Origin of the sequence: Nocardiopsis sp. CNS-639, assembly GCF_000381685.1 — a bacterium.
Taxonomy (GTDB): Bacteria; Actinomycetota; Actinomycetes; order Streptosporangiales; family Streptosporangiaceae; genus Nocardiopsis; species Nocardiopsis dassonvillei.
On record NZ_KB906868.1, the window covers coordinates 1 to 57671 of the forward strand.

Consider the following 57671-nt stretch of genomic DNA (forward strand, 5'->3'; position numbering starts at 1 on the left):
CGTTGCGGTTGCCCCGCCGGGTGGGCAGGCCCCGGACCCGCCCGGACCGGGTGCTGGGCGACAAGGCCTACTCCAGCCGGGCGAACCGGGATCACCTCAGGCGCCGCAAGATCAAGGCGACCATCGCCCAGCCCAAGGACCAGCGTGAGCACCGCCGCCGCAAAGGGTCGGCGGGCGGCAGGCCCCCGGTCTTCGACCGGAAGGCCTACCGGGGCCGCAACACCGTGGAGCGGTGTATCAACCTGCTCAAGCAGAACCGGGCGGTCGCGACCCGCTACGACAAGCGGGCCACGATCTTCGACGGGACCGTGTTGGTGGCCTCGATCCGGATCTGGCTCCGAGACCTCACCCGTCTAAAAAACAGTGCCTAGTGGCGGACCACGTCCACCCACACCATCCGGTGGTCGGAGCTGGGGAAGGGGTAGTCGCCGGTCAGCCGGAACAGCGGGTCGTCCACGGTCGGCCAGAACACCCCGGACGACCGGGTCGGAACGGTCCGCGAGGGCAGCACGTAGTCCACGCGCAGGTTGCCCGGACCGGGCTCGTCCGCGAAGTCGGCGCTGTCCAGCACCGGGTCGCCCCCGTGCCCGTCGTTGGCCCCGCCCTGGCGTTGGGCCGCGCCCCTGCCGCCCTGGCTGGACGGGCGCACGTCGGTGATCCCCGGGTGCTCCAGGAGCTGGGTGATGGCGTTGGGGTGGCCGTCGCCGTCGTTGGGGTCGGCGTTGAGGTCCCCGGCGATGACGAACGGGGCGCCCACGGGCAGGCCGCCGCGCCGTCCCCGGTCGTCGTAGATGTAGGAGCCCGCGCGCGGGGTCACGTAGTCGGCCCAGAAGCGGATCTCGTCGTGGTTGCGGGCCACGTTGCGCCTCTCCGGGCCGTCGAAGGTCGGCGGGGTCGGGTGGCTGGCCAGCAGGTGGACCGGGCGGCCCCGGCCCGTGTCGATCGGCAGGTCCCAGTGGCTCTTGGAGGACAGCCGCAGCACCTCCAGTGCCTCGGGGGAGTAGTAGGACTCGCCCGTCTCGGGGTCGGTGGGCAGGAGCGCGCCGGGCATGTCCGCCCACCGGAAGGTCTGGAACGTGCGTACGTCCTCGGTGACGATCGGGTACATCGAGTACACGACCATCCCGTACTGGCCGGGGAACAGCCCGTACCCGAAGGCGTCCTCGGCGTAGGCGGGGCCGCCGGGCTCGGTCACCGCCTCGCCGTCGCCGTCGAGGTCCGCGCCCGAGGCCACGCCGGTGTTGACGGGCGCGGAGTAGACGTAGGGGTACTCGATGGCATCGGCGCCGTTCTGGCCCACGGACAGGTAGTTGTCCTGGAACCGGCGGGGTCCGTTCCCCTCCTCGTCGTAGTCGAACTCGTTGACCAGGAGGACGTCGGGGCGCACGTGCTGGATGATCTCGGCCACGTTGCGCGCCTGCTCGCTGTCGGGGGTGGCCAGCTCCTCGGCGAGCACCCCCTGCCCGGGGCGTTCCAGCGCGGTGTTGAAGGTGGCGAAGCGCACCTCGTGCGATCCCGGCGGTTGGGGGACCGACGGTGACACCTCGGCGGAGGCGGGGGCCGCCACCAGGGCGGACGCGGCCAGGACGAGGGTGGCGGTGGAGGCCACCGGTCTGACCAGCGGGCGTGAACGCGGCTTCATGGAGGCATCCTCTCAGCGGGGGAGCGGGGTGGGAAAGGCCGGGACGCGCACGACCGGATGCGGGCCGGGGGAGTCCCGGCGGCCTGGCCGGTGCGGCCCCGGTCGCGGGAGGCTAGCAGTCCGCGGTGAAGCGGGGGTGGACCCGTGTCGTCCACAGAGGGCGGGGCCCGGGGCGTGGGCCTTCGCCTTCCCGCTCTCCTGGTGGCCTGGCCCGAGGGAGTCCCGCCCTTCGACCGGGACGTCGCGGGCGAGGGCTCGCGGAACCCTCCGTCGCGCCGGAGACGTCACCCCATTTGAAACGTTTTGCTTCCCACTGCTCCGGGCTCATCTCCCTCGGACGCAGAGCGGTCGGATATCCCATGTCATCTGGGACTCAGGACCTCCGATCGGATATAAATCGGTTTAGGAAGGGCCGTTGTCGCACCACTACTCCCCGTGTTACATTCGCGTTGTTTTCGGGAGCGCTCCCATCACATCGACGCATCCGGGCCGCCGCGACAGGCCGGTACCGGACGCGGTGAGGAGTGCCCTTCCCATGCCCCCCAACCCCCCTGCCGCCCGTCATCGGACACGGCGCGGCGCCTGCCTCGCGACCGCCCTCGCCACGGGCGCCGCGCTCGCCGCCGTGGCGACCGGCCCCGCCTCCGCCGCCGCCGGCTGCGAGGTCGCCTACACCGTTCAGAACCAGTGGAACGACGGCTTCACCGCCGCAGTGTCCGTCACCAACCTCGGTGATCCCGTCGACGGCTGGACCCTGGAGTGGGACTTCACCGCGGGCGAGCGCGTCACCAGCGGCTGGAACGGCGAGTTCTCCGGATCGGGGAACCGCGTCAGCGTGGCCGACACCGGGTGGAACGCCGCCATCGCCACCGGAGCCTCGGTCAGCTTCGGCTTCAACGGCTCCCACGGCGGCGCCCCCGAAATCCCCGACTCCTTCACGTTCAACGGCACCGTCTGCACCGGCGACACCGAGGAACCGCCCGGTGAGGAGCCGCCCGACCCCGAGGACCCGCCCACCACCGGAGAGGGGCGCCAGGTCGAGGAGCTGGACCGCGGTCTGGTGAGCGTGCGGGGCTCACAGGGCAACCTGGTGAGCTGGCGGCTGCTGGCCACCGACCCCGAGGACGTCGCCTTCAACGTCTACCGGGGCTCCACACGCCTGAACCCACAGCCCCTCACCGGAGCCACCTCCTACCTGGACGGCGGAGCCTCCGCCGACGCCCGCTACACGGTCCGCCCCGTGATCGACGGTCAGGAGGCGGAGGCGTCGGGGGCCTCACTGGCGCTGCGCGACGGCTACCTGGACGTGCCCCTGGACCTCCCGTCCGGCGGCAGCGGCTACACCTACGACGCCAACGACGCCAGCGTGGGCGACCTCGACGGCGACGGCGAGTACGAGATCGTCCTGAAGTGGGAGCCCACCAACGCCAGGGACAACTCCCAGTCGGGTCGCACCGGCCCCGTACTGCTCGACGCCTACGAACTCAGCGGCGAGCGGCTCTGGCGCATCGACCTGGGACGCAACATCCGTGCCGGTGCGCACTACACCCAGTTCCAGGTCTACGACTTCGACGGAGACGGGCGGGCCGAGGTGGCCGTGAAGACGGCGGACGGCACCGTGGACGGCACCGGCGGGATCATCGGCGACGCCGGGGCCGACCACCGCAACGGCGACGGCTACGTCCTGAGCGGGCCGGAGTTCCTCACCATGTTCGACGGCCGCAGCGGGGCCGAACTGGACTCGGTGGACTACGTGCCCGGGCGCGGTGACGTCTGCGACTGGGGCGACTGCTACGGCAACCGGGTGGACCGGTTCCTGGCGGGCGTCGCCTACCTGGACGGCCAGCGGCCCAGCCTGGTCATGGCGCGCGGCTACTACACGCGCTCGGTGATCGCGGCCTGGGACTGGCGAGACGGGCGCTTCACCCGGCGCTGGACCTTCGACAGCGACGAGGCCGGGTCGCGGTGGGCCGGTCAGGGCAACCACCAGTTGAGCATCGCCGACGCCGACGGTGACGGCCGCGACGAGGTCATGTACGGGTCGATGGCCGTGGACGACGACGGAAGCGGGATGTGGGCCACCGGTCACGGCCACGGGGACGCCATGCACGTGGGCGACCTGCTGCCCGACCGCGCCGGCCTGGAGGTCTTCACCATCACCGAGCGCACGGGAGGCGCGGCGGGCGCCTACGTGGCCGACGCCGACACCGGCGGGGTGGTCTGGCGCAGGCCGACCGCCAGCGGTGAGGAGGGGCCCGGCCGGGGCGTGGCCGCGGACGTGTGGCCGGGCAACCCGGGCGCGGAGTTCTGGGTCACGGGCGGCGGCATCAGCGGCATGTACGACGCCGGGGGGAACCGCCTGGGCGTTCGCGCCCCCTCGTCGGCGAACTTCGTGGCCTGGTGGGACGGCGACCCGCTGCGGGAACTGCTGGACGGCACCCGTATCGACGAGTACGGGACCGGTGGCGACACCCGGCTGCTGACCGGCTCCGGGGTCGCCTCCAACAACGGCACCAAGTCCACACCGGCGCTGAGCGGGGACATCCTCGGTGACTGGCGTGAGGAGGTCGTCTGGCGGACCGCGGACAACCGGGCGCTGCGGATCTACTCCACGCCGCTGCCCACCGATCTGCGGATGCCCACCCTGATGCACGACACCCAGTACCGGGTGGCCGTCGCCTGGCAGAACACCGCCTACAACCAGCCGCCGCACCCGAGCTTCTTCATCGGGGACGGCATGGAGCCCGCTCCCTGGCCGGAGGTGTACACGCCCTGATTCCCGGGCGGTGCGGGGCCTGGGCGGTCGTGCGGGTGCGCCCGTGCGACCGCTCCGCGCCCGGCGGAGTTCCCTCGGACAAGGGGCCGTCAGAGAAGGGGGGCTGTCCGATAAGGGGGCTGTCGGGGAACCAGCCGTCAGAGAAGGGGCCCTCCGTGCGGTCGCCGTGGGTCTCACAGGTACCTGCGGGGGAGGGCGCACGCCTGGAGCCGTGAAGGGCTCCGCCCTCTGAACCCCTGCCCCCTTCGGAGTACCCCTGAAGCACCCCGAGACGCGCCGAGCCCCCTCCCCGGACACCCGGGAAGGGGGCTCGCACGGGCTCACAGTGCTACAGGCCCACCCGGCTCCTACAGGGTCGGCAGGTATCTGTGCAGCTCGTACGGCGTCACCTGGCGGCGGTAGTCGTGCCACTCCGCCTTCTTGTTGCGCAGGAAGAAGTCGAAGACGTGCTCGCCCAGCGTCTCGGCCACCAACTCACTGTTCTCCATGATCCGCAGCGCCTCGTCCAGGCTCTGCGGCAGCGGCCGGATGCCCAGCGCCCGGCGCTCGGAGTCGGTCAGCGCCCAGACGTCGTCCTCCGCGCCCGGAGGAAGCTCGTAGCCCTCCTCGATGCCCTTCAGACCCGCGGCCAGGATCACCGCGTAGGCCAGGTACGGGTTGCAGGCCGTGTCCAGCGAGCGGATCTCGATCCGGCTGGAGTTGGACTTGCCCGGCTTGTACATGGGCACTCTCACCAGCGCCGAGCGGTTGTTGTGGCCCCAGCAGATGTAGGCCGGTGCCTCACCGCCCATGCCCGCCGAAGCGGCCGGGTCGTCCCACAGGCGCTTGTAGGAGTTCACCCACTGGTTCGTGACGGCCGTGATCTCGTCGGCGTGCCGCAGCAGGCCCGCTATGAACCCGCGCCCGACCTTGGACAGCTGGAAGTCCGCACCCGGCTCGTAGAAGGCGTTGCGGTCGCCCTCGAACAGCGACAGGTGCGTGTGCATGCCCGAGCCCGGGTACTGCGTGAACGGCTTGGGCATGAAGGTGGCGTACACGCCCTGCTCCATCGCCACCTCCTTCATCACGAGCCGGAAGGTCATGATGTTGTCGGCGGTGGTCAGCGCGTCGGCGTAGCGCAGGTCGATCTCCTGCTGCCCCGGCCCGCCCTCGTGGTGGCTGAACTCCACGGAGATGCCCATGGCCTCCAGCATGTTGATGGCGTTGCGCCGGAAGTCGTGCGCGCTGTTGTGCGGCGTGTGGTCGAAGTAGCCGCCGGAGTCGTTGGGCTCGGGCAGCTCACCCAGTTCGGGCATCTTCTTGAGCAGGTAGAACTCGATCTCGGGGTGCGTGTAGAACGTGAACCCCAGGTCGGAGGCCTTGCCCAGTGTGCGCTTGAGCACGTGGCGCGGATCGGCCGAGGACGGCGAGCCGTCGGGCATGAGGATGTCGCAGTACATGCGCGCCGTGCCGTGCGGCTCGTTGCGCCAGGGCAGCACCTGGAAGGTGGAGGGGTCGGGCTGGGCCAGCATGTCGGCCTCGTAGACGCGGGCGAACCCCTCGATGGCCGAGCCGTCGAAACCGATGCCCTCGGAGAAGGCCGCCTCCAGTTCGGCGGGGGCGACCGCCACGGACTTGAGGTACCCGAGCACGTCGGTGAACCACAGCCTCACGAACCGGATGTCGCGCTCCTCCAACGTGCGGAGCACGAATTCCTGCTGTCGATTCACGATCAACCTTCCTCGATGCGGTCGGTGTCCGGGCCCTCCCGGCGTACGGCGGGGCCGGTTCGGACACGGCCTCCCAGGTCCAGTGTGCCGTGCGGATATTTCCGGGGTATTTCCGCACCCGCCGAGCAGCCTGCCCGGTCCGTCACCCGCACACGCATTATGGCCCGTGACCGGGCTCTTCCGGCCATCCGCCCGCCACCGGCGGCGGGGCCCCGTGCGGGGCCCGCGGCCGTCCCCGGCGTGCGCGTCCTCGTGTCCCGGCCAGCCGTCTCCGGCGTGTGCGCCTTCGTACCCCGGACAGCCGTGCCCCGTGCCCGGGCACGCCGGTCCCACCGCCCCGGAAACATCCTGCGGCTAGGCTCGGGCCCGTGGCACAGCTCAGAATCGCACTGGCCCAGGTCAACCCCACCACGGGCGACCTGGACGGCAACCTGTCCCTCGTCGTCGACTCCGCGCGCAGGGCCGCCGAGGAGGGCGCCCACCTGGTCGTCCTCCCGGAGATGGTCGTCACCGGCTACCCGGTCGAGGACCTGGCGCTGCGCAACTCCTTCGTGTCGGCCTCGATCAAGGCCACCCGCGCCCTGGCCGCCGACCTCGCCCGGGAGGGCCTGGGAGAACTCCCCGTCGTGGTGGGATACCTCTCCCGCCGCGAGGGCCCAGGCGCCCGCTACGGCCAGCCCGCCGGGGCCCCGCAGAACTCCGTCGCGGTCCTGCACCGCGGCGGCGTCGTCCTCTCCTCGGCCAAGCACCACCTGCCCAACTACGGCGTGTTCGACGAGTTCCGCAACTTCGTCCCCGGCGACACGCTCTCCGTGGTCCGGGTCCGCGGCGTGGACGTCGCCCTGGCCGTCTGCGAGGACCTGTGGCAGGAGGGCGGCCCCGTCACCGCGGCCCGCGCCGCCGGGGTCGGCCTCCTGGTCTCCCTCAACGGCTCGCCCTACGAGCGCCACAAGGACGACGTGCGCCTGGAACTGTGCCAGCGCCGCGCCCGCGAGGTCGGCGCCGCCCTGGCCTACGTCAACATGGTCGGCGGCCAGGACGAGCTGGTCTTCGAGGGCGACTCCCTGATCGTGGACTCCGAGGGGGAGCTGGTGGCCCGCGCCCCGCAGTTCGCCGAGACCCTCCTGGTAGCCGACCTCGACCTGCCCGAGGCCGGACCGGCCCCGGACGGCCCGGGCGCACGGGTGGACGGTCTGCGCGTCATGCGCCACACCGTCTCGGCCGACCCGGTCGCCCCCTATCCGCCGCGTGCGGCCACCGTCACCCCGCGGCCCGACCCGCTCTCCGACACGGGCGAGGTCTACCGCGCCCTGGTCACCGGCCTGCGCGACTACACCGTCAAGAACGGCTTCGGTTCGGTCCTGGTCGGCGTCTCGGGCGGCATCGACTCCGCGCTGGTGGCCACCATCGCGGTGGACGCCCTGGGCGCGGACCGGGTGCACGGCGTGCTCATGCCCAGCGCCCACTCCAGCGACCACTCGGTCGGCGACGCCGAGGAGCTGGCGCGCCGCCAGGGCTTCGCCGCCCGCACCATCGCCATCGCCCCGGCCGTGGAGGCCTTCACCCGGTCCACGGGGGAGGCGGGCGTGCCGCTCACCGGCCTGGCCGCCGAGAACCTCCAGGCCCGCGTGCGCGGCACGCTCCTGATGGCGCTGTCCAACGAGGAGGGCCACCTGGTCCTGGCCACCGGCAACAAGAGCGAGGCCGCCACCGGCTACTCCACGCTCTACGGCGACTCCGTGGGCGGGTTCGCGCCCATCAAGGACTGCTGGAAGACCCTGGTCTGGGAGCTGGCCCGCTGGCGCAACGACGAGGCCGTCCGGCTGGGGCAGACCCCGCCGATCCCGGAGAACTCCATCTCCAAGCCGCCCAGCGCCGAACTGCGCCCCGACCAGCTGGACACCGACTCCCTGCCCGACTACACACAGCTCGACGCCGTCCTGGACGCCTACGTCGGCACGGACAAGGGGGAGGCCGAACTGGTCTTCGCCGGATACGACCCCGAGCTGGTGCGCCGGGTCATCCGCATGGTGGACCGCGCCGAGTACAAGCGCCGCCAGTCCGCGCCGGGCACCAAGATCAGCGCGCGCAACCTCAGCCGGGACCGCCGCGTGCCCATCACCAACCGCTGGACGGTCTGAACCGCGTTTCGCCCGCCCCTCCGGTGCGCCCGCGCCCGCACCGGTCCCGGAGCACGACCCGCAGCGCGGAGCCGGTGAAGGCGGTGTGCCCGCGCCCTCCCCGCTCGCCGCTCCCCGTTCCGGATCCGGTGCGCGTGGGGCCGGGTTCGGGCCCGGAACCCGCTCCTAGGCCAGGCCCAGCTCCCGCAGCCGCGCCCCGGCCGCGGCCCGGTTGGGCACGTCGAGCTTGGCCAGGATGTTGGACACGTGCACGCTCGCGGTCTTGGCCGTGATGAACAGCCGCTCGGCGATCTGGGCGTTGGTGCTGCCCACCACCAGCAGCCGCGCCACCTCCGCCTCGCGCGCCGTCAGCCCGGCGGGGACGGCGGGCGGGGCCGAGTCCTCCTCCAGACCGGAGCCCATTCTGCGCGCCAGGTCCGCGGCGGCGCCGGCCAGCGGCGCCGCTCCGCACTCCCGTGCCGTGGCGTGCGCCTGACGCACCCACGCCACGGCCCGGTCCCGCCGCCCGGCCGCCACGGCCGCCACGGCCGCCTCGGCGGCCCGCAGCCGGGCCCGGGCCAGGTGCAGCCGCATCGGCGTGGCCTCCCAGGCCGCCACCGACTCGCGCCACCGCTCCAGCAGCGCGTCCGGTCCCGCGCCGTCCGCCTCGGCGAGGTGCGCCCCGACGGACACCCGGTAGGCGTGCTGCGCCGTCCCGTGGGCGGGCATCGGCGCCACCAGCGCGGCCACCAGGTCCCGTACCCGGCGTGCCCGCTCCACCGTCCCCTCCGGGCGTCCCGGCGCCGCGCCCCTCCGGGCGGCCTCGGCCATCGCCTCCGCCATCGGCCACGTGTACCCGTGCGCGGACTCCAGGACCAGCCGCTCCAGCGTCCGCTCGGCCAGGACGAGCGCGTCGTCCACGTCCCCCGCGACCAGGTCCGCCTCCAGCAGCGCCAGCAGGGAGAGCTGCACGATGTTCATCCGGTGCGAGGCCAGCGCGTCCGCCCGCCCCGACACCCTCATGGTCCGGCGCGCCGCCTCCGGGTCCCCCTGCGCCGCCGCCGTGCGGGCCAGCACCGCGTCGACGTAGAAGCGGTGCTTGCTGGAGGGGTGGGAGCGCAGGACCGTTTCGAGGATCCCGCGGGCCTTGACCAGGTTCCCCAGCTCGAAGTGGATCTCCGCGCGGTTCTGGTGGTTGAACGTCTTGTGGACGGCCGCCCACCCCATCGCCTCGTGCCGGGCCAGGGACTCCTCCAGGACGGCCAGGCCCTCCTCGTGGTGCCCCAGCTCACGTAGGAAGTGGCCCAGGTTGCCCGCCCCGCGCGCCTCCAGGGAGGGGTCGCGGACCTCGGCGGCGTAGCGGATGGCGGCCTCGATGAGGGGGCGTCCCCCCTCCAAGTCGCCCGCGTCCATGTGCAGACCGCCCAGGGTGATGCGGGCGTCGGCGGCCGCGCACATGCCGCTCTGCTCGGCGGGGTCGGCGAGGGCGATGGCCTCCTCCGCCAGCGCGCGCGCCGACCTGCCGGACCTCTCCAGTTCCCGCAGCCGCTCCTGTTCCGGCGTGTGGCGCCGGTCGGCGCGGTGCACCATGCTCTCCCGGGCCAGGATGGACAGCAGCAGGCCGTACCCCGGCATGTGCGGCGGGTGCAGCTCCAGGGCCTTGACCAGGTCGGTGATCCCGCTGCCGCAGGAGTCCGCGGCGCGTGCCAACCCGCGGCGGCGCAGCAGCCCCGCCCGTACGGTCAGCGTGTGGTCGTCGCCCCCGTCCTCGGGGAGGGCGGCCAGGGCCTCGTCGGCCAGTTCGAGGGCGCGCCTGGCGCGGCCCGCCTCCACGGCGGCCCCCGCCGCGAGGCTGGCCACCTCGGCCCAGGTCCGGCCCTGGACCCGCTCCCGTGCGTCGGGGACGCGGTCCCACAGGGCCAGGACCCGCTCCAGCATGTCCAGTTCCTCGCCGTAGGCCAGGGTGTCGCCCGCGCGCACCGCGGCCCACCAGGCGGCCTGGAGGGCGCTGGGCAGCTCCTGTGCGGCGTTGTAGTGGTGGGCCTGTTCGGCGGCCCTGCGGTCGAAGGGGACGGAGTCGGGGTACTCGTCGATGAGCTGGGCGAAGCGCATGTGCAGCCGCGCGTGGGCGCCGGGCAGCAGGTCGCCGTGCACGGCGTCGCGCAGCAGGGCGTGCCGGAAGCGGTACCCGGTCCGGTCGGCGCGCAGGGTGTTGGCGTCGACCAGGGTGTGCAGCGCGGTCTCCAGTTCGCGTTCGGGCAGCCCGGCCGCGTGGTAGAGCATCTCGTGCTCGATGCTGCCCGAGACCGCGCCGACCGAGGCCACGCGCAACACCGACAGGGCGGTGTCGTCGAAGCGGTGCAGCGGTTCCAACAGCAGGTCGCGGAACTGGTCGGGCACGTCGTGGCCGCCGACGGAGGGGTCGCCGACCGCGGAGGCCAGCGACTCCACGAACAGCGGGACGCCCTCGGTACGCCGGTACAGCTGGTCCAGTTCGTGGCTGGTGAGGTTGGCGCCCCGTATCGCGGCGGCCTGGGCACCGGCCTCCTCGCGGCTGAACGGCGCCAGCTCCAGCGGCTCGACCCCGGGCGCGCGCCGCAGTTCGGGCAGCAGGCGGCGCAGCGGATGGGTGCGGTGCAGGTCGTCGCTGCGGTAGGTGGCCACGAGCTGCACGCCCGGCAGGTCGAGGTTGCGGACGAGGAAGACGAGCAGGTCGCGGGTGGCGCCGTCGGCCCAGTGCAGGTCCTCCAGCACCACGGTGACGCCGCCGTCCTCGGCGGCCTGGGTGAACAGGCGCAGGACCTGTTCGAAGAGGATGCCCCGGTTCTCCGGGCGCAGCACGGGCACCTCGCCCAGCTCGGGCAGGAGCCGGGCGAACTCGCCGGTGCCTCCGGGCGCCGCGGCCTCGAACGCCGCGCGTCCGCGCTCGCGCAGGAGCTGGCGCAGCACGGCGGTGAAGGGGGCGTAGGACAGTCCGTCCACGCCGAGCTGGAGACAGCCGCCGACGAAGACCGTTCCCTGGGGCAGGGCCGAGACGAACTCGCCGACCAGGCGGCTCTTGCCCACGCCCGCGTCGCCGCTGACCAGTACCGTTCCGGACGCCTCGGTGTGGGAGCGCCTGGCGTGGTCCCGGAGGAGGCGGAGTTCGCGCTCGCGGCCCACGAAAACGGTACGACTCTCGACAAGAACGGGCATAGCGCCCATTATGCCCGTCATGTGCGGCCTTTCCAGGGGGTTTTCGCCCGCCGCCCACCTGCCCGCCGGCCGCCTGCCCGCCTGCCCGCCGCCGTATGACGCGTGGACGGGTCGGGCCCGGTTCCGCCTCCCGGGCCACGCCCCGACCGCGGCACGGGTCCGGTTCCGATCGCCGGCTCCCGCTGGGGCACGGGATCCGCCCCGGGGATCACGTCCTCGGCTCCGGTCGCTTCGGCTCCGAGCCCGCGGGTGCGCTCACCGAGCGGCCGGAGCCGGTCCTGGCGGCCGAGGGGGCGGACCGGTCCGGGGGAGGAGGGGCGTGCCCGGCACCATGCGGTTCCTCCTCCCTTCCTTCCCTTCCGCGCACGGCCTCACGCGGCGCGGCCGTAGGAGCGCCGCTGGCGCTGGCGCTCGCGGCGTTCCTCCCTGCGCCGCGCGCGCTTCTCGGTGCGTGCACGCAGGGCCGCACGCACGTTCTCGGCCTCGCGGACGCGCCGCTCGGTCATCTCCCGGGCGTTGGCGTTGAGCAGTTCGCTGTGGAACACGGTGCTTCCCTCTTCACTCGCGCGGCGGAACCGGTGTCCCGCCGTCTGGTCTCCACGTTCTCCCTAAGACCCCGGGGCGCACATGGGGAGGAATCCCAGTCCTGGGAGGCCTGAGCACCCGTACGCCCTAAGACCCTGCCCGCACGGCGTGTCACACCATGCTTCGGAGTGCTCACCCGTAGTTGTCTAGGCGGCAACGACGCACGTGGGAGGCGCGACATGACGCGGAAGTACAGGGCAAAGACGGCGGGCGCGCTCACAGCGGGCGCGCTCACGGCGGGCCTGACGGCTGCGGGCGCGCTGGGCGCCCCCGCGCCCGCCGCCGCGGAGCCGGTGCAGGGGGAGGGGCCGGTGGGCCTGTTCCTGGAGGCGGGCGAGGCGCCGCGGCCGGGAGGGGAGTTCACACTGCGCACCACCGTCACCGACGGACCCGTGGAGGGCGCCCTGCTGGCCCAGCACGTTCCAGGCGAGCTGGAGATCGTCGAGGTCGGGGAGGAGGGGGTGGTCCGGGACGGGATCGTGAACTGGCGGGTGACGGTGCCCGAGGGGGAGGAGGCGGTGTACACGGTGCGCGTCCGCGCGCCGGAGGCGACGGGGGAACGCCTGACCAGCACCGCCTGCCTGTTGCTGGAACGCGACGCCGACCCGGCCGCGTGCGCCAGCGACTCGGTACTGGTCGCGGAACAGACCGCCATGTCGCGGGTCTCGGAGTACACCGACCCCGCGAACCTGCTGCGGGCCGCAGGGGTCGCCCTGGCGGTGGGGCTGGCCTGGGTGCTGTGGCGGCGCAGGAGGGCGCTGTCGCGCGGGTGAGCCCCCGCCTGGAGCCGTCAAAGGTCGGGGCGAGCGAGTGGAGGGCGCTGTCGCGCGGGTGAGGGGGCGCGCGGGTGGGGAGCCGCCCAGGTGGGGGCGCCGGTTTTGTTACGTCAGCGTGTCATGATCCCGGCGAGGGAAAACTACGCGGCGTAGTAGTGTTTCCGGCATGGACATTCTCTACTCCGCGCTCGTCTTCCTGCACATGATCGGCCTGGCCGGGATCATCGCGGGCTTCCTCATGCAGGTCATCACCGACAACCCCAAGTCGACCAAGGTCCTGCTGCACAGCTCCCTGCTCCAGTTCGTCACCGGCCTGCTGCTGGTCGGGGTGGCCGAGATGGCCGACCTCGGGGAGCTGAACCACGTCAAGATCGCGGTCAAGCTGCTGGTCGCGCTGGCGGTCGTGGTCGTGGGCGTGCTCAACCTGCGCAAGCCCGCCAAGAACCTCGCGATCATCGCGGGCGTGCTCGCCATCGTCAACATCGGCGTGGCCGTCTTCTGGTAGCCCCTCCCGGAGCGCGGTCCCCGCAGGCCGCGCAGGAGCCACCGCCGGTGGCGGCGCGAACCGTGCCGCCACCGGTTTTTTCTGTGTGCGTTTCCGTAATCTTGCGAAATTTTTCCCACGGACTTCGTGGGCTTGCGCGGACATCGTCCCAGTTCACGAGGGAGTATCCCTTGGGTCGATCTGACGGGGGAAGGCGGCCCGAAACGCATCGAGGCAGGTGGCGGCGGGAACCGTCGCGCTGGGTGAGCGGTGTGACGTCCAGATCAAGACCCGTTCACAAGAGCGTTCCGGTCTGTTAGCTTCGTCACGCTCACGCAAACTCTTGCAAACACTGCAAGAGAGCAGCGGACGGGGCAGTGCCGCCCCGCCGCGCTACCTCCCCCCAAGGAGCGCACATGAAGCCCATCCGACCCGGCGCCGTCGCCGGGGCGGTCCTGATGGGGATCGGCCTGCTGGCCGCCCCCGCGCAGGCCGCCCCCGTCCCGGCGGCCCCGACCCCGACGACACCGGTCCCGGCAGCCCCCGCCCCCGCCGAGGACGTCCGGGCCGCCGACAACGGCGAGACCATCGTCCAGCTCTTCCAGTGGAACTGGGACTCCGTCGCCACCGAGTGCGAGGAGTTCCTCGGCCCCCACGGCTTCGGCGGGGCGCAGGTCTCCCCGCCCCAGGAACACGTGGTCATCCCCTTCGCCGAGGGCGGCGACTACCCCTGGTGGCAGGACTACCAGCCGACCTCCTACCGCATCGACAACACCCGGCGCGGCACCGCCGAGGAGTTCCAGGCGATGGTCTCCACCTGTGCCGACAACGGCGTGAGGATCTACGCCGACGCGATCATCAACCACATGACCGGCGACGGCTCGGGCACCGGCAGCGCGGGCACGGAGTGGGCCAAGTACGAGTACCCCGACCTGTTCGGCGACGGCACCGCCTCCCGCACGGGGGAGGACTTCAGCTCCTGCCGGAGGGAGATCAGCAACTGGAACGACAAGTGGGAGGTGCAGAACTGCGAGCTGGTCGGACTGTCCGACCTCGACACCGGTGACCCCGAGGTGCGCGCGCAGATCCGCCGCTACCTCAACGGCCTGGTGGACATGGGCGTGGCGGGCTTCCGCGTGGACGCCTCCAAGCACGTCCCCGAGGCCCACGTCGACGCGATCTTCTCCGACCTGAACGAGGTCCCGGTCTTCGGCGGCCAGCCCGACGTCTTCCACGAGGTCTACGGGGACCAGACCATCCCCTACACCGCCTACGCGCCCTACGGCCGCGTGACCGCCTTCGACTACCAGCGCGACATCTCCAACAAGTTCGCCGGCGGCGACATCTCCGGCCTGGCCCAGCTGCCGGACTACGGCGGGCTCACCGACGAGCAGGCCACCGTCTTCGTCGACAACCACGACACCCAGCGCTACCACCCGACCCTGACCTTCAAGGACGGCGACCGCTACCACCTGGCCGTGGCGTTCATGCTGGCCCACCCCTACGGGCGCCCCGTGGTGATGTCCAGCTACGACTTCGGCTCCAACGTCACCCAGGGCCCGCCCAGCGTCGGCGAGGTGGCGGGCAACCCGGCGGGCTGGATCACCGCCGACACCGACTGCGCCAGCGCCGAGTGGGTCTGCGAGCACCGCCACCCGACCGTCGCCGGGATGGCCGCCTTCCGCAACGCCACCGGCGACACCCCCGTCGTCCAGCGCGCCACCGACGGCTCCTCCCGGCTCGCCTTCGACCGGGGCGACCGCGGCTTCGCCGCCTTCAACGCCACCGGCGGCACCTGGAACCTGACCGCCGACACCGACCTGCCCGACGGCAGCTACGACAACGCCGCCGGGAGCGGGACCCTCACCGTCGCCGACGGCCGGATCAGCGCCCAGGTCCCCGCGAACGGGGCCGTCGCCCTGCACGTGGGCGGCACCTGCGACGACCCGGCCGAGTGCGGGGGCGGCGGCCCCGGTGAGCCGGGCGAGCCGGGTGAGGTCGACGTCTCCGCCACCGTGGAGACCTGGTACGGCCAGGAGGTGTACGTGGTCGGCTCCACCCCCGGGCTGGGGTCCTGGAACCCCCCGAGCGGGGTGAAGCTGTCCACCGACGCGTCCACCTACCCCGTGTGGTCGGGGACCGCCCCCATCGGCGCGGACACCGAGTGGAAGCTGGTCAAGATCGACGGCGCGGGCAACGTCGAGTGGGAGTCCGGCGCCAACCGCGTCGGCCCCGCCACCAGCGTCACCTGGCGCGACTGACCCGTGCGCGGCGCCCCGGCCGGGGCGCCGCGCACGGCCCTTCCGGGACGGGCTCCCGGGAGCCGCGAGCCACCCCCACGGGCCGACCACTCCCCGGCCCCGATGCCCCCGCGTCCGGCTCCTCCGGCGCGGGGGCTCCGTGCCCGGCTCCTCCGGCGCGGGGGCGCCGCTCCGGGAGGGGCCCGCCTCCACTCGGGGGTTGTCCACAGGCACGGGCAGCCTCTGGCGGGGCCCGGGGCGTTCGCGGTTTCCTGGAAAGCGGGGGGTCCCCAGGGACCGCCGACCTCGGCGTGCCCGCGTTCCGACCGCACCAGGTCCTGCGTCCGCACCGCGGCCCGCGGCCCGCGTCCGCATCGCGTCCTAACCGCACCGGGCCCCGACCGCACCGCGGCCCGCCCGGAGGCCGGGAACCACCCTCAGTCGTCGTAGAAGACGCGCTCCATCACCGCCCTCGCCCGACGCGTGGCGCGCAGGTAGGTCTCCGTCAACTGCTCGGCCGGACCCTCCCGCACGGACTCCGCGCCCTCCCCCGCGCCGTCCTCCTCGTCCTCGCCGCCACTGTCCACGGGGCAGCCCATCGCCCCCGCCAGCGCCGCCCGCACCCGCAGGTCCGAGGGCAGCGAGTCCCCGCCCCGGCCGCGCACCAGCATCACCATGCCCCGCACCCGCGACGCCAGCCGCCAGGCCTGGCTGAGCACCTCGCCGTCCTCCGCGTCCAGGAGACCGTGCGCCACGGCCGCCTCCAGCGCCTCCAGGGTGCCGGTGGTCCGCAGGTCGGGGTACTCGTGCGCGTGGCGCAGCTGGATCAGCTGGGCCACCCACTCCACGTCCGACAGCCCGCCCCGGCCCAGCTTGGTGTGCAGCGTCGGGTCGGCGCCGCGCGGCAGCCGCTCCGCCTCCATCCGCGCCTTGAGCTTGCGGATCTCCAGCACCGCCGAGGAGTCGATCCCGCCCTCCGGGTACCGGATCGGGTCGATCAGCCTCGTGAACGCCTCCCGCAGCTGCGGGTCGCCCGCGACCGGCTTGGCCCGCAGCAGCGCCTGGCTCTCCCACACCTGCGACCAGCGCCCGTAGTAGGCCGCGTAGGACTCCAGCGTGCGCACCACCGGGCCGCTGCGGCCCTCCGGGCGCAGGTCGGTGTCCACCTTCAGCGGCGGCTCGGCCGCGGGCATCTCCAGCAGCCGCGCCAGCTCCCGCACGACGGCCAGCGCCTGCTTGGTCGCCGCACCCGTGTCCACGCCCGGCAGGGGGTCGTGCACGTACATCACGTCCGCGTCGCTGGCGTAGGTCAGCTCACCGCCGCCGAACCGGCCCATCGCCACCACGCACACCCGCGTGAGCGGCTCGTCCCCCGACGCCGCCACCACCCGGTTCTGCGCCAGCCGCAGCGCCGCCTCTATGGTCACCGCGGCGATGTCGGTCAGGGCCGCGCCCACGTCCTGGACCGAGGCGACCTCCAGCAGGTCGGCCGCGGCCGTGCGCAGCAGCTCGCGGCGGCGCAGCGCGCGCACCGCCGACACCGACTCCTCGGCCGTGTCGTACCGGCGCCGCGCCGCCTCCGCCTCCCCGGCCAGCACCTTCGGGTCGCGGCGCACCAGGTCGCCGTCGTCGTCGAACATCGCCACCGCCTCCGGGGCGCGCAGCAGCAGCTCCGTCACGTACCGGCTCGTCCCCAGCAGCCACGCCATCCGCTCGGCCACCCGCACGTCGTCGCGCAGCAGGCGCAGGTACCACGGCGTGGTGCCCAGGGCCTCGCTCACCTGCCGGAAGCCCAACAGGCCCGCGTCGGGGTCGGGGGCGTCGGAGAACCAGCCCAGCATCACCGGCAGCAGCGTCCGCTGGATCGCCGCCCTGCGCGAGACCCCCGAGGTCAGCGACTCCAGGTGGCGCAGCGCGCCGCCCGGATCGACGAACCCCAGCGCCTCCAGGCGGTCCCTGGCCTGCTCCGGCGACAGCCGCGCCTCCTCGCCCGGCAGCCTGGCCACCGCGTTGAGCAGCGGCCGGTAGAACAGCTTCTCGTGCAGGCGCCGCACCTCCGACGACACCCGGCGGCGCGCTTCGGTCAGCTCCCGCACCGGGTTCGCGGTCATCCCCAGCGCCCGCCCCAGACGGCGCAGCTGGTCGGGGCCCTCCTCGGCGGCCGGATCGGGCATCAGGTGCGTGCGCCGCAGCCGCTCCAGCTGCAACAGGTGTTCCAGCCGCCGCAGGAACCGGTAGGCCTCCGCCAGCCCCGCCGCGTCGCCGCGCCCCACGTACCCGTGCTCCGACAGCGCGGCCAGCGCCTCCAGGGTGTTGCCCGACCGCAGCCGCTCGTCGGTGCGCCCGTGCACCAGCTGGAGCAGCTGCACGGAGAACTCGATGTCGCGCAGGCCGCCCGGGCCCAGCTTGAGCTCGCGCTCCGCCTCACCCGCCGGGATGTGCGCCACCACCCGGCGGCGCATCGCCTGCACGTCCTCCACGAAGTCCTTGCGGCCCGCCGCCTCCCACACCATCGGGGAGATGAGGTCCATGTAGGCCCGGCCCAGCTCCGCGTCCCCGGCGATCGGGCGGGCCTTGAGCAGGGCCTGGAACTCCCAGGTCTTGGCCCAGCGTTCGTAGTAGGCGCGGTGCCCCGACAGCGGGCGCACCAGCGGGCCGTTCCTGCCCTCGGGGCGCAGCGCCGGGTCCACCTCCCACAGGGCGCCCTCGGCGTCGGTCTCGGCCGGGATGCGCATCATCGCGGTGGCCAGCCGGGTCGCCGCGCGCATCGCCGCCTGCTCGTCCACCGGCTCCCCGGAACCCGGGCCCGCGTCCTCGTCCGCCTCCCCGGCCACGGCCGGCTCGGCCACGAACACCACGTCCACGTCGCTGACGTAGTTGAGCTCGCGGCCGCCGCACTTGCCCATGCCGATGACCGCCAGGCGGCACAGCGCGGCGTCCTCGGGGTGCTCGGCGCGGGCCACCGCCAGCGACGCGTCCAGCAGCGACGCGGCCAGGTCGGCGAGTTCCCCGGCGACCTCGTCCACCGTGCACAGCCCGGTCAGGTCGCGCCCGGCCAGGCGCAGCACCCGCCTGCGGTAGGCCACGCGCAGGACGTGCCGCAGGTCCTCCGGCGAGCCGTCGCCGACCACGGCCGGATCGGCGGTCGGCGCGGGGCTGTGGGGATCGGCGCCCACGATGTGCAACAGGCCGCGGCGCACCTCCTCCGGCCCGGGGGAGCGGGCGGCGTCGGCGCCCCGCAGCTCCCGCCAGTCGCCCGGGTGGCGCACCAGGTGGTCGGCCAGGGCGGTACTCGTGCCCAGCACCCGGCACAGCCGGGCCCGCAGCTCCCGGTCCTCGCGCAGCGCGTCCAGGAGGTCGGCGGGGTCGGGGTCGGACTCCAGGATGCGGATCAGCCCGAGGAGCGCCTGGTCGGGGTCGGGGGCGGCCGCGAGCGAGCCGATGACCTCGGTGTCGGCCCGGGCGTCGAGTCCGGCCTCCTCCACCAGGCGCAGGGCCCGGGTGCTGTCGCTGAAACCGCGCCTGGCGAGCGCGCCTGCCGTCATGTTCGTCGTTCCGTCCCTCACCACGTGTCAACGGTAACGGTCCGGCCGGTGAGCGGGCCCGGTGCCCCGAACCGGTTCGGTCCCCGGCACCCGGGGCGAGCCGTCCCGCGCACCCGGAACCGGGTCGGGGCCGGTACCCGAACGGATACCGGCCCCGATGGGGGGAGTGCGCGGCGCGCCCTCCCGGAGCTGCCGTCTACGCCTTAGATGTCGTAATAGAGCTCGAACTCGCGCGGGTGCGGGCGCAGGCGCAGGGAGTCGATCTCCTCGGTGCGCTTGAAGTCCACGTAGGTCTCGATGAGGTCCTTGGTGAACACGCCGCCCTCGAGCAGGAACTCGTGGTCGGCCTCCAGGGCCTCCAGGGCCTCGTCCAGCGACGCCGGGACGGTCTTGATGGCCTGGGCCTCCGCCGGGGGCAGCTCGTAGAGGTCCTTGTCCACGGGCTCCGGCGGCTCGATCTTGTTCTTGATGCCGTCGATGCCGGCCATCAGCATGGCGGAGAAGGCCAGGTACGGGTTGGCCGACGGGTCCGGCACGCGGAACTCGATGCGCTTGGCCTTGGGGTTGGAACCGGTCAGCGGCAGGCGGATGCAGGCCGAGCGGTTGCGCTGGCTGTAGACGAGGTTGATCGGGGCCTCGTAGCCGGGCACCAGGCGGTGGAAGGAGTTCACGGTCGGGTTGGTGAAGGCCAGCAGCGCCGAGGCGTGCTTGAGCAGGCCGCCGATGTAGTAGCGGGCCGTGTCCGAGAGCTGGCCGTAGCCGGACTCGTCGAAGAACAGCGGCTCGCCGTCCTTCCACAGGCTCTGGTGGCAGTGCATGCCCGAGCCGTTGTCGCCGAAGAGCGGCTTGGGCATGAAGGTGGCCGTCTTGCCCGCCGCGTTGGCGACGTTCTTGACGATGTACTTGTACAGCTGCACCTTGTCGGCCTGCTGGAGCAGGGTGCCGAACTTGATGCCGATCTCGGCCTGGCCCGCGGTGCCGACCTCGTGGTGCTGGAGCTCGACCTCGATACCCGACTTGATCAGCTGCTGCACCATGTCCGAGCGCAGGTCGCTGTAGTGGTCGACCGGCTCGACGGGGAAGTAGCCGCCCTTGTAGCGGGGACGGTAGCCGCGGTTGCCGCCCTCGATGGCCGAACCGGTGTTCCAGGCGCCCTCGATCGAGTCGATCTCGTAGTAGCCGGTGTTGGACCGGGTCTCGAACTTGACGTCGTCGAAGATGTAGAACTCGGCCTCGGGGCCGAAGAAGGCGGTGTCGGCCACGCCGGAGCCGCGCAGGTAGGCCTCGGCCTTGCGGGCGACGTTGCGCGGGTCGCGGCTGTAGGACTCCAGGGTCAGCGGGTCGTGGACGAAGAACGTCATGTTCAGCGTCTTGTGCTTGCGGAACGGGTCCAGCACGCCGGTGCTCAGGTCCGGCAGCAGCAGCATGTCGGACTCGTGGATGGCCTGGAAGCCGCGGATCGACGAGCCGTCGAACATCTGGCCATCGGTGAACGTCGACTCGTCGACGTTCTCGGTCGGGAGGGTAACGTGGTTCACGCCCCCGAAAAGGTCCGTGAATCGGACGTCGAGGAACTTGACGTCCTCGTCCCGGATATAGGCGAGCACCTCGTCGACGCTGCTGAACAAAACGAACCTCCGTGCAGGTGGCTGAGACGGTGGACCGGGGTCCGCCCCATCGCGGACACGTCGGATCGCGCGCCGTCTCCCGGCTTCGTCTCCGAAGCTAGGAGCGGGTGGTTTCCGCGCCATGTCTCGATTGTTTCCTGTATGTTACGGACCCGGCTGTTGTCGCAGACCACCGGGTCTGACCCGGTGATTCCGCCCTGTAGGGGCCGAAAAGGGACGCTGCGCGGCCCCGTTTGTGGCCCCCGCCACGGCCCCCGGTGTGACCTCCGCCATGATCTCCCGCGCGGGGGGTCACAGCCGCTCCGACGCCCCGGGTACGGTCCCTCCCGCCGGGTGGATACCGTGGAAACCATGAGCGACGAGAGCCGGGGCTCCGCCACCGCGGCGTCCGGGGACGACTTCCAGTACCGGGGCAACCGGCTCGGCCTGCCCGAGAACGGACCGGGTTCGGTGCCCGGCGTGATGCGCCGCCTGGTGGGGCTCCTCCTGGACTGGATGCTGTCCCTCGCGCTCGCCTGGGGGGCCTACGGCGTCGGGCTGGTCGGCGCGGACGCCGCCAGCCAGGCGGAGGCCGTCCCGATGGTCAGCAACACCGCCCTGGTCGTCTTCGCGGTCATGAACGTCCTCCTGCTCACGCTCTTCGGCACCACCGTCGGCCGCCGCCTGGTCGGCGTGGGTATCACCGCCACCGGTGAGCGCTCCTGGCCCTGGTTCGTGTCCATGACGGTGCGCACACTCCTGCTGTGCCTGGTCATCCCCGCCGTCATCTACGACCGGGACACCCGCGGGCTGCACGACCGGGCCGCCGGGACGGTCGCCACCCGCTACTGAGGCCTCACCGGGTGTCCCCGGCAGCGGGGAAGCCCGGCGCGCGCGTGGGCGCGGCCCCCGCGAGCTGCTGTTAACATCCGTTCATTACTTGGCCCGGGAACGGACCGAAACCCTGAGCGCTCGACTCCCCCGCTCCCACGGGGGTCCGTTCGCGCGCGGAGAATCGGGTCCGGCCCCCGCGCGGGGACCCGGTCCCCGCCGCGGATCCCGTTCCCACCGGTGGGCCCCGTCCCCGTCGGGGGACCCGGCCGCCTCCCACGCACGCCGCCGCACCCGAAGGTTCGCATGGCTGGAAAACGCTCCGCCCCCCGCCCTCCGTCCGCCGCCATGCACGCCGTGCGCATGTCCCCGGGGCAGTGGGTCGCCTGCGTGGTCACCGCCCTGGCCATCATCGCCAGCCTCGGCGGCTACGGCTGGTACCAGGGCATCGTCGGCAACATCACCACCGCGCAGGTGGACACCGACGCCTGGGACCGGCCCACCAGCGTCGAGGGCGTGATGAACCTGCTCATCATCGGCTCCGACGTCCGGTCGGGGGACAACGCCAACTACGGCGAGGCCGAGGGCGAACGCCCCGACACCATGCTCATCGCCAGCATCAACGTGGACAACGGCGCGGCCACGCTGGTCAACCTGCCCCGCGACCTGGTCGTGGACCTGCCCGGCTGCGAGGCCGTGGAGGGCTACGAGGGGATGAACCCGCACAGCGGCATGATCAACTCGGCGATGACCTTCGGCGGGGTGGGCTGCCAGTGGCAGACCGTCGAGGAGGTCACCGACGTGCACCTGGACCACTTCGTCATGATGGACTTCACCGGGTTCAAGGACATGGTGGACGCCCTCGGCGGCGTGGAGATGTGCATCCCCGCGCCGGTGGACGACCCCAAGGCGCACCTGACCCTGGACGCCGGGAAGCAGACCCTCAGCGGTGAGGAGTCGCTGGGCTACGTGCGCTCCCGCTACGGCCAGGGCGACGGCAGCGACCTGTCGCGGATCGACCGCCAGCAGGAGTTCATGGGCGCCATGCTGCGCCAGGTGCTCAGCAGCGAGGTCATGACCAGCCCGGTGACCATCACCAACTTCCTCAGCGCCGTCACCGACTCGGTGACCACCGACGAAGAGCTGACCGTGGAGACGATGACCGACATCGCCATCTCCATGCGCGAGGTGGACCTGGAGCGCATCCAGTTCGTCACCGTGCCCAACGGCCAGCACCCCGCCGACGCCAACCGGCTGGCCATGAGCCAGCCCGCCGCCTCCGAGCTGTTCGCGGCGATCAACTCCGGCGCCTACCTGGAGGACGAGGAGCCGGAGGACGAGGGGGAGGAGTCGGAGGAGGGCTCCGGCGACGCGGCCCCCGCCCCCGCCGACGTCTCCGTGCAGGTCCTCAACAACACCGGTGTCACCGGCCTGGCGAGCGAGGTCCAGGGCGTCCTGCTGGGGGAGGGGTACGACGTCACCGGTATCGGCGAACCCGCGGTGCGCTTCCCCGAGCTGACCACCGTCTACTACGCTCCGGGTGAGGCGGCCGCCGCCGAACTGCTGGCGGGTTCGCTGGAGAACGCGGTCACCGAGGAGGTCGCCGACCTCCCGCAGACCCTGGAACTGGTCATCGGCCAGGACTGGAACGGCTTCGCGGGCGGAGGCGGCTCGTCCGGGCCCGAGGTCTCCATCACCGAGGACCTGGGCGGCACCACCGCGGCGGGGGCTCAGGAGAGCGCCTGCTGAGGGCCGGTGACCGGAACCCGGTCGCCGGTTCCGATCTGACACGGTACGTACCCGTCCGGTACCATCCGGCCGTTACGTCCGTGTCAGCGCTCGCGCAGTACGCCCTCCCCCACCGACCGGACCAGCCCTTGTCCCATACCGAATCGCAGGTGCCCTTTGGCTCCCAGAAACGCGTCCTCAGCCCTGGCGGGGAAGATGAGTCTCGGCCAGTGGGTGGCGTGCGGGGCGACCGGCCTGCTCATCGCGGCCAGTCTCACCGTGTACGCGGGCTACCGCGACGTCCTCAGCATCGCCACCGAGGAGGTCAACACCGACGCCTGGGGTGACCGTCCGGCCCAGGCGGAGGGCATCCACAACATCCTGCTGCTGGCCACCGACCAGCGCGCGGAGGAGAACGCCGAGTACAGCGTGGTCAACGGCGTGCGCCCCGACGTGCTGGTCGTGGTGAGCATCAACGTGGACGAGGGCGGGGTGACGATGGTCAACATGCCCCGCGACCTGATGGTCCCGATGCCCGACTGCCCGGCCAACGGCGAGAACCCCGGGGTGACGGCGGGCACGGTGGACCAGCTCAACCACGCCATGACCTACGGCGGGATGGACTGCCAGGGCAACACGGTGGAGACGGTCACCGACATCCACCTCGACCACATGGTGATGGTCGACTTCGCGGGCTTCCAGGAGATCGTGGACTCCATCGGCGGCGTGGAGATGTGCGTCCCCCAGCCGATCGACGACCCCAAGGCGCACCTCACGCTCGACGCAGGCATGCAGACCCTCAACGGTGAGCAGGCGCTGGGCCTGGCCCGCTCCCGGGCCAGCACGGAGCAGGGCAGCGACCTGAACCGGATCGAGAACCAGCAGCGGATGATGGGCGCCATCCTGCGCAAGGTCACCAGCGGCGAGATCATGTCCAGCCCCGCCACGCTCTACGACTTCATGGGCTCGGTCACCGACAGCCTGGTGACCGACGACGGGTTCACCGTGGACCAGATGACCGAGCTGGCCATCTCGATGCGCGAGGTCGACCTGGGCCGGATGCGGATGGTCACCGCCCCCGTGGTGGACTCTCCCGTCCACAGCGGGAAGCTGGACCTCCAGCAGCCCGCCGCCGACGAGCTGTTCTCCGCGGTCGCCTCCGGTGACGCCCTGCCCGAGGAGGAGGGCGGCGACGGAGGCGGCGGCGAGGGTTCGGAGGAGGCGGAGGAGCCCGCCGTCGAACCCGCGGACGTGTCCGTGCGGGTGCTCAACGGCACGGGCATCACCGGTCTGGCGAGCCAGGTCGGGACGCTGCTCACCGAGCAGGGGTTCAACGTCACCGGTGAGGGCGACCCGGTCGAGCGGACCCCCGCCGTCACCACGATCTACCACGGCCCCGACCAGCTCGCGCAGGCCGAGGAGCTGGCCTCGGCGCTCAGCGTGGCCCAGCTGGAGGAGGTCCCCGACCTCGGCCCGGAGCTGGAGCTGGTGATGGGCGCGCAGGACTGGGACGGCCTGGCCACGAGCGGAGGGGGCTCCGGCGGCGAGGGCGACGCCCTGGCCGGTCTGGGCGCCACCAGCGCCGCCGAGGACGAGGTCAGCTGCGAGTAGCCCCTCCGGAGGGCTTCGGGGCCCCGTGGACGCCGTGCAGGCGCCCGCGGGGCCCTTTCCCGTACCGGGCGGGGTCCGGCGACGGTTCCCGCCGCGCTGGGGCCTCGTGCCGGGAGCGCCGCCGGACGAGTGGGCCGCGGGGAGGGCGGATGGGCTCCCGGCGGCGCGCGAGGAGCCTTCGCCGTCCCCCGGGGCCTCTCCCCGGTGTCCCCGGTGGGACGCGGCGCCACCCCATGTGACAGACCCGGACTTATCGTTTATCGTTAATATCGAAAAGCGATAAGAGAAAGGCAGTCATGTCCCTTCGCAAGGCCCTGGACTGGTCCAGGGCGGACTCCGCTCTGCTCCGGTTCGTCCTCGTCGTCCTCCTGGGCTTCCAGGTGGTCCACGGGCTCTTCCTGCTCGCCTGGAGCACCGGACTCGTCCCCGCCGCCACCAGCGCGGGCCTCAACGTGCTCACGCGGGACCTGCCCTCCGGCACGGTGCCGCGTTCGCCGGACGTCGCCGTGCGCGGCGACGTCACCGTGGAGGGGGCGGGCGGCATGGAGATCGCCTTCCACGACCCCTCGGTGGCCGAGCGCGTCATGCTGGTCGCCCCCGCGCTGCTCACCGCCCTGGCGGCGGGGCTGGTCGCCTATCTGCTGCTGCGCATGGTCCTGACCCTGGACGGGGGAGACCCCTTCGTCCCGGCGAACGTCCGTCGCATGTACGCCATCGCCCTGACGGTGGTCACCGGCGCCCTCGCGGTCCCGGCCGCGGAGGCCCTCCTCGGCGCCGTCCTGGAGCACCGGGCGCTGGGCACGGACGCCACCGTGGTGTTCTCCCTCAGCCTGGACCTCGACGGCGGTGTCCTCCCGCTGGTCGCGGTCGGCCTCGTCATCGCCGCCCTCGGCGAGGTCTTCCGCCGGGGCACCCGGCTCCGCGAGGACGTCGAGGGGCTCGTCTGATGCCGCCCGAGGAGGCCACCGGCGTCCGCGTCCACCTGGACAAGCTCCTGGCCGAGCGCGGTATGACCCTCACCCAGCTGGCCGAGCGGGTCGGTGTCACCGTCGTCAACCTGTCGGTGCTCAAGAACGACCGGGCCAGGGCGATCCGCTTCTCCACCCTGGCCGCCCTGTGCCGCGAACTCCGCTGCCAGCCGGGCGACCTGATCAGCTACGACCCCGAGTGACCCGGACCCGGGCACACGCGAGGGGGCCGCCGCACCCGACGGTGCGACGGCCCCCTCGTCCGACTGCGGCCCCGGTCGGGGTCAGCCGCCCATCTGGCCGCGCATGCCCCGGGGCATCTTGGCGTTCTTGGGCATGGGCCCCTTGGGCATCTGCATCTTGGCGGGCAGCGCCTTGAGCCGGTAGTTCAGCTCGGCGGTTCCGGCCTTGTCCAGGTTGCGCGGGAGCCTGACCAGCGTGCGCTGGAGCTTGGAGACCGGCACCTGGTCCTCGCCGTTGCCCACCTTGAAGTCGTAGATGGGCGTGTCGTAGGCGACGCGGGCCACGCGCTTCTTCTCACCGGCGATCAGCGGCTTGAGGCGGCCGGGGTCGCCCTCGCCGACCAGGATCACGCCGGGGCGCCCCACCACGCGGTGCACGACGTCCATCTGCTTGTTGGCGGCCACACCCGGCTCGACCACCCAGTTGCCGCGCATGTTGTCCAGGATCGCCATACCCGCGCCCAGGCGTCCGTCCAGCATCTTGTACTGCACGCGCTGCGCGGAGCGGGTGAAGATGATGAAGCCCACCAGGAAGGCGACCGGCAGACCGGTCAGCGGCCACAGGATCCACGACCCGGTCCAGATACCGATGCCGACGAACACCGCGAGGATGACCACCGCCGCCGTGACCGCGAGCGGGATGCTGCGCGGACTCTGCTGGTGGACGACCTTGGCGACCATGCCGATCTGCTTGAGACGGCCCGGCTGCTTCTCGGCACCGTCCTTGCCTTGGGCCGTGTTCTGTGAACCCTTGGGCTTTTTCGCCATCGTGCTCTCAGGCAGCTCACGCCGACGCCGGATCGGCGGGGAAGGAGATCCCTCGGCTGCCTTGCCTCCTCTTCGCGGTCGTCGTGGGTGCGGCGCCTCGCGGCGCCATCGACGGGCGCCTGTCCACATCAGGATATGTGCGGGTGCCCGTAACTGAGGAACGGTGGCCAGCGGGCCACCGTTCCAGCTTGGTCACGACTCGGGTGGAAAGTTCGTTACGCGTTGTTCGCCAGGGAGGCGTTCTCGGCGTCCCGCTTCTCACGGGCCTGCTTGTACAGGCGGCCCGCCCGGTAGGAGGAGCGCACCAGCGGCCCGGACATGACACCGGCGAAGCCGATCTCCTCGGCCTCCTGGCCCAGCTCCACGAACTCCTCCGGCTTGACCCACCGGTCGATCGGGTGGTGCAGCTTGGAGGGGCGCAGGTACTGGGTGATGGTCAGCAGGTCGCACCCGGCCTCGTGCAGGTCGCGCATCGCCTCGCTGATCTCCTCACGGGTCTCGCCCATGCCCAGGATCAGGTTCGACTTGGTGACCAGGTTGTCCGCGCGCGCCTCGGTGATCACCTTGAGGGAGCGCTCGTAGCGGAAGCCCGGACGGATGCGCTTGAAGATCCGCGGCACCGTCTCGACGTTGTGCGCCAGCACCTCCGGACGCGAGCTGAACACCTCGGCCAGCTGGTCGGGGTCGGCGTTGAAGTCGGGGATGAGCAGCTCCACGCCCGTGCCCGGGTTGAGCTCGTGGATCTTGCGGACGGTCTCGGCGTACAGCCAGGCGCCGCCGTCCTCCAGGTCGTCACGGGCCACACCGGTGATGGTGGCGTAGCGCAGGCCCATGGTCTTCACGGAGTTGGCGACCTTGGTCGGCTCCATGCGGTCCAGGGCGGTGGGCTTGCCGGTGGCGATGTTGCAGAAGTCGCAGCGCCGCGTGCACTGGTCGCCGCCGATGAGGAAGGTCGCTTCGCGGTCCTCCCAGCACTCGTAGATGTTGGGGCACCCGGCCTCCTGGCAGACCGTGTGCAGGCCCTCGCTCTTGACCAGGGAGTGGAGCTCGGTGTACTCGGGCCCCATGTGCGCCTTGATCTTGATCCACGGCGGCTTCTTCTCGATGGGGGTCTCGCTGTTGCGCGCCTCCACGCGCAGCAGCCTGCGGCCCTCAGGAGCGATGGTCAACGTGAACCCGTTCCCTTCTGTGCCCCGTGCCGGGGACCCTTCCCCTCGTGGGGGCTCGGCGTCCCCGCGGGGACTGGCTCATGGTGTGGTGTGTCATCCACGCGCGGTGGCGCCGGAGAGCAGGTCCGCGCCGTCGGTGTGGCGGTACTCCCGCGCGCCGAGCAGGTCCGCCAGGTGGCGTTCCATCCGGGGCCGCGCGTCGGCCACGGACACGTCGCGCCCCAGTTCGGCGGAGAGCGAGGTGACTCCGGCGTCGGTGATCCCGCACGGGACGATCCGGTCGTACCACGACATGTCATTGTTGCAGTTCAAAGCGAGCCCGTGCATCCCGACCCCGCGGGCGATCCGGCAGCCGATGGCGGCCACCTTGCGTTCGATGAGGCCGCGCTCGGGGTCGGCGGCCAGCCACACCCCGGTGCGCCCCTCCACCCGCATGCCGGTCAGGCCGTACTCCGCGATGGTGCGGACGATGGCCTCCTCCAGCATCCGGACGTAGGCGATCACGTCGATGGGGTCCGGCAGCCGGACGATGGGGTACACCGTCAGCTGGCCGGGGCCGTGCCAGGTGATCTTGCCGCCCCGGTCGATGTCCACCACGGGCGCCCCGGGGTCGGTGATGGGACGATCCCACCTCCCGGTGCGCTTTCCTGCGGTGTACACGGGCTCGTGTTCCAGCAACAGGACGGTGTCGGGCACCTCATCGGCGACCCGGCTCTCGTGGAGCCGCTTCTGGAGATCCCAGCCCTGGTGGTACGGGACGGGAGTGTCGCCCAGCCATGCGTAAACGAGATCACTCACACATCCAACCTTACGCCCCGGTGGACTGTGCGGGTCTGGCCAGGATGTCGGATAGCGCACTGTCCACGGTGGGCAGCGCGAAGGAATAACCGGCCTTGGTGAGGCGTTTGGGCTCGGCCCTCATGTCGATCAGCGCGGTCTCCTCGGCGAAGTCCCCCAGCACCGCGCGCATCGCCGGAGCCGGGACCGGCAGGACGGCGGGGCGCCGCAGGGCGCGGCCCAGCGCCCTGGTGAACTCGGCGTTGGTCACCGGCTCGGGCGCGCACATGTTCACCGGGCCGGTGATCTCGGGATGCTCCAGCAGGAAGCGCACGGCCCCGATCTGGTCGCGCATGGCGATCCAGCTCATGTACTGGCGCCCCGACCCCAGACGCCCGCCCAGCCCCGCCCGGTACAGCGGCAGCAGCGTGCCCAGCATGCCGCCCGAGCGGTCGAGCACCACCGAGGTGCGCATGTGCGCCACCGACAGGCCCGCCTCCTCGGCCGGGGCGGTGGCCTCCTCCCAGTCCCGGCAGACCCCGGCCAGGAAGCCGGTGCCCGGCGGGGAGTCCTCGGTGGCCGCCCGCCCGCCGGTGTCGCCGTAGAAGTGCATCCCCGACGCGCTCAGCAGGCGGGGGGGAGGCGAGGACATCCCCGCCAGGGCCTGGCACAGGGCGCGGGTGCCGCGCACGCGGCTGCGCCGGATGAGGGTGCGCCGGTGCCGCGTCCACAGGGCCGGGCCGACCGGCGCCCCGGCCAGGTGCACCACGGCGTCGGCCTCGTGCAGGGCCACGGTGTCCACCCGTCCCTGCTCGGGGCGCCACTCCGCCTCCTCCACGTCCGGGTGGTGCCGCCCCCGCGGCAGGTGGCGCACCATGCGCACCACCGTGTGTCCGTCGCCGAGCAGGGACGCCTCCAGCGCCCTGCCGATGAGTCCCGTCGCCCCGGTGATAGCCACTCGCATGGTCCTGGGTCTACCCGAAGGAGGGCGGTCCTCGCGCGTGAAGACACACCAAACGGACGACGGAGGACACCCGCCCGGTTTTTCTTCGGCTTTTTCCTCGAAAGAGCTGCGCGAGGGGCCCTCGGTCTTCTAGTTTGAACGTGGGACAGGAACTCCGCGTCAACGCGGAGCTACTGTGGGCGACGCGCTGTCGGGCTGACTGCCGCGTCCCCGACCACAGACCTTTGATGATGGGGATCATCAGGGGATGGTGATTGGTGGGGTAGAAAGACGGGGCGGCGCCGAGAGGCGCCGCCCCGTCCACTTTCCCGCCGCGGGGCTCCGCGCCGCCTCCGAGGAGGCCGCGGGCCACGGGTGCGTCAGGGGGCCCGCGGGCCCCTCAGCCGGTCAGCCCCTAACCGGGGTAGGGGCGCCGCTCCCGGGCCTCGCGCAGGGCCAGCGCCCACCACGCCAGCTGGCGCAGCATCCGCTCCACGGCGGCCTCCGCGGACGACATGTCCACCACCGGGGCCCCGTCGGGGCCGAACATCGTCTGCGCGTTGTGCAGGCTGACCGTGTCGCGGATCGTGGCGGTGTGCAGCTCCGAGAAGACCGACCGCAGCTGCTCGATCGCCCGCAGGCCGCCGGACATCCCGCCGTAGGAGACGAAGCCCACCGCCTTGCCGAACCACTCACGGCGCGCGGCGTCGATGGCGCTCTTCAGCTCGCCCGGGTAGCCGTGGTTGTACTCCGGGGTCAGCACGACGTACCCGTCGGCCGCCTCCACCGTGTGCGCCGACTCCGGGGCCATCGGGCCGCCGTGGCCGTCCTGCGGGCTGATGTCCTCCACGTCGAGGAAGTCGAACGCCACGGAGGGGTCCGGGTACTTCCGGGCCCGGTCCACGAACCAGCGGGAGACGGCGGGTCCGGTGCGGCCCCGGCGGTTTCCGCCGAGGATGACCGCGATCCGAAGGTTGTCCATGTGGGTCCTTGCTTCTTTGGTGCCGTCTCGGCCCACACGTGAGCGGGCACGTCAGGCGGGCACGCGCGGACCGGCTCAGGAAGCCGCGCGGCGCACCGTCGGTTCTCGGGTCGTGTTCCTTGGAGCACTTCGCTGATTCGAAAGCCTCCGCGGAACACTCCCTAGGGGACAGGTCAACGCTAGGACCTCAACAGGTCTTGAGGTCAAATCGGACAACACATTCCTTAATAAAGGACGAGCCGGGCCGGGTGCCGTCGCGGCACCCGGCCCGGCGGGTGGTGTGGGAGCCTTCGCGGCCCGGGCCTACAGGCCCAGGTCGTCCTCGAAGGCGCCCTCCTCCAGTCGCGCCTTCACGCTCTGGAGGAAGCGCCCGGCGTCGGCGCTGTCGATCAGGCGGTGGTCGTGGGCCAGCGACAGGTACACCATCGAGCGGACCGCGATCACCTCGTCGCCCATGGCGGTGTCCTCGACCACGACGGGGCGCTTGACGACCGCGCCGGTGCCCAGGATGGCCACCTGCGGCTGGTTGATGATCGGCGTGCCGAACAGCGCGCCGGTGCAGCCGGTTTCGGCGATGGTGAACGTGCCGCCGCCCAGCTCGTCCGGGCCCAGCTGGCCGGTGTGGGCGCGCTCGGTCAGGTCCTTGAGCCTGCGCGCCAGCTCACCCAGGCCCAGCTTGCCCGCGTCCTTGACCACGGGGGCCAGCAGACCGCGCTCGGTGTCCACCGAGACGCCGAGGTTCTCCACGTCGTGGTAGGTCACCTCCTGCTTGTCGCTGTCGATCACGGCGTTGAGCTTGGGGTGGGAGCGCAGGGCCTCCACCGCGGCCAGCGCGAAGAACGGGAAGAAGTCCAGCCGCACGTCCTCGCGCTCGGCGAAGCGCTCGGCGGAGTGCTCGCGCAGGCGGGCGATCTTGGTGACGTCCACCTCGATGACCTGCGTGGTCGTGGCCGAGACGTGCAGCGACTCCACCATCCGGTCCGCGATGGACAGGCGCAGGCGGGTGAGCTTCTCGGTGCGGCCGCGCAGGGAGGTGTCGGTGGCCCCCTTGCGCGGGGCCGAGGACGGCGCGGGGGCGGCGGCGCGCGCGGCGTCGGCCTTCTGCTCCTCGGCGGCCTTGAGCACGTCCTGCTTGCGGACGCGGCCGCCCACGCCGGTGCCCTTGACGCGGCTGAGGTTCACGCCGTGCTCGGAGGCGAGCTTGCGCACCAGCGGGGTCACGTACGCCTCGGTCCCGGCGTCGGTGCCCGAGGCGCGGCCGGTGCCGCTGAGGGTGCCGATGTCCACGGACGGGCTCTCGCCGTCCTTGTCCCGGTCCGCGGCGGGCTCGGGCTCGGCCTCGGTCTTCGGGGCGGGCGCGGCGGGCTCGGCCTCGGCGGGCTCGGGCTCCGACGCCGGTTCGGCCTTGGGCTCGGCCTCGGCCGGGGCGGCGCCCTCGGAGACGGCCGGGGGCTCGTCCCCGGTGCCGCCGATGACGGCGATCTCCGCGCCGATCTCCACGGTCTCGTCCTCGTCGACGAGGATCTTGGTGAGTACGCCCGCGACGGGTGAGGGAATCTCGGTGTCCACCTTGTCGGTGGAGACCTCCAGGAGCGGTTCGTCCACCTCGACGGTGTCGCCCACGCTCTTGAGCCACTGGGTGACGGTGCCCTCGGTGACGCTCTCACCCAGGGCGGGCATGGTCACCGACGTGGTCGGGCCCTGGTCGGAGGACGAGGCCTGCGCGTCGGACCCGGACTCGGGCTCGGGGGTGGGCTCCGGCTCGGGCTCCTCGGCGGCCTCCTCCTCGGGCCTCTCGGTCTCCTCGGGCTCCGGCGCGGACTCCTCGGCGGCGGGCTCGGCGCCGCCCTCGTCGTCGGCGCTCTCGCCCTCACCGCCGATGACGGCGATCTCCGCGCCGATCTCCACGGTCTCGTCCTCGTCGACGAGGATCTTGGTGAGTACGCCCGCGACGGGTGAGGGAATCTCGGTGTCCACCTTGTCGGTGGAGACCTCCAGGAGCGGTTCGTCCACCTCGACGGTGTCGCCCACGTTCTTCAGCCACTGGGTGACGGTGCCCTCGGTGACGCTCTCACCCAGGGCGGGCATGGAAACGGAAGTCGGCATGGGTTTCCTCGTTGGATCTGGGCGCGGTCTCTGCCCAACCCCTTGATGGGCAGCGCGGATGTGTGCGGGGGCGGGCCCTTGCGGCCCGCCCCCGGTGGTGCGGTCAGTCGTGGACGTGCAGCGGCTTGCCCGCCAGCGCGAGGTGCGCCTCGCCCAGCGCCTCGGACTGGCTCGGGTGCGGGTGGATCAGCTGGGCCACCTCGGAGGGCAGGGCCTCCCAGTTGTAGATCAGCTGTCCCTCGGCGATCAGCTCGCCGACGCGGCTGCCGACCATGTGGACGCCCAGTACGGGGCCGTCCTTCTCGGCGATGACCTTCACCGCGCCCTGCGTCTGCAGGATCTGGCTCTTGCCGTTGCCCGCGAGGCTGTAGTTCATCTCCACGACGTCGTGTCCGCGCTCCTTGGCGACCTTGGTGGTCAGGCCCACGGACGCGACCTCGGGCTCGCAGTAGGTGACGCGGGGGACGCCGTCGTAGTCGATCGCGGGCGGGTTCTGCCCGGCGATGTGCTCGGCGACGAAGATGCCCTCGGCGAAGCCGACGTGGGCGAGCTGGAGGGTGGGGATGAGGTCGCCCACGGCGTAGACGTTGCCCACGCCGGTGTGCAGGTTCTCGTCCACCTGGACGAAGCCGCGGTCCAGGGTGATGCCCTGCTCCTCGTAGCCCAGGCCCTCCGAGACCGGCCCGCGGCCGATGGCCACCAGCAGGACCTCGGCCTCCAGCGTCTTGCCGCCCTTGAGGGTGACGGTGACGCCGGAGTCGGTGGTCTTGACCGACTCGAACGGGGTGCCCAGCTCGTACTTGATCTTGCGCTTGCGGAAGGCGCGCTCCAGCAGCTTGGAGCTGGACTCCTCCTCCACCGGCACCAGGTGCGGCAGGGCCTCGACGATGGTGACGTCGGCGCCGTAGGAGCGCCACACGCTGGCGAACTCCACGCCGATCACGCCGCCGCCCAGGACGATGACCGACTCGGGCACGCGGTCCAGGTTGAGGGCCTGGTCGCTGGTCATGACCTTCTCGCCGTCGATGTCCAGCCCCAGGGTCTTGGGCTTGGAACCGGTGGCCAGCAGGATGTTGCGGCCCTTGTAGACGGCGCCGTCGACGGTGACCTCGTCCTTGCCGGTGAGCTTGCCCTCGCCCTCGACGACGGTGATCTTGCGCGACTTGACCAGGCCGGTCAGGCCCTTGAACAGGCCGCCGATCACCTTGTCCTTGTAGGTGTGCACGGCCTGGATGTCGATGCCCTCGAACGTGGCCTTGACCCCGAAGTTCTCGCTCTCCTTGGCGGAGTCGGCGACCTCGGCCGAGTGCAGCAGGGCCTTGGTGGGGATGCAGCCGCGGTGCAGGCAGGTGCCGCCGAGCTTGTCTTTCTCGATCAGGACGACGCTCATGTCCAGCTCCGCGGCGCGCAGTGCCGCCGCGTAGCCGCCGCTGCCGCCGCCAAGGACGACGAGGTCGAAGGTGCCGCCGCTCTCACTCACGGGAACGAACTCCTTGTTGTGGCTGGTGATGGGTGGTGGCCGCGGCCGGGCCCCGCGTGGGCGGAGGGAGGGTGTGCGCGGCCGCGGTTGCCGGGAGGGGCGGCGCTCCGGCTCGGGAGGCCGCCCCCTGGGCGGGTGCTATCCGGCGTACTCCTCGGCGATGCGGACCAGGGTGCGGGTGCCCGCGCCGGTGCCGCCCTTCGGGGTGTAGCCGTGCGGTCCGCCCTGGTTGAAGGACGGACCGGCGATGTCGAGGTGCGCCCACGTGACGCCCTCCTCGATGAACTCCTTGAGGAAGACGCCCGCGGAGAGCATGCCGCCCCAGCGCTCGCCCGCCACGTTGGCGATGTCGGCGACCGCGGAGTCCAGGCCCGCGCGCAGCTCCTCGGGCAGGGGCATCGGCCAGGAGGCCTCGCCCGCCTCGGCGGCCGCGGCGACGATCCGGTCGCGCGCCTCGTCGTCGTTGGACATGACCGCGAACACCCGGGTGCCGAGCGCGACCAGCTGGGCGCCGGTCAGGGTGGCGATGTCCACGACCAGGTCGGGCTCGTCCTCCTGCGCCCGCACGAGGGCGTCGGCCATGACCAGGCGGCCCTCGGCGTCGGTGTTGAGCACCTCGACGGTCTTGCCGCCGTAGATGGTCAGCACGTCGGAGGGGCGCTGGGCGGTGCCGCTGGGCATGTTCTCGGCCACGGCCAGGTAGCCGACGGCGTTGACGCGCAGGTTCAGGGCGGCGATGGCGCGCATGGCGGCCAGCACGGAGGCGGCGCCCGCCATGTCGGACTTCATCCAGTCCATCGAGCCCGCGGGCTTGAGGGACAGGCCGCCGGAGTCGAACGTGATGCCCTTGCCGACGAAGGCGACGGTCTTGGTGGCCTCGGGGTGGCTGTGGGCCAGGCGGACCAGGCGGGGCGGGTTGGCCGAACCCTGGCCGACGCCGATCAGGCCGCCGTACCCGCCCTCGGACAGGGCGGCCTCGTCCAGGACCTCGACGCGCAGGCCGGACTGCTGGGCGATCTCCTGGGCGGTGGTGGCCAGGTCCTCGGGCGCCAGGTCGGCCGGTGCGGTGTTGACCAGGTCGCGGGTGAGGTTGACGGCCTCGGCCAGGACGGCGGCGCGCTCGGCGGCATCCCGGGCGTCCCCGGCGGAGCTGGCCAGGACCAGCTCGGTGGCGCGCTTGTCCTTGGCGGCGGTGCGGTACCGGTCGAAGCCGTAGGCGCCCAGGCGGGCTCCGAGGGCGACGGCGCCGGCCTCGGCGGCGGTCCCGGCGGGCAGGGCCAGGACGACGCGGCCCGCGCCCTCGGGGCGCGAGGTCAGCGAGCGCAGCGCGACGCCGGCGGCGCGGGACAGGATGTCGGGGTCGACGGGGCCCTCGGCGGGCGCCGGGCCGAGACCGACCGCGACGACGACCGGGGCCTTGACGGCTCCGAGGGAGGCAAGGGTGTGCACCTCCTCGGGGGCGCCGCTCGCTCCCAGGAGCGACAGGGTCTGGGCGAGACCGCCGGAGAAGGCGGCATCGACGTCATGAGCGCCCGACGCGGGCTCCGGAGCGTCGCCTCCGGAGTGGTAACCGACGACAACCGCGTCGGCGTCGAGCGAACTGGGGGACTCCGTATTTACTGACAACGACGTGCTCACGTCCCCGATGCTAGTCGCCCCGCGCGCCCGGCGGGGACGCGGCGCCCCGGGTCCGCGGGGGCCCTGACGCGGCGCTGCGGGGGGTCGCGGGAGCCGGGGGTGTGCGGGGTCGGGTCCGGCCCGCGCGCGCGGCGAGGGTGCCTCTGGCCGCCGGTGAAGGGTGTCGTGGGCCGTCTCCGGGGCGGACTCCGCGTTCCCTCCTGCGAGAACCGTGAAACCTGTGTGAAAAAATGTGATGATCACGACATCGGGCACCCCCAAGGCGGTTACCGTCCGGTAGGAAACCGCCTGGTGGGACGCCCCGCGGCCCGCCGACCGGGGCCGTGAATCCCCGTGCCGGTCCTCACAGCCGGGCCGCGGCCGCCGCGGCCACCACCAGCGCCGTCGTCACCGCCGTCTCCGACAGCGCGCCCAGCACGTCGCCCGTGACGCCGCCCAGCCGACGCACCGCCCGGCGCAGCAGGAGGCCCGCCGCCAGCAGGCCCGCCGCGACGGCGAGCGCGCAGGCCAGCGCGAACCCCGGCGCGTGCGCCCAGCCCGCCAGGCACACCAGCGGCGCGGGGACGGCGGCCAGCAGTGCACCCGGAAGGCGCACGGTCCCCGCCACGAACGCCCCCAGGCCCTCGGGCCGCGCCGAGGGCACGCGCGGGGTGCACGCCAGGGTCACGGCCAGCCGCCCGGCGGCCCCGGCCGCCGCCGCGCCCGTCAGCGCCGCCTCGGCCGAGACCTGCGCCAGCTGGCCCAGGGCCAGGGTCTGCGCGGCGAGCACGATCACCAGGGTGATGACGCCGAACGGACCGATGTCGGACCGGCGCATCACCTCCAGGGCGCCCTCGGCGGGACGCGCGCTGCCCAGCCCGTCGGCCAGGTCGGCCAGGCCGTCCAGGTGCAGCCCCCGCGTCAGCAGCGCACCCAGCCCGACGGCCAGCAGCGCGGCCAGCGCGGCGGACAGGCCGACCGCCGTCCCGAGCACGGCCGCCGCTCCGGTGAGGCCGCCCAGGAGCGCGCCCAGCACGGGCGCCCACACCATCGCCCACCCGGCCACGCGGCGGTCCAGCCGTCCCGCGCGCACCGGGAACACGGTGAACGTGCCCAGCGCCATCCGGGCCCCCGCGACCGCGTCCGCGGCGCGGGAGGAGACGGAGGGGGAGCCGCCCGGCACGGGCCCGTCCGAAGACGAGCCCCCCGGGGGAGGCCCGTCCGGCGCGGGGTCCCGCGGAGGGGGACCGGCGGCACCGCTCACGGCAGCTCCAGGACGCGGCCCGCCGTCACCAGCACCACGTCCTCGGACTCGGCGCCGACCCACTGGTTCAACCGGCCCAGGTGGTCGCGGAACAGCCCCCCGGCACGGGTCGCGGGCACCACACCCGACCCCACCTCGTTGGTGACCGCCACGACGTAGGCCTGGGTGGAACGCCAGGCCTCCAGCAGCCCGTGGACCGCCGCCTCCACCTCCTCCTCCGCGTCGGGCGGGGGGCCGGCCTCCCACAGCCCCGCCTCGTCCATCACCCGGGTCAGCCAGGTGCCCAGGCAGTCCACCAGGACCGCGCCCCGGGCGCCCTTGAGCAGCGCGGCCAGGTCGGTGGTCTGCTCGGTGCGCCACCACCAGGGGCGGCGCCGCACGTGCCGGGCCACCCGGTCGGCCCAGCCGGGGTCCGCGTCCGGGTCGGGCTCCGGACCGGTCGCCGCGTACAGCACCTTCGGCTCCGACATCAGGCGCAGCTCCGCCTCGGTGGACTTGCCCGAACGCGCGCCCCCGGTCACCAGGGTCCGGTGCGGCCCGCGCGGCCGCGACTCCGGCCACACCGCCGGAGGGCACGACAGGACCTGCCCGTCGCCCGGCACCAGGGCGCCCCACAGCCGGGCCCGGCGGGCGAACTCCTCGGGTGAGCGGACGCGGTGGTCGCCGCCGACCGCGACGACGGCCGTGGTCACCCCGATCACCCCCGAGCGGCGCAGCTCGCCGATGACCTCCGGGCGCTGCGCGGCGTCCACGATGACCATGTCCACCTGCTGGTCGGGGCGGGCGGAGGAGTAGCCGGAGGAGCCCTCGGCGCGCGCCTCCGCCGGGGGGACGCCGGGCAGGGGCCCCGGGCCCGTGCGCGCGTACATCAGCCTGCCCCCCTCGGGGCCCTCGACCAGGACGCCGTCGGGGGTGGGGCTCACCGAGTACCCCGGCGGCACCGGGCCGACCACCCCCGCCTCACGGACGCGGAAACGGTCGTCCACCGTCACGCGCAGGGGCAGGCGGCGCTCGGAGAGGGCCTTGTTGCAGGAGGCACAGGTGCACTGGGGGGCGGGCCACCCCGAGTGCCCGGCAGTCCCGAGAAATCGGATACGCACCGAAAGAGTAAACAGCATCCTCCGCCAAGGCTTGGTTAAGCTCGGGCCAGGATCACGGTGACCGGCGCTGTGACCTCCGTGACGAAGGGGCGGTCGAACATGGCGTGGACCTGGCGGTACTTCGAGGCCGACGGAGCCGACCCGCTGGGGCAGGACCTGCCCTCGGAGTCGTTCACCTCGCGCGGCGACGCGGAGAGCTGGCTGGGGGAGAACTGGCAGGAGCTCGCCGAGGGCGGCGTGGGACGCGTCGCCCTGCTCGACGGCGACACGGAGGTCTACGCGATGTCCCTGGATCCCGTCGAGTAGCGCCCGCCCGCCCGGGGGCCGCGAAGGCCTCCGGCGGCGGGTCAGCCGGTTCGGGGGAGGGAGCGGCGGCCCTGCCACGGCCAGCGGTTCTCCAGCTCCACCTCCAGGGAGAAGCTGAGGAAGGTCCGGATGAGGACGATCCCGGCGAGCACCCCCACGCTGGCGAAGGTGGGCGACACCGCGACCGTGCGGATGATGTCCCCGGCGACGAGGAACTCCAGGCCCAGCAGGATCGCCCGGCCCAGCCCCTGCCGGTAGGGCCGGTAGGCCGCGTCCAGCCCGTGCCCGCTCACCCACCGGTACAGGAACAGCGCGGTCGCGCCCAGGGCCCCGACGACGATGACGCCGACCCCGGTGACGTCGACCGCGGTGCCCACCGCCTCGATGACGTGCGCGATGTCCATGGAGCCCCCTCCGTGCCGCGTGCGTGCGGACCGGCAGCTACCCAGGTCGGGCGGGGGTGACACCGGGGGCCGCTGCGGACCGGGCGGCCGCGCACAGGGGGCCGGGAACACGGAGGGGCCCGGCCGTCCCGGGGACGGCCGGGCCCTCGGCGTCGAACACCGCCCAGGCGTGGCTAGGGTCTGTTCTTCGGACGGGCCTCAGCTCGTGGGGGTTGGTTCGGGCGCCCGAACACGGACCGAAGCGGAGCGGAGGTCCAAAAACACCGTCTAGCCGCGGATGTTCTCGGGGCTCCTGGTCAGCGCCGGGTCGCGCTGGACGCTGTCGCCCAGGACCTCGTCGATCCGCGCCATCAGCTCGGCGTCCAGCCTGACCCCCGCGGCCTTGACGTTGCCCTCCACCTGCTCGGGGCGGGAGGCGCCGATGATCGCGGCCGACACGTTCGGGTTCTGGAGCACCCAGGCCACGGCCAGCTGCGCCAGCGTCAGACCCGCCTCGGCGGCCAGCGGCTCCAGCCGCTGCACGCGCTCCAGCATGACCTGGTCCTTCATCTGGTCGCTCAGGAAGCGGCCGCCGCCGGGGTCGGCGGCGCGCGAACCGGCGGGCAGCTCCTGGCCGGGCTTGTACTTGCCGCTCAGGACGCCGCCCTCGATCGGCGACCACACGATCTGGCCGACGCCCTCGCGCTCGGAGAGCGGAACGACCTCGGTCTCGATGACCCGCCACAGCATGTTGTACTTCGGCTGGTTGGAGACGATGCGGTCGAAGCCCATCTCGTCGGCGATCTTGAGCGCCTGCTCGATCTCCTCGGCGCGCCACTCGGAGACGCCGACGTAGAGGACCTTGCCCTGGCGGACCAGGTCCTCGAAGGCCCGCACGGTCTCCTCCAGCGGGGTGGAGTAGTCGAACCGGTGGGCCTGGTACAGGTCCAGGTAGTCGGTCCCCAGGCGGCGCAGGGAGTTCTCCACGCTGCGGACGATGTGCTTGCGGGACAGCCCCCGGTCGTTCTTGCCCTCACCCGTGGGCCAGAAGACCTTGGAGAAGATCTCCAGCCCGTCCCGGCGCTCGCCCTTCAGCGCGCGGCCGAGCACCTCCTCCGCCCTGCCCCCGGCGTAGCCGTCGGCGGTGTCGAACGTGGTGATACCCGCGTCCAGCGCCGCGCGGACACAGGCCTTGGCCGTGTCCTCCTCCACCTGGGATCCGTGCGTGATCCAGTTCCCGTAGGCGATCTCGCTGACCATGAGACCGCTGTTGCCCAGATGCCGAAATTCCATGTCGAGCACTCTAGTAGGGGATTGTGCCCGTTCGCGAGGTTCTACGCCGTGCGAGTGGAAGCGCTCCCAAGCGGAGGGGAGAGGGGGCCCGGAGGGGAGTGAGGGGCCGGTGCTGGGACCGGCCCGGGCTCACGTCGTCGGGGAGGCGGTGGTGGGAGCCGTCAGTGCGCGCGGCGGGGCGTGGGGTCCTCGCGGACCTTGAGCCGCGGCTTGGGCAGGCGCAGGCGGCGGAACTGGAGCTGGCGCATGGCCGCGTACATCCCGATGCCCTTGACGGCGGGGTCGTCGGGGAAGTACTCGGCGGCGCGCCTCTTGACCGTGCGGCCCACCATGACGCCCTCGGCGATGATGGTGACCATCATCAGCGGCCACAGGACGTAGGCCACGCCGATCTGGAACATCGGGATGTTGATGAACAGCAGCGCGATGATCAGGATCGAGAACGGCAGGAAGAACTCGCTGGCGCTGCGGCGCGAGTCGACGAAGTCGCGGGCGAACGCCCGGGCCTCGCCGAGGTCCTGCTGCCGGTAGTAGCGGGCCTCGTCCTTGGGCACGCCCTTGATCGCGGAACTCGCGGTGCCCCTGCCGCGTTGGCGGTCAAGACGGTCCCGGTAGGCCTGGTAGGCCTCCTTGCGCGTCTCGGGCGCCTTGAGCGGTCGGCGGGGGTTGGGCTCGGATTCCCTGCGCTTTGGGGTGGGAACACCCTTCTTGGGCGTGTATCCCTTAGGTTGGGTGGACTCAGTGGCCTCAGGGCTGGCGGATTCGGCGGAGGCCGGATCCGTGGCTGCGGAAGCGGAGCGACGTCGGAACACACCCACAGGGTAGCCGGTCATAGCTTTATGGCGACCGCGGGCCAGAGCGCGTAGGGTTGGGCAAAGCGCCCGCTGGGAACAGCCGATGTACGCACCGAGAAGGGGACGGCCACGCCGATGAGCGTGTTTCAGCGACTTTCGATGATCTTCAGGTCCAAGGCCAACAAGGCCTTGGACTCGGTCGAGGACCCAAGGGAAACGCTCGACTACTCGTACCAGAAGCAGCTTGAGCTTCTACAGAAGGTGCGGCGCGGTGTGGCCGACGTCGCGACCTCCCGCAAGCGCGTCGAACTCCAGATCCAGCAGCTGGAGCAGCAGTCCGGCAAGCTGGAGAACCAGAGCCGCGCCGCCCTGACGCAGGGGCGCGAGGACCTCGCCCGCGAGGCCCTGACCCGCCGCTCCGGCCTGTCCCAGCAGATCGAGGACCTGCGCGGGCAGCACGCCAACCTCCAGGGCGAGGAACAGAAGCTCACCATGGCGGCCCAGCGCCTCCAGACCAAGGTGGACGCCTTCCGCACGCGCAAGGAGACCATCAAGGCCAACTACACCGCCGCCCAGGCCCAGACGCAGATCAGCGAGGCCTTCTCGGGCATCTCCGAGGAGATGGGCGACGTCGGCATGGCCGTCCAGCGCGCCGAGGACAAGACCGCCGAGATGCAGGCCCGCGCGGGCGCCGTGGACGAGCTGCTCGCCTCCGGCGCGCTCGACGACGTCACCGGCACCGCCAGGGACGACATCCAGAGCGAGCTGGACCGCATGGCCAGCACCACCGGCGTCGAGGCCGAGCTGGAGCGCATGAAGATGGAGCTCGGCCAGGGCAGCGGCGGTTCCACCCCCCAGATCGAGGGCGGCAACGGCGCCGGTAACACCGGCGGCACGGGCAACCGGGAGGGCGCGTGATCGTCCGCATCATGGGTGAGGGTCAGCTCGACCTCACCGACGCCGACCTGGAGCTGCTCAACTCCTTCGACTCCGCGCTGGAGTCGGCGATCGAGTCGGGCGACGAGGCCACGTTCCGCCGTGCCCTGCACGACCTCCTGGAGAGGGTCCGCGAGGACGGTCGGCCGCTGCCGCCCGACGCGCTGGAGCCCTCGCAGTTCATCCTCCCGCACGCCGACGCCACCATGGAAGAGGTGCGGGAGATGCTCCAGGACGACGGTCTCATCCCCGGCTAGGACCGGGTCCTCCCTCCGGCGCACCGCCTCCGTCCAGGTGCGTCCGGACCGGTGAGTGCGCACGGCGGGCCGGATCCCCCGGTCGGCCGTTGCGGCGCTCGGTGCCTGCGCGCGTGTTTCCAGGCCGCCGTGACCACGTGTCACGGCGGCTTTCGCGTGCCCGGGGGAGTACGCGCCCGCCCGGAGCGCACGTCCGGGGCGTACGCGACAGGCCGCGTGTGGCGTGCGCCGCCCTCGGCCCAGGAACCGCGGCGGGACCCCCGTCCGTTGGACGTGGTGGAGGGGAAAGGGAGAGGACAGGGACCCGCGGTGCGCGTGGGGGACGGTCCGCCGAGGCGGCCGCACCGGCGAGGCCGGGAGCGGACGGGGCGGGGCCGGTGAACACGCGGCGGTCGGACCGCCTCATACCCTTTCCCACCTGGGCGAACTACACTCCGAGACAGTCGACGCGTCGGCGGAGGGGACTACGGCATGGCCGGATCCAAGTTCAGACCTGACCGGGGGCTGACCACCCGCATGGTGACGACCATGGGCCTGCTCGTCCTCGTCTACGCGGCCTTCGTCGTCGGGCTGGTCCTCGTGGGCCTCAACGTGTGGCTGGTGCTGCTCATCGTCGCCGGGTTCGCGCTGTTCAGCTACTTCGCCTCCGACAGGATCGCCATGTTCGCCATGGGCGCCAAGGAGGTCTCCCCGGAGCAGGCTCCCGAGCTGCACGCCCTCATCGACCGGCTGTGCGCCATGGCGGACATGTCCAAGCCCCGCGTGGGGATCGCCGACACCGACGTGCCCAACGCCTTCGCCACCGGGCACAACGAGAAGTCCGCGGTCGTGTGCGTGACCACCGGCCTCATGCGCCGCCTCGACGGCCCCGAGCTGGAGGCGGTCCTGGCGCACGAGCTGTCCCACATCGCCCACCGCGACGTCATGGTGATGACCGTCGCCGGGTTCCTCGGCATCGTGGCCGGGTTCCTCACCCAGGCCGGGCTGCGCTTCGCGATGTTCGCCGGGGCGACGCGCGGCAACAACAACAACGGGCCCGCACCGGCCGTGGTCGCCCTGCTCGTCGTGGCCGTCAGCGCCGTGGCCTGGGCGCTCAGCTTCCTGCTCACCCGGGCGCTGTCGCGCTACCGGGAGCTGTCGGCCGACCGCGCCGCCGCCTACCTCACCGGGCGCCCGTCCGTGCTGGGCAGCGCCCTGACCAAGATCACCGGGGACATGTCCCGCATCCCCACCCGCGACCTGCGCCAGGCTGAGCCGTTCAACGCCTTCTTCTTCGCCCCGGCCTCCTCCCGCAAGGGGTTCAGCTTCAGCCAGCTGGTCGCCACCCACCCGCCGGTGCAGCAGCGGCTGGAGCAGCTGTCCGACATCTCGCGCCAGCTCGGGCAGGGGCGCTGACCCCGTCCGGGGAGGCCGCCGGAGGGGACGGCCGCGCCGGGCCGTCGCCCCGGGAGGCGGGCGGCGGCCGCACCGATCCGTCCGGGCGGACACGGCGTCGATCCGGTCCGCGCGCAATCGACACGACCACGAGAGAGGACCGGCCACGATGAGCTTCTGGCGAGCGCTGTTCGGGCGCTCCGAACCGGCCCAGCCCGACCTCGACGCCCTGTTCGGCCTGCCCTCGGCGTCGGTCACCCTGCGGGCCGCCGCGGGCTTCACGCCCACCGGCACCGGTTCCGTCGCCTTCCGCCCCACCGAGGGCGCCGCCTTCGCCGACCTGGAACGCGACGTCACCGAGCTGCTCGACGCCGACGGGGGGACGCCCGTCGAACAGGTCACCGACGACTACGGCTACACCTGGCTGGTGGTCCGTGCGGCCGACCCGGCCCGGGGCCCGGACGGGGCCGCCGACCCCGACATCACCGGCCTGGTGACCGACCTGCACGCCGTCAACTCCACCCTGGAGGCCAACGGCTACGGACCCTCCCTCCTGTGCTCCCTGGTCGGCTTCACCGACGGCACGCGCTCGCTGGGGCTGGTCTACCTCTACAAGCGCGGCACCTTCTACCCCTTCGCCCCGGTCGGCGACGGCGGCCGCAGGGACAACGCCCTGGAACTCCAGGCCGAGGCCGCCATCGGCCGCGACCTGCCCCTGGAGGAGGACCGCTCCCGCTGGTTCCCCGTCTACGGGGCGCCCGGCCTCTGACCAGCGGGGGGTACCCCGCGCCGGGAGAAATGTGGCCTGGCACACTGGTCCGGTGCGTATCCTCATCGCTCCTGACAAGTTCGCCGGTACCCTCTCCGCCCTCGAAGCCGCGCAGGCGGTCGCCGACGGCTGGCACCGGACCGATCCCTCCGCCACGACGGACCTGCTGCCGCTCTCCGACGGCGGCCCCGGCTTCGTCGAGGTCCTGCACACGGCCCTCGGCGGCAAGGTGCACCGGACCGAGGTGACCGGCCCCCTCGGCGCGCCCGTGACCGCGGAGTACCTCCTGGACGGCGACACCGCCTACGTGGAGAGCGCCCAAGCCTGCGGTCTGCACCTGGTGCCCTCCGGTGACCGCGACCCCGGCCGCACCACCACCCGCGGCGTCGGCGAGCTGGTCGCCCACGCGGTCCGCTCCGGCGCCCGCACCGTCGTCGTCGGTCTCGGCGGCAGCTCCACCAACGACGCCGGGGCCGGTCTCCTGGCCGCCCTGGGCGCCACCCCCGCCGACCGCCTGAGCCACGGCGGCGGCCCCCTGGCCGACCCCGGGGACGTCGACCTCGACGCGGCCCGCCGGGCCGTGGCCGGGGTCCGTGTCGTCGCCGCCACCGACGTCGACAACCCCCTGTTGGGCATCCACGGGGCCAGCGCCGTCTTCGGGCCCCAGAAGGGCGCCGACCCCGACCAGGTGCAGCGCCTGGACGCCGCCCTGGCCGCCTTCGCCGACCGCGTCGACCCCGGGGGCGAGGTCCGCGACACCCCCGGCGCCGGAGCCGCGGGCGGCCTGGGCTTCGCCCTGCTCCTGCTCGGCGGCACCGTCGAGTCGGGCATCAGCCGCGTCCTGGACTCCGTGCGCCTGACCGACCGCCTCGCGGGGGCCGACCTGGTCATCACCGGCGAGGGCTCCTTCGACTCCCAGTCCCTGCGCGGCAAGCTGCCCCACGGCGTCGCCCAGGCCGCCAACAAGCACGGCGTCCCCTGCGTGGTCACCGCGGGCGCGGTCAAGGTCGGCCGCGCCGAGGCGTCCGCCGCCGGGATCACCGAGACCTACTCCCTCGTGGAGTCCTCGGGCTCGGTCGAGGCCGCCATGACCCGCTCCGCGGACGAACTGCGCGCCCTGGCCGCCGACATCGCCCGCCGCTGGACCCGCTGAGCCCCCGGTGACGCCGGGCCCCGGCTGAGACCGGACCCCGTCGGACGCGGAGGGGGCGGGTCGCCCCCGCCCCCTCCCGCGTTCCCCCGCTCGTCCCGCGCCCTCGCGCCGCGGGGCGCGCACACGCGAAGCGGCGCCCCGGGAGAACCCGCTCCCGGGGCGCCGCTTCGCGTGTGTCGTCACGGACCGCGCCGTGACGGACCGGGCCGTGTGCGGCGGGGGCCGCCACGAGCCGTCGCCGCTACTCCTCCAGGGAGTGCTCCTCGTAGGCCAGGATCTCGTGGCCGTCCTCACCGTAGTGGAAGATCTCGAAGGTGGCGGCGGTCGGGTCGCCGTTGTCGTTGAAGTCGATGTTGCCGCTGACGCCCTGGTAGTTGATCTCCTCACCGTCGGCCAGCAGGTCGCGGCACTCCTCGAAGGTGCCGCACTCGGTGCCCTCGGGACGGCTGACGTTGGGCAGCTCGGCGACGTACTCGGACGGGTTCACGCTGCCCGCGGCCTCGGCGGCCAGGGCGATCACGGTGACGCAGTCGTAGACCTGCGGGGCGAACTGGAAGACCTCCAGCTCCTCGTTGAAGCTGGTCAGGCCCTCGGTGAACTCGGGGTTGTCCGCGCTCGGGGCGATACCGGTGATGCCGGTGACGCTCTCGGGGTTGTCGGCGCTGACGGTCTCGCCCAGGTTCGGGTCGTTGAGGCCGTCGGTGACGTAGAGCTGCTCGCCCTCGGTGCCGCCCTCCAGGAGCTGGGCGATGACCTGCGCGCCCTCCTCGAAGGCGATGAGCGCGACGGCGTCCGGCTCCTCGGTGGTGACGCTGTTGACGACCGAGTCGAAGGTGGTGGCCAGCGGGTCGTAGGTCTCGTTGACCACGACCTGGGCGCCCAGGTTCTCCAGCTCCGTCTGGAGGGCGCCCGCGTAGCCGCCGCCGTAGTCGTCGGCGCGCGCGACGATGGCGATGTTCTGGTTGCCGTTCTCGACCATCGTGCGGGCCATCACGACCGCGGAGAGCAGGTCGCTCGGCGCGGTGCGGAAGTAGTAGCCGTTGTCCTCGATCTCGCTCAGCTCCGCGGCGGTGTTGGAGCCCGAGCACTGGACGATCTCGGCACCGGTGATGGTGTCGTAGGTCGCCTGGGTCATGCCGGAGGCCGCAGCGCCGATGACGGCGTTCACCTGGTCGGAGACGAGGTTGTTGGCGGCCTCGTTGGCCTGGGCGTTGTCGCCCGCCTCGTCACCCTCGACGATGGCGGGGACCTCGGTGCCGAGGATGCCGCCCGCGGCGTTGATCTCGGAGATCGCGTACTCGGCGGCCGTGATCTGGGGCGGGCCGAGGAAGGCGAGGTTTCCGGTCTGCGGGTAGAGGATGCCGTAGGTGAACTCTTCACCGCCCTCACCGCCGCCGCCTCCCTCTCCCCCGTCGCTGCCACACGCGGTCAGGCCGAGGACGAGGGCCGCGGTTGCGGCAGTGAGGCCTAGGACCTTCTTGCTAGCCATGATCGTGGTCACTCCGTTCAACCGGCGAAGCACGTGCTGCGCGGGGCAGCCGTGCCATGAGCATGCGCGTCCTGAATGTCCGTGATGTGTGGCATGACTTAATCAGGAGCGTTAGCGGAGCTTAATCATGAAAGTTCTGGCTCGGAAAGGACGGAACGGGCGTTGGTGCCGACTCGCCGTCAGGCTGTTATGGCTCTGTAGTCATCATTGACATCCGGCGTTTCGTCTCTGTACAGATCACAGCTTTCCGTGCTCGTGGGGTAGCGAACTGTCGCGATGATCAGGCATGACGAAGCCCGACCGTCAAGGGCGGCGGCCGGGCCGGAGGAAAGTTACAGGCGGACTACACGCGGATGTGAAGCGGTCCTTCCCTAAAACGAGAAAACCCTTGACCGCTATACGCGGAGCAGAAGGGACGACCGCCCCGGAGGGGCCCGCCCGCAGCGCCCGCCCCGGAACCGCCGTCAGCGGCTCCGGGACGCGACCGCGGACGCGCCCGGCGGACGCGCCGGAGGGCTCCCCGGAGGCCGGACCCGCTACGCCCCCGGCAGCTCGCGCAACATGCACGTGAGCCGGGAGGTGCACACCTTCCGACCCCCGTCGTCGGTGATGGTGATGTCCCACGTGGCCAGCGTCCGGCCCAGGTGCACGGGCGTGGCCACACCGGTCACGTGCCCCTCGGTGGCCGAGCGGTGGTGCGTGGCGTTGATCTCGACGCCGACCGCGACCTTGCCGAAACGGGAGGCGTGGGCCGTGGCGCCGATCGACCCCAGGGTCTCGGCCAGCACGCACGACGCCCCGCCGTGCAGCAGCCCGAACGGCTGGACGTTGCCCTCCACCGGCATCCGGCCCACCACGCGCTCGGCGGACGCCTCCGTCACCTCGATGCCCATGCGCTCGCCCAGACCGCCCGCGAGCGCGCCCGTGTCGAGCATCCGCCTCATCGCCTCGGAGTCCGTCGTCATCTGCCCTCCGCCTCCTCGGAACCCCGCCGCGGCCGGGCCCGGGCCGCGCCGGACCGGGGGCGGAGTCCACGCCGTCGTGTCACTGCCCTCGCGGTATGGCCGCGAAGTGTCTCCGTCGCATCCTAGGATTCACCTGTGGTGACCAAGCGAGAGACCCCCGACCAGACAACCCGGAGCGGCGACGGCGGCAGGCGCCCCCGGCTCCTCCTCCTGGACGGCCACTCGATGGCCTTCCGCGCGTTCTTCGCGCTCCCGGTGGACAAGTTCGGCACGAGTACCGGGCAGTCGACCAACGCCGTGTACGGCTTCGCGTCGATGCTGGTCAAGCTGCTGCGCGACGAGGAGCCCACCCACGTCGCGGTGGCCTGGGACCTGTCCGGCCCCACCTTCCGGCACGAGGAGTACGCCGAGTACAAGGACGGCCGCTCCGACACCCCGCCGGAGTTCCCCTCCCAGGTGCCGCTCACCCAGGACCTGATGCGGCTGATCGGCGTCGCCAACCTGTCCGCCCCCGGGTTCGAGGCCGACGACGTCATCGCGACCCTGGCCCACCAGGGCGGCGAGGCCGGGATGGAGGTGCTCATCGCCTCCGGCGACCGCGACGCCTTCCAGCTGGTCACCGACTCCTGCACGGTCCTGTACCCGGGCAAGAGCCTGTCGGACCTGCGGCGGATGGACCCCGCAGCGGTCGAGGACAAGTACGGGGTCACCCCCGAGCGCTACCGCGACCTGGCCGCACTGGTGGGGGAGAAGGCCGACAACCTGCCCGGCGTGCCGGGCGTGGGTCCCAAGACCGCCGCCAAGTGGATCACCAAGTACGGGTCCCTGGACGAGCTGGTCGCCCACGCCGACGAGCTCACCGGCAAGGCGGGGCAGAGCTTCCGCGACCACCTGGACGACGTCCTGCGCAACCAGCGGCTCAACCGGCTGGCCACGGACGTGGAGCTGGACGCGGAGGTCACCGCCCTGGCCCTGGGCGAGGCCGACCGCACCGGGATCGACGCGCTCTTCGACAACCTGGAGTTCGCCTCCAACCTGCGCGAGCGCCTCTACGCCGTCGTCCGCCTGCCCGAGGACGGCTCCGGGGAGGCGGGGACCGAGGCGGTCGAGGGCTTCCGCGTCGAACTGACCGTGGCCGGGACCGGCGAGCTGGCCCCCTGGCTGGCCGCGCACGCCGCCCCCGACGACGCGGCCTCCGACACCCTCACTCCCACCGCCCCCGCCGGACTGGCCCTGGACGGCGCCTGGGGACAGGGCACCGGCCGGGTGGACGCGCTGGCGATCAGCGTGCCCTCCGGCGACGCCGTGTTCGTCGACCCCACCGCCCTGGACCCCGCCGACACCGAGGCGCTGGCGGACTTCCTGGCCGACCCCCGCCGCCCCAAGGCCGTGCACGAGTACAAGGGCGCCCTGCTGGCCCTGGGCGCGCACGGGTGGGAGCTGGGCGGGGTGGTCAGCGACACCGCCCTGGCCGCCTACCTGGTCCAGCCGGGACAGCGCCGCTTCGACCTGGCCGACCTGTGCCGCAAGTACCTGGGCCGGGAGCTGGAGGAGGACTCCTCCGGCGACCAGCTCACCCTGGACCTGGGCGGTGAGGAGGGGGAGGGTTCGGGCCGCCAGCACCTGCTGGCCGTGCGCGCCAGCGCCACCCGCGACCTGGCCGGGGTGCTCGCCGCCGAACTCGACAAACGCGGCGGCACCCACCTGCTGCACGAGGTCGAGCTGCCGCTGGTGGACGTGCTGGCGCGCCTGGAACGCGCGGGGATCGCCGCCGACCGCCCCTACCTGGAGGAGCTCCAGGGCGAGTTCGCCGCGGCGGGCCGGGTCGCGGTGGAGCGCGCGCACGAGATCGTGGGCCGCGAGTTCAACCTCGGCTCGCCCAAGCAGCTCCAGCAGGTGCTGTTCGAGGACCTGGGCCTGCCCAGGACCAAGAAGATCAAGACGGGCTACACCACCGACGCCGACGCGCTGGCGTGGCTGGCCTCCCAGACCGACAACGAGCTGCCCGCGGTCCTGCTCCACCACCGCGACCAGACCAAGCTGCGCACCACGGTCGAGGGGCTGATCAAGACCGTCGCCGACGACGGCCGCATCCACACCACCTTCAACCAGACGGTGGCGGCGACCGGGCGCCTGAGCTCCACCGACCCCAACCTCCAGAACATCCCCGTGCGCACCGACGTGGGGCGGCGCATCCGCCGCGCGTTCGTCGTGGGGGAGGGCTACGAGGAGCTGCTCACCGCCGACTACAGCCAGATCGAGCTGCGCATCATGGCGCACCTGTCGGGCGAGCAGGCGCTGATCGACGCCTTCAACAGCGGCTACGACTTCCACGCGCAGATGGCCGCGCAGATCTTCGACGTCGAGGTCGAGCAGGTGGACGGCGAGGCGCGGTCCAGGATCAAGGCCATGAGCTACGGCCTGGCCTACGGGCTGAGCGCCTACGGCCTGTCCCAGCAGCTGGGGATCACGCCGGAGGAGTCCAAGCGCCTCATGGAGGACTACTTCGCCGAGTTCGGCGGGGTGCGCGACTACCTCAACGCCGTGGTCGAGGAGGCCCGCCGGGTCGGCTACACCGAGACCATCCTGGGGCGGCGCCGCTACCTGCCCGACCTGACCAGCGACAACCGCCAGCGCCGGGAGATGGCCGAGCGGATGGCGCTCAACGCGCCGATCCAGGGGTCGGCCGCCGACATCATCAAGGTGGCCATGCTCCGGGTGGACGCGGCCCTCACCGAGGGCGGGCTCACCTCGCGGGTCCTGCTCCAGGTGCACGACGAACTCGTGGTGGAGGTCGCGCCCGGCGAGCGCGCGGAGGTCGAAAACATCGTGGCGCGCGAGATGAGCTCCGCCTATGATCTGCGTGTGCCGCTGGCCGTCTCGGTCGGCAGCGGCCAGAACTGGCACGACGCCGCGCACTGAACAGGGGCCGCGCGCGGCCCGCGCACGACGAAGGGGTGGGGGACGGTGACGACACGGAGCACGGCCGACGAGGGGCTGAGCGCGGGTCCGGTCACCGTCCCCGCCGACGCCCTCACGTGGCGCTTCTCACGCTCCTCGGGGCCCGGCGGCCAGCACGTCAACACCTCCGACACCCGGGTGTCGCTGTCGTTGGACGTGGCGGCCTGCCCCGGCCTCGGCGGCACGCGGCGCCAGCGCGCGCTGGAGCGGCTCCGGGGACGCCTGGTCGGGGACGTGCTCACGGTCACGGTGCAGACCCACCGCTCGCAGGCGCGCAACCGGGCTGAGGCCCGGGAGCGGATGGCCGCCCTGCTGGAGGAGGCGATCGCGCCGCCCGCCCGCGAGCGCCGCGCGACCCGTCCGAGCCGCAGGGCCAAGCAGCGCCGCCTGGACGCCAAGAAGCAACGGAGCGCCATCAAACGGTCACGCTCCAAACCTCCCACGGACTGACCGTAACCGGCCCTTCGCACTTTTTCCTCCGGGGTTCGCTCCGGTGCCCCCGGCCGCCGGCGCGGACGTCCCACGGGGACGAAACCCCCGTTCGGACGTGGGACTACCCCCCAGTTGATCTTGACCGCCATGCTCGGGTAAATTGCCGCCATTGCGACCTACGCCGGGTTGGCTGCCCTGGGTTCCGATTGACCAGGACGCCCTTGTCTCATATTCTGGCGGGAGCGTTGTGGGTTCCTGCGTGCGTCCGCTGTCTCCGGTGAGGGTCGGCGCGACCGCGCCGCTCCGGTCGACACCCTGCACCTGGCGATTGGTGTCCAGGCGGTTCATCGCCGCCTCGGCTCCGCTCCTCGGACGACGGATCGACGGGTTCGAACCCGCGATGTGACCATCTTTCTGAATCTGTCCGTATCCGGAGTCCACCCACACATGACGAGCAGCACCGAGGCCACCTCGACACCCCAGGTAGCGGTCAACGACATCGGGTCCGAGGAAGCCTTCCTCGCGGCGATCGACGAGACCATCAAGTACTTCAACGACGGTGACATTGTCGAGGGCACCATCGTGAAGGTCGATCGAGACGAGGTCTTGCTCGACATCGGCTACAAGACCGAGGGTGTGATTCCCTCACGGGAACTCTCGATCAAGCACGACGTCGACCCCGGCGAGGTCGTTGCCGTCGGTGACCAGGTCGAGGCCCTCGTCCTCCAGAAGGAGGACAAGGAAGGCCGCCTGATCCTGTCCAAGAAGCGCGCCCAGTACGAGCGCGCCTGGGGCACGATCGAGAAGATCAAGGAGGAGGACGGCGTCGTCACCGGCACCGTCATCGAGGTCGTCAAGGGCGGCCTCATCCTCGACATCGGTCTGCGCGGCTTCCTGCCCGCCTCCCTGGTCGAGATGCGCCGTGTGCGCGACCTGCAGCCCTACGTCGGCCGCGAGCTCGAGGCGAAGATCATCGAGCTGGACAAGAACCGCAACAACGTGGTCCTGTCCCGCCGCGCCTGGCTGGAGCAGACCCAGTCCGAGGTCCGCCAGACCTTCCTCAACACCCTCCAGAAGGGCCAGATCCGCAAGGGTGTGGTCTCCTCGATCGTCAACTTCGGTGCGTTCGTGGACCTGGGCGGCGTCGACGGTCTGGTGCACGTCTCCGAGCTGTCCTGGAAGCACATCGACCACCCGAGCGAGGTCGTCGAGGTCGGCCAGGAGGTCACCGTCGAGGTTCTCGACGTGGACATGGAGCGCGAGCGCGTCTCCCTGTCGCTCAAGGCGACCCAGGAAGACCCGTGGCAGCAGTTCGCCCGGACCCACCAGATCGGCCAGGTCGTTCCCGGCAAGGTCACCAAGCTGGTTCCGTTCGGTGCGTTCGTGCGCGTCGAGGAGGGCATCGAGGGCCTGGTCCACATCTCCGAGCTGGCCGAGCGCCACGTCGAGGTGCCCGAGCAGGTCGTCCAGGTCGGCACCGAGATCTTCGTCAAGATCATCGACATCGACCTCGACCGCCGCCGCATCAGCCTCTCGCTGAAGCAGGCCAACGAGAGCGTCTCGCCGGACCAGGTGGACTTCGACCCCACCCTCTACGGCATGGCCGCGGAGTACGACGAGCAGGGCAACTACAAGTACCCCGAGGGCTTCGACGCGGACAGCGGCGAGTGGCTCGAGGGCTTCGAGGCCCAGCGCGACGAGTGGGAGCGCAGCTACGCCGAGGCCCAGGCCCGGTTCGAGGCGCACCGCAAGCAGGTCGAGGAGGCGCGCGCGGCCGAGGCCGACGCCGCCAACGCTCCTGCCCCGGCGGAGGAGGACGACTACACCGGTGGCGGACAGAGCAGCAGCTCGTCCGGCTCGGAATCCTCCAGTGGCGCCCTGGCCTCCGACGAGGCCCTGGCCGCCCTGCGCGAGAAGCTCGCGGGTGGCGAGGCCTAAACAGCCTCCGAGGACACGCTGAGAAGCTGTTCGGGCCGTCCCCTCTCCGGAGGGGGCGGCCCTTCGCCGTGCCCGGCCCCGGCCGGGTTTCGCGGCGCTGACGGGGCCGGGGGCTAGGCTCGTGGCGTGCCCCCCGACGGAGGGGTCCCTCAGGAGGAGACGTGTTCGACATCCACCCGGCCGCCCCCGCCGACGCGGGCGAGGTCTTCACCCTCCAGCGCGCGGCGTTCGTGGACGAGGCCCAGGCCTTCGGCGACCCGTTCGTGCTGGCCCTCACCGAGAGCCTGGAGAGGGTGGAGAGACTTCTGGGGCAGGAGGACACCCTCATGCTCAAGGCGGTCGCCGGAACCCGCCTGGTCGGCTCGGTGCGGGCGCGGGTGATGGGCACCAGCGCGGTGGTCTCCCGCCTGGCGGTCGTGCCCGACCTGCGCCGTCGGGGGATCGCGCGGGCGCTGCTCGCCGACCTGGAGGGCCGCCTGCGAGAGCGCCACCCCGACCTGGCCGCGCTCACCCTGTCCGCGGGGGCCCAGGACACCGGCCAACAGCGGCTCTACCGCGGCCTGGGGTACGCCGAGACCTCCCGCGAGCGCGTCGCCGAGCACCTGGTCATGGTGCACATGCGCAAGGAGCTCACCCCGGCCGGAGCGCGCGCGGACGGCGCCGCCCGGGCCGCGCGGTAGGCGGGGGCGCCATGACGCGGACGCGGGCGGCCGTCTAGGGTTTCCCACATGCTCAAAGTGGGACTCACCGGCGGGATCGGCTCGGGCAAGAGCGCGGTCGCGGCCGAACTGGCCGCCTACGGCGCCACCGTGGTCGACGCCGACGCCATCGCCCGGGAGGTCGTCGAACCCGGCACGCCGGGCCTGGAGGCCGTCGTCGCCGAGTTCGGCGATCGGGTGCTCACCCCTGACGGGCGGCTGGACCGGCCCCGGCTCGGGGAGATCGTCTTCGCCGACGAGGCCAGCCTGACCAGGCTCAACGCCATCGTGCACCCCCTGGTGGGCGAGCGCAGCGCCCAGCTCATGGAGGAGGCCGTGGCCTCCGGCGTGGAGGTGGTGGTCTACGACGTCCCGCTGCTGGTGGAGAACGGCCTGGGGCCGCTCTACGACCTGGTGGTCGTGGTGGACGCCCCCGACGCGGTGCGGGTGGAGCGGGTCACGGCCAACCGCGGCATGCCGCGCGAGCAGGTGGAGGCCCGCATCCGCGCGCAGGCCGACCGGGACACCCGCCTGGCCGCCGCCGACCTGGTGGTGGACAACTCCGGCACCCGCGAGGAGCTGACGGAGCGGGTGGCCCAACTCTGGCGCGAACTCCTCGAACGCGCCCGGTAACGCGCCCTCCCCGACCCCGCCGGAGGACCGGCGGCGTCCACCCCCGACCACCTCCACGGCCCGCCCGGCGGGTCCCCGCGCAGCCCGGCCCGCGCGTCGGCGGATCGGCCCGGGGCCGCCTTCGACGCGGTCCCGTCGGCCTGGCGCCGCATCGCCCGTCACTCCCGTCCGCGGTCGCGGTGCAGGACCTCGGACAGGGAGGACCCGGCGGACACGGCCTCGCGCACCAGCTCCTCGCGGACCGAGTGCGCGGCCTCCACGCTGAGGAGGCTGTCGTCGATCTCCTGGGGACGCACCCGCTCCTGCGCGGAGAACAGCGCCAGGTCGGCGTAGTCCCCGGCGCGGTCGGCGATCTCCTGGCACTGCTCCCACTCGCGGTGCGCGGTCACCGCCGCGTGCACCCGGTCGCCGTAACCGGTCAGCACCCCGACCCGTTCGTCGAGCGCCTCGGTGGCGCGGGCCACCGCCTCCTCCTGCGGTTGCAGGGCCCGGGTGACCTGTTCGGACACGGCCTCGCGCCTGCGCACCAGCAGTTCCCTGCGCAGGGAGCGCAGCCGCAGCAGTTCCTGGGCCAGCTTCCACTCCTCCTCGCGCAGCAGCGGCAGGGTCTGGGCGGCGTCGAAGGAGTCGCCGAGCACCCGCACGCCCTCCTCCACCCGGTCGGTGGCCTGCTGGAGCGCGGCGAACAGGTGGGCCTCGGGCTCCTCGGTGCGGGAGGCGTAGCCGTGGGTGCGACCGAAGTCCTGGGGCAGCACGTACCGGTCGGCGTACTCCGAGGCCAGACGGGCGACCATGCCGGGCCGCAGGATGGCCCCGGCGCCGCCCGCGGCGGCGGTCAGGTAGAGGGCGGCGGTCGCGGGATCGCCGGGGACGGTGGCGCCGACCGGCCCGAACGCCTGGTCGAGCAGCATCCGGGCGCCCAGGACGCCCACGGTGGAGGCGGGCAGGGCCCAGAAGGCGTGCATGACCAGGTCGGCCCAGTCGTCGGTGAAGGAGCCCCTGAGCGAGGCCAGTCCGAGGACGGCCGCGGTCGTCCCCAGACAGAGCAGCGCCACCAGGACGGCTACCGCGGCCGGGGAGAGCAGTGCGACGGCGGCCAGGGAGGTGCACCCCGCGGCCGTGATCGCGGCGCCCTGGCGCCAGGTGGGCCCGCGTCGCGGCCGGGCCGCGGCCGGGAGCAGTTTCTCGGGGTGGGCCTTCATACGTGCGACCGCGCGTGGGGGGAGGCCCGGGTCGAAGGTCGGTCTGGAGGGGTGTGACACGGCTGCCACCTCGCTTCGGACGCAGAGCGCTGGTCTCGATGGTAACTCCGCGCCCTCGGCCGGGAAGGGATGTCCTAGGGGCTCTGTAGCGTTAGGGGTGAGGGACACGCGGGCAGCGGGGGCGGCCCGCCTTCGACGGGAGAAGAGGCGACGTGCGACCGGTCAGCGACATCAAACGCAGCGAGGCGCCCTTCGAGGTGATCTCGGAGATGACCCCGGCGGGGGACCAGCCGGGCGCGATCGCCGAGATCAGCAGGAGGGTGCGGGACGGGGAGCCGCACACGGTGCTGCTCGGCGCGACCGGTACCGGCAAGACGGCGACCGTGGCGTGGACGGTGGAGCAGCTCCAGCGGCCCACCCTGGTGATGCAGCCCAACAAGACCCTGGCGGCGCAGTTCGCCAACGAGCTGCGCCAGATGCTGCCCAACAACGCCGTCGAGTACTTCGTGTCGTACTACGACTACTACCAGCCCGAGGCCTACGTCCCGCAGAGCGACACCTTCATCGAGAAGGACTCCTCCATCAACGACGAGGTCGAGCGGCTGCGCCACTCGGCCACCAACTCGCTGCTCACGCGCCGGGACACGATCGTGGTCGCCTCGGTCTCGTGCATCTACGGTCTGGGCACCCCGCAGGAGTACGTGGACCGGATGGCGCAGCTGGCGGTGGGCATGGAGGTCGACCGCGACGACCTGCTGCGCCGCCTGGTGGAGATGCAGTACTCCCGCAACGACACCGCGTTCACGCGGGGCACGTTCCGGGTGCGGGGCGACACCATCGAGATCATCCCGGTCTACGAGGAGCTGGCGATCCGCATCGAGATGTTCGGTGACGAGGTCGAGCGCCTGCTGACCCTGCACCCGCTCACCGGCGAGGTGCTGGGCGAGAGCCGGGAGATGTTCATCTTCCCCGCCTCGCACTACGTGGCCGGCGAGGAGCGCACCGAGCGGGCGATCGCCACCATCGAGGCGGAACTGGGCGAGCGGCTGGCCGAACTGGAGGCCCAGGGCAAGCTGCTGGAGGCGCAGCGCCTGCGCATGCGCACCACCCACGACCTGGAGATGATGCGCCAGCTGGGCACCTGCTCGGGCATCGAGAACTACTCCCGGCACTTCGACGGCCGTGAGCCGGGCAGCCCGCCCAACACGCTCCTGGACTACTTCCCCGAGGACTTCCTGCTGGTGCTGGACGAGTCCCACGTGACCGTCCCGCAGATCGGCGCGATGTACGAGGGCGACGCCGCGCGCAAGCGCACCCTGGTCGAGCACGGGTTCCGGCTCCCCTCGGCGCTGGACAACCGGCCGCTGAAGTGGGAGGAGTTCACCGAGCGCATCGGGCAGAGCGTCTACCTGTCGGCGACGCCGGGCCGCTACGAGCTGCGCCAGGGCGGCGGGGAGGTGGTCGAGCAGGTCATCCGCCCCACTGGGCTGGTGGACCCCGAGGTGCTGGTCAAGCCGACCGACGGGCAGATCGACGACCTGGTCCACGAGATCCGGGTGCGCGCCGAACGCGACGAGCGGGTGCTGGTCACCACGCTCACCAAGAAGATGTCCGAGGACCTCACCGACTACTTCACCGAACTCGGCATCCGGGTGCGCTACCTGCACAGCGAGGTGGACACGCTGCGCCGCGTGGAGCTGCTGCGCGAGCTGCGGGTGGGCGAGTTCGACGTGCTGGTGGGCATCAACCTGCTGCGCGAGGGCCTGGACCTGCCCGAGGTGTCGCTGGTGGCGATCCTGGACGCGGACAAGGAGGGCTTCCTG

The 57671-nt window shown here is 72.4% G+C and carries 45 protein-coding genes (1 of these 45 running past the window's edge); 23 read left to right on the forward strand and 22 right to left on the reverse strand.

Features of this window, described 5'->3' with window-relative positions; genetic code table 11:
• Positions 1-371, forward strand: a 371-nt coding sequence (locus G011_RS0120885) for an IS5/IS1182 family transposase (protein ID WP_026338493.1), incomplete at its 5' end; no start/stop codon positions are given.
• On the opposite strand, the gene G011_RS0120890 is transcribed toward G011_RS0120885, so the two are convergent.
• Positions 368-1642 (reverse strand): endonuclease/exonuclease/phosphatase family protein, encoded by a 1275-nt coding sequence (locus tag G011_RS0120890; protein ID WP_019610174.1) that lies wholly within the window; start codon positions 1640-1642, stop codon positions 368-370. The genes G011_RS0120885 and G011_RS0120890 overlap by 4 nt on opposite strands.
• Positions 1643-2177: 535 nt before the next feature.
• Between G011_RS0120890 and G011_RS0120895 the strand changes: the two genes are divergently transcribed.
• The gene (locus G011_RS0120895; RefSeq protein WP_019610175.1) at positions 2178-4418 is read left to right on the forward strand and encodes a cellulose binding domain-containing protein; all 2241 of its coding nucleotides are present in this window, start codon (positions 2178-2180) and stop codon (positions 4416-4418) included.
• Positions 4419-4765: 347 nt separating this feature from the next.
• On the opposite strand, the gene G011_RS0120900 is transcribed toward G011_RS0120895, so the two are convergent.
• Complete coding sequence (locus G011_RS0120900) at positions 4766-6127, reverse strand: glutamine synthetase family protein (protein ID WP_013151975.1); 1362 nt, start codon at positions 6125-6127, stop codon at positions 4766-4768.
• Positions 6128-6495: 368 nt separating this feature from the next.
• Between G011_RS0120900 and G011_RS0120905 the strand changes: the two genes are divergently transcribed.
• Positions 6496-8268 (forward strand): NAD+ synthase, encoded by a 1773-nt coding sequence (locus G011_RS0120905; RefSeq protein WP_019610177.1) that lies wholly within the window; start codon positions 6496-6498, stop codon positions 8266-8268.
• A gap of 165 nt (positions 8269-8433) precedes the next feature.
• Here the strand turns inward: G011_RS0120905 and G011_RS0120910 are convergent, their stop codons facing one another.
• Positions 8434-11442 carry an AAA family ATPase gene (locus G011_RS0120910; protein ID WP_081643005.1) on the reverse strand — a complete coding sequence of 1003 codons (3009 nt, stop codon included), beginning with the start codon at positions 11440-11442 and terminating at the stop codon, positions 8434-8436.
• 371 nt (positions 11443-11813) lie between these two features.
• Positions 11814-11987, reverse strand: coding sequence for a hypothetical protein (locus G011_RS32165; protein ID WP_019610179.1), 174 nt, complete (start codon positions 11985-11987; stop codon positions 11814-11816).
• A gap of 219 nt (positions 11988-12206) precedes the next feature.
• Here G011_RS32165 and G011_RS0120920 point away from each other — a divergent pair, with 219 nt between their 5' ends.
• The 3 genes from G011_RS0120920 to G011_RS0120930 all read left to right on the forward strand — a co-directional run bounded on the left by G011_RS0120920 (position 12207) and on the right by G011_RS0120930 (position 15548).
• Entirely contained in the window at positions 12207-12800 is a 594-nt protein-coding gene (locus G011_RS0120920) for a hypothetical protein (protein WP_019610180.1), read from the forward strand.
• 169 nt (positions 12801-12969) lie between these two features.
• Entirely contained in the window at positions 12970-13308 is a 339-nt protein-coding gene (locus G011_RS0120925; protein WP_019610181.1) for a hypothetical protein, read from the forward strand.
• A 395-nt stretch (positions 13309-13703) separates the two neighbouring features.
• Positions 13704-15548: a carbohydrate-binding module family 20 domain-containing protein gene (locus G011_RS0120930; RefSeq protein WP_019610182.1), complete on the forward strand. Its 1845-nt coding sequence runs from the start codon at positions 13704-13706 to the stop codon at positions 15546-15548.
• A gap of 416 nt (positions 15549-15964) precedes the next feature.
• Here G011_RS0120930 and G011_RS0120935 read toward each other — a convergent pair whose 3' ends face one another.
• Both G011_RS0120935 and glnA read right to left on the reverse strand, forming a co-directional pair.
• A complete protein-coding gene (locus tag G011_RS0120935) occupies positions 15965-19072 on the reverse strand; it encodes a bifunctional [glutamine synthetase] adenylyltransferase/[glutamine synthetase]-adenylyl-L-tyrosine phosphorylase (protein WP_019610183.1) in 3108 nt (1035 codons plus the stop codon).
• Positions 19073-19275: 203 nt separating this feature from the next.
• Complete coding sequence (gene glnA / locus G011_RS0120940; RefSeq protein WP_013151983.1) at positions 19276-20700, reverse strand: type I glutamate--ammonia ligase; 1425 nt, start codon at positions 20698-20700, stop codon at positions 19276-19278.
• 351 nt (positions 20701-21051) lie between these two features.
• Here glnA and G011_RS0120945 point away from each other — a divergent pair, with 351 nt between their 5' ends.
• From G011_RS0120945 to G011_RS0120965, 5 genes are all read left to right on the forward strand, one after another.
• Complete coding sequence (locus G011_RS0120945) at positions 21052-21531, forward strand: RDD family protein (protein WP_019610184.1); 480 nt, start codon at positions 21052-21054, stop codon at positions 21529-21531.
• 285 nt (positions 21532-21816) lie between these two features.
• Positions 21817-23259, forward strand: a complete 1443-nt coding sequence (locus G011_RS0120950; RefSeq protein WP_026338495.1) for an LCP family protein — start codon at positions 21817-21819, stop codon at positions 23257-23259.
• 195 nt (positions 23260-23454) lie between these two features.
• Positions 23455-24849 carry an LCP family protein gene (locus tag G011_RS0120955; RefSeq protein WP_019610186.1) on the forward strand — a complete coding sequence of 465 codons (1395 nt, stop codon included), beginning with the start codon at positions 23455-23457 and terminating at the stop codon, positions 24847-24849.
• A gap of 296 nt (positions 24850-25145) precedes the next feature.
• On the forward strand, positions 25146-25796 hold the full coding sequence (locus G011_RS0120960) for a DUF2975 domain-containing protein (protein ID WP_019610187.1): 651 nt from the start codon (positions 25146-25148) through the stop codon (positions 25794-25796).
• Positions 25796-26020 (forward strand): helix-turn-helix transcriptional regulator, encoded by a 225-nt coding sequence (locus tag G011_RS0120965; protein ID WP_013151988.1) that lies wholly within the window; start codon positions 25796-25798, stop codon positions 26018-26020. The genes G011_RS0120960 and G011_RS0120965 overlap by 1 nt, the downstream gene beginning before the upstream one ends.
• Positions 26021-26101: 81 nt before the next feature.
• Here the strand turns inward: G011_RS0120965 and G011_RS0120970 are convergent, their stop codons facing one another.
• The 10 genes from G011_RS0120970 to G011_RS0121020 all read right to left on the reverse strand — a co-directional run bounded on the left by G011_RS0120970 (position 26102) and on the right by G011_RS0121020 (position 38157).
• Positions 26102-26827 carry a DUF4191 domain-containing protein gene (locus G011_RS0120970; protein ID WP_019610188.1) on the reverse strand — a complete coding sequence of 242 codons (726 nt, stop codon included), beginning with the start codon at positions 26825-26827 and terminating at the stop codon, positions 26102-26104.
• A gap of 215 nt (positions 26828-27042) precedes the next feature.
• Complete coding sequence (lipA, locus tag G011_RS0120975) at positions 27043-27996, reverse strand: lipoyl synthase (protein WP_019610189.1); 954 nt, start codon at positions 27994-27996, stop codon at positions 27043-27045.
• Positions 27997-28089: 93 nt separating this feature from the next.
• On the reverse strand, positions 28090-28794 hold the full coding sequence (lipB, locus tag G011_RS0120980) for a lipoyl(octanoyl) transferase LipB (protein WP_026338496.1): 705 nt from the start codon (positions 28792-28794) through the stop codon (positions 28090-28092).
• 10 nt (positions 28795-28804) lie between these two features.
• The gene (locus G011_RS0120985) at positions 28805-29731 is read right to left on the reverse strand and encodes a TIGR01777 family oxidoreductase (protein ID WP_019610191.1); all 927 of its coding nucleotides are present in this window, start codon (positions 29729-29731) and stop codon (positions 28805-28807) included.
• Positions 29732-30131: 400 nt separating this feature from the next.
• Complete coding sequence (locus tag G011_RS0120990; protein WP_019610192.1) at positions 30132-30698, reverse strand: NADPH-dependent FMN reductase; 567 nt, start codon at positions 30696-30698, stop codon at positions 30132-30134.
• Between the two features lie 303 nt (positions 30699-31001).
• Positions 31002-32804, reverse strand: a complete 1803-nt coding sequence (gene sucB, locus G011_RS0120995; RefSeq protein WP_081643006.1) for a 2-oxoglutarate dehydrogenase, E2 component, dihydrolipoamide succinyltransferase — start codon at positions 32802-32804, stop codon at positions 31002-31004.
• A gap of 103 nt (positions 32805-32907) precedes the next feature.
• Positions 32908-34284, reverse strand: coding sequence for a dihydrolipoyl dehydrogenase (gene lpdA, locus G011_RS0121000; protein WP_019610194.1), 1377 nt, complete (start codon positions 34282-34284; stop codon positions 32908-32910).
• Positions 34285-34422: 138 nt separating this feature from the next.
• Positions 34423-35922 carry a leucyl aminopeptidase gene (locus tag G011_RS0121005; protein WP_081643007.1) on the reverse strand — a complete coding sequence of 500 codons (1500 nt, stop codon included), beginning with the start codon at positions 35920-35922 and terminating at the stop codon, positions 34423-34425.
• 343 nt (positions 35923-36265) lie between these two features.
• The gene (locus G011_RS0121015; RefSeq protein WP_026338497.1) at positions 36266-37024 is read right to left on the reverse strand and encodes an adenosylcobinamide-GDP ribazoletransferase; all 759 of its coding nucleotides are present in this window, start codon (positions 37022-37024) and stop codon (positions 36266-36268) included.
• Positions 37025-37161: 137 nt separating this feature from the next.
• Positions 37162-38157 (reverse strand): bifunctional adenosylcobinamide kinase/adenosylcobinamide-phosphate guanylyltransferase, encoded by a 996-nt coding sequence (locus tag G011_RS0121020; RefSeq protein WP_019610198.1) that lies wholly within the window; start codon positions 38155-38157, stop codon positions 37162-37164.
• 207 nt (positions 38158-38364) lie between these two features.
• Between G011_RS0121020 and G011_RS0121025 the strand changes: the two genes are divergently transcribed.
• Positions 38365-38571 (forward strand): hypothetical protein, encoded by a 207-nt coding sequence (locus G011_RS0121025; RefSeq protein ID WP_026338498.1) that lies wholly within the window; start codon positions 38365-38367, stop codon positions 38569-38571.
• Positions 38572-38612: 41 nt separating this feature from the next.
• Here G011_RS0121025 and G011_RS0121030 read toward each other — a convergent pair whose 3' ends face one another.
• The 3 genes from G011_RS0121030 to G011_RS0121040 all read right to left on the reverse strand — a co-directional run bounded on the left by G011_RS0121030 (position 38613) and on the right by G011_RS0121040 (position 41080).
• Positions 38613-38975 (reverse strand): DUF1622 domain-containing protein, encoded by a 363-nt coding sequence (locus G011_RS0121030; RefSeq protein ID WP_019610200.1) that lies wholly within the window; start codon positions 38973-38975, stop codon positions 38613-38615.
• Positions 38976-39242: 267 nt separating this feature from the next.
• Positions 39243-40247 carry an aldo/keto reductase family protein gene (locus tag G011_RS0121035; RefSeq protein WP_026338499.1) on the reverse strand — a complete coding sequence of 335 codons (1005 nt, stop codon included), beginning with the start codon at positions 40245-40247 and terminating at the stop codon, positions 39243-39245.
• Positions 40248-40408: 161 nt separating this feature from the next.
• Positions 40409-41080 carry a DUF3043 domain-containing protein gene (locus tag G011_RS0121040; RefSeq protein ID WP_013152002.1) on the reverse strand — a complete coding sequence of 224 codons (672 nt, stop codon included), beginning with the start codon at positions 41078-41080 and terminating at the stop codon, positions 40409-40411.
• Positions 41081-41176: 96 nt separating this feature from the next.
• Here G011_RS0121040 and G011_RS0121045 point away from each other — a divergent pair, with 96 nt between their 5' ends.
• The 5 genes from G011_RS0121045 to G011_RS0121065 all read left to right on the forward strand — a co-directional run bounded on the left by G011_RS0121045 (position 41177) and on the right by G011_RS0121065 (position 45530).
• Positions 41177-41959, forward strand: coding sequence for a PspA/IM30 family protein (locus tag G011_RS0121045; RefSeq protein WP_013152003.1), 783 nt, complete (start codon positions 41177-41179; stop codon positions 41957-41959).
• Positions 41956-42234, forward strand: coding sequence for a PspA-associated protein PspAA (locus tag G011_RS0121050; protein WP_013152004.1), 279 nt, complete (start codon positions 41956-41958; stop codon positions 42232-42234). Before G011_RS0121045 ends, G011_RS0121050 begins: the two co-directional genes overlap by 4 nt.
• Before the next feature lie 471 nt (positions 42235-42705).
• A complete protein-coding gene (gene htpX / locus G011_RS0121055) occupies positions 42706-43629 on the forward strand; it encodes a zinc metalloprotease HtpX (RefSeq protein ID WP_019610204.1) in 924 nt (307 codons plus the stop codon).
• Between the two features lie 148 nt (positions 43630-43777).
• A complete protein-coding gene (locus tag G011_RS0121060; RefSeq protein WP_019610205.1) occupies positions 43778-44377 on the forward strand; it encodes a PspA-associated protein PspAB in 600 nt (199 codons plus the stop codon).
• A 52-nt stretch (positions 44378-44429) separates the two neighbouring features.
• Complete coding sequence (locus G011_RS0121065; protein ID WP_019610206.1) at positions 44430-45530, forward strand: glycerate kinase; 1101 nt, start codon at positions 44430-44432, stop codon at positions 45528-45530.
• 241 nt (positions 45531-45771) lie between these two features.
• Here the strand turns inward: G011_RS0121065 and G011_RS0121070 are convergent, their stop codons facing one another.
• Together G011_RS0121070 and G011_RS0121075 are read right to left on the reverse strand one after the other, a co-directional pair.
• Positions 45772-47019, reverse strand: coding sequence for an ABC transporter substrate-binding protein (locus tag G011_RS0121070; protein ID WP_026338500.1), 1248 nt, complete (start codon positions 47017-47019; stop codon positions 45772-45774).
• 536 nt (positions 47020-47555) lie between these two features.
• Positions 47556-47984 (reverse strand): PaaI family thioesterase, encoded by a 429-nt coding sequence (locus G011_RS0121075; RefSeq protein ID WP_019610208.1) that lies wholly within the window; start codon positions 47982-47984, stop codon positions 47556-47558.
• A 135-nt stretch (positions 47985-48119) separates the two neighbouring features.
• Between G011_RS0121075 and polA the strand changes: the two genes are divergently transcribed.
• From polA to coaE, 5 genes are all read left to right on the forward strand, one after another.
• Positions 48120-50906 carry a DNA polymerase I gene (gene polA / locus G011_RS0121080; protein WP_019610209.1) on the forward strand — a complete coding sequence of 929 codons (2787 nt, stop codon included), beginning with the start codon at positions 48120-48122 and terminating at the stop codon, positions 50904-50906.
• 45 nt (positions 50907-50951) lie between these two features.
• On the forward strand, positions 50952-51395 hold the full coding sequence (gene arfB / locus G011_RS0121085) for an alternative ribosome rescue aminoacyl-tRNA hydrolase ArfB (protein WP_019610210.1): 444 nt from the start codon (positions 50952-50954) through the stop codon (positions 51393-51395).
• A 429-nt stretch (positions 51396-51824) separates the two neighbouring features.
• Positions 51825-53315, forward strand: coding sequence for a 30S ribosomal protein S1 (gene rpsA / locus G011_RS0121090; RefSeq protein ID WP_013152012.1), 1491 nt, complete (start codon positions 51825-51827; stop codon positions 53313-53315).
• A gap of 161 nt (positions 53316-53476) precedes the next feature.
• Positions 53477-53995 (forward strand): GNAT family N-acetyltransferase, encoded by a 519-nt coding sequence (locus G011_RS0121095; RefSeq protein WP_013152013.1) that lies wholly within the window; start codon positions 53477-53479, stop codon positions 53993-53995.
• Positions 53996-54043: 48 nt separating this feature from the next.
• Positions 54044-54646, forward strand: a complete 603-nt coding sequence (gene coaE, locus G011_RS0121100) for a dephospho-CoA kinase (RefSeq protein ID WP_019610211.1) — start codon at positions 54044-54046, stop codon at positions 54644-54646.
• A gap of 158 nt (positions 54647-54804) precedes the next feature.
• Here the strand turns inward: coaE and G011_RS0121105 are convergent, their stop codons facing one another.
• The gene (locus G011_RS0121105) at positions 54805-55848 is read right to left on the reverse strand and encodes a hypothetical protein (RefSeq protein ID WP_019610212.1); all 1044 of its coding nucleotides are present in this window, start codon (positions 55846-55848) and stop codon (positions 54805-54807) included.
• 212 nt (positions 55849-56060) lie between these two features.
• Here G011_RS0121105 and uvrB point away from each other — a divergent pair, with 212 nt between their 5' ends.
• Positions 56061-57671: the 5' portion of an excinuclease ABC subunit UvrB gene (gene uvrB, locus G011_RS0121110; protein ID WP_013152016.1), read on the forward strand. The gene runs 489 nt beyond the window's last position; the window shows 1611 of its 2100 coding nt (coding positions 1-1611); it begins with the start codon at positions 56061-56063; its stop codon lies off the right edge, out of view.

Bases quoted from the DNA above. Each gene is read 5' to 3' on its own strand.
- G011_RS0120920 (WP_019610180.1), top strand. From the start codon at position 12,207: ATGACGCGGAAGTACAGGGCAAAGACGGCGGGCGCGCTCACAGCGGGC.
- G011_RS0121035 (WP_026338499.1), bottom strand. From the start codon at position 40,247: ATGGAATTTCGGCATCTGGGCAACAGCGGTCTCATGGTCAGCGAGATC.
- G011_RS0120965 (WP_013151988.1), top strand. From the start codon at position 25,796: ATGCCGCCCGAGGAGGCCACCGGCGTCCGCGTCCACCTGGACAAGCTC.
- G011_RS0120950 (WP_026338495.1), top strand. From the start codon at position 21,817: ATGGCTGGAAAACGCTCCGCCCCCCGCCCTCCGTCCGCCGCCATGCAC.
- G011_RS0121025 (WP_026338498.1), top strand. From the start codon at position 38,365: ATGGCGTGGACCTGGCGGTACTTCGAGGCCGACGGAGCCGACCCGCTG.
- G011_RS0121105 (WP_019610212.1), bottom strand. From the start codon at position 55,848: ATGAAGGCCCACCCCGAGAAACTGCTCCCGGCCGCGGCCCGGCCGCGA.
- G011_RS0120895 (WP_019610175.1), top strand. From the start codon at position 2,178: ATGCCCCCCAACCCCCCTGCCGCCCGTCATCGGACACGGCGCGGCGCC.
- G011_RS0121070 (WP_026338500.1), bottom strand. From the start codon at position 47,019: ATGGCTAGCAAGAAGGTCCTAGGCCTCACTGCCGCAACCGCGGCCCTC.
- G011_RS0120910 (WP_081643005.1), bottom strand. From the start codon at position 11,442: ATGCCCGTTCTTGTCGAGAGTCGTACCGTTTTCGTGGGCCGCGAGCGC.
- G011_RS0120945 (WP_019610184.1), top strand. From the start codon at position 21,052: ATGAGCGACGAGAGCCGGGGCTCCGCCACCGCGGCGTCCGGGGACGAC.
- G011_RS0121015 (WP_026338497.1), bottom strand. From the start codon at position 37,024: ATGGCGCTGGGCACGTTCACCGTGTTCCCGGTGCGCGCGGGACGGCTG.
- G011_RS0120890 (WP_019610174.1), bottom strand. From the start codon at position 1,642: ATGAAGCCGCGTTCACGCCCGCTGGTCAGACCGGTGGCCTCCACCGCC.
- G011_RS0120925 (WP_019610181.1), top strand. From the start codon at position 12,970: ATGGACATTCTCTACTCCGCGCTCGTCTTCCTGCACATGATCGGCCTG.
- G011_RS0120960 (WP_019610187.1), top strand. From the start codon at position 25,146: ATGTCCCTTCGCAAGGCCCTGGACTGGTCCAGGGCGGACTCCGCTCTG.
- htpX (WP_019610204.1), top strand. From the start codon at position 42,706: ATGGCCGGATCCAAGTTCAGACCTGACCGGGGGCTGACCACCCGCATG.
- G011_RS0121030 (WP_019610200.1), bottom strand. From the start codon at position 38,975: ATGGACATCGCGCACGTCATCGAGGCGGTGGGCACCGCGGTCGACGTC.
- G011_RS0121075 (WP_019610208.1), bottom strand. From the start codon at position 47,984: ATGACGACGGACTCCGAGGCGATGAGGCGGATGCTCGACACGGGCGCG.
- sucB (WP_081643006.1), bottom strand. From the start codon at position 32,804: ATGCCGACTTCCGTTTCCATGCCCGCCCTGGGTGAGAGCGTCACCGAG.
- G011_RS0121045 (WP_013152003.1), top strand. From the start codon at position 41,177: ATGAGCGTGTTTCAGCGACTTTCGATGATCTTCAGGTCCAAGGCCAAC.
- G011_RS0120955 (WP_019610186.1), top strand. From the start codon at position 23,455: ATGAGTCTCGGCCAGTGGGTGGCGTGCGGGGCGACCGGCCTGCTCATC.
- G011_RS0121060 (WP_019610205.1), top strand. From the start codon at position 43,778: ATGAGCTTCTGGCGAGCGCTGTTCGGGCGCTCCGAACCGGCCCAGCCC.
- G011_RS0121040 (WP_013152002.1), bottom strand. From the start codon at position 41,080: ATGACCGGCTACCCTGTGGGTGTGTTCCGACGTCGCTCCGCTTCCGCA.
- G011_RS0120970 (WP_019610188.1), bottom strand. From the start codon at position 26,827: ATGGCGAAAAAGCCCAAGGGTTCACAGAACACGGCCCAAGGCAAGGAC.
- G011_RS0120935 (WP_019610183.1), bottom strand. From the start codon at position 19,072: ATGACGGCAGGCGCGCTCGCCAGGCGCGGTTTCAGCGACAGCACCCGG.
- rpsA (WP_013152012.1), top strand. From the start codon at position 51,825: ATGACGAGCAGCACCGAGGCCACCTCGACACCCCAGGTAGCGGTCAAC.
- G011_RS0120990 (WP_019610192.1), bottom strand. From the start codon at position 30,698: ATGGACAACCTTCGGATCGCGGTCATCCTCGGCGGAAACCGCCGGGGC.
- coaE (WP_019610211.1), top strand. From the start codon at position 54,044: ATGCTCAAAGTGGGACTCACCGGCGGGATCGGCTCGGGCAAGAGCGCG.
- G011_RS0120930 (WP_019610182.1), top strand. From the start codon at position 13,704: ATGAAGCCCATCCGACCCGGCGCCGTCGCCGGGGCGGTCCTGATGGGG.